Genomic DNA, 57671 nt, shown 5'->3' on the forward strand with positions numbered 1-57671 from the left:
TACATCTGGCGCTGCCGGTCGCGGTACTCGACGTTGGTGTCGATGGGGTCGTCGAGGGCGGCGGTGGCCTGCTCGATCATGGTGCCGTACTGGCCGATGTCGGTGATGAGGCGTTCCATCTGCAGGGCGATGGCGCTGGCCTCGTCGTAGCAGTCGGTGGCGTCGGGCTGGGGGCGCTGGCCGGCCTCGAGTTGGTCGAGTTCTTCGTGGAGAGCAGCGATTTCGGCCTCGATGTGCTTGCGGATGCGGGCGGGGTCGTTGCCGACTCTCAGCGCCACGTCCTTGAGGCGGGAGGCGATGCCGTGGATGGAGCCGCCGGTGGCGATGGTGTCTTGGCGGCGCATGCCGCGGAGGAAGTCGAGCGCGCGGCGCGCGTCCTGGGTGAGGTAGCAGACGTTCTGGTCGTGGCCGGCGCGTTCGTCGACGATGCGGTGCAGCCAGCCCTGGCTGGCCCAGGTCTTGATCAGCGCGAGCCCGGACTGGGCGTCGTCGAGTTCCTCGAGGTCGCGTTCGAGCCGGACGACGAGTTCGGTTTCGGGGACGGAACCGTCGCCGAGGTGGCGGTCCATGAGGGTTGCGTAGAGGTTGAGGTTGGTGGTGGCGAGCAGTCTTATCGCGGGTGACCCTTGCAGGTCGCGGTTGAGTTCGAGCAGTTCGCCGGCCGGCAGCACCGCGTCGTCGTGCACCTGCGCCCCCTCCGTCGGTTTGCGTCGATGTCCGGGCGCCCCAACATTAGGGCACTGCAACGACATTCCTGGCTCAGGGCAAGACTGTGTCGGGCTTGGCTTTGGCGCGCTCCTGCGTTTGCCGACGTCAGCCGAATCGGCTCGATCCCGGCGCGCTCATCCACATGTGTGCACTACGCGCACGGCGGTGAGGTGAGTGTAGAACGTGAGGCGAATGGTGCGTCGTGCGGGCGTGGCGCAGGTTTGGTGCCGCCGTAGCTGGGGTCGATGACCGTCGCGGCATTGTCGGTGGTCAGGCGGTTTGGACACGTGCCCCCGGCCTGGTCGGTGTCGGCTTGCGCTGTGGCTACAGTAAGAGCCACATCGGGGAAGCGACAGCCAGCGGCGGGAACCGTCACCACCACCGAGGCGATGAGACCGGCCAGTCGCGCGAAGGAGACAAATGTCGACGGGTCTGACGCTCATCTGCCCCGTCAGGGGCCGGTTGAAGGCAAAGGCTCGAGGTGCTGACGGTCTGACCCCGACAGAAGAGAAACTTCGGGTCGACGCGATTCGTCACCTGATTTCGGTCGGTTACCCCAAAGAGAACATTTGGGTCGAAGCGGTAATCAAGCGTTTCGGAAGCGGCGGCCGAAACAGCTTTCGCGCGGACTTGGCGGTGCTCGACAGGCCAGTCAAAGAGCTGACTGGGGAACCCGACGAGATTCTCATGCACGCAGTGGTGGTCGGCGAAGTGAAGCGCGACAACGCTGACGCAGAAGCCGCGTTGTCGTTGCAGGTTGTGCCCATGCTTGACTTCGCCACCAGGACGGATTGCCTCGCGCTGTATTGGGATGACGTCGAGCAGCGCGTCTACTGGTACGACCACAGCGGCAAGGTCAAAGTACGGCATGAGGGACCGCTTGCTAGCCTGCCAGGTTTCGGTAACGCGCCGTCAGTCACACGTCTGACGATTTCGACCATAGACGCCGACAAGCCGCTGCTCGGCGTTTTCAAACGCATCGAAGACATTCTTCACGCTGCATCGATCGGCCCTCAGCGCCGCTTCGGCATCATGCTTCAACTGCTTCTGGCGAAATTGCACGATGAGCATCAGAACGCCGCCAAACCTGATGCGCCACTTGTCATCCAGGATTTTCGTGCGCTTGGCACCGATGCAGCGGCCGCAAAATCGGCCGTCAACCACTTGCTCGGCAAAGCTGTCGCCTACTACCAAAACTTCTTGCCCGAGCCCGTACCGAAAACGCTGACGCTCTCCGCCGACGTGATCCTCGACGTCTGCCAGATTCTGGCGCCGATCAAGATTACGTCGATGGAGCAGCGGGTGATTCAAGACTTCTACATGTACTTCGGCAAACACATCTACAAGTGGGATCTCGCTCAGTACTTCACGCCGACCAACGTCACCGAATTCATTGTGGCGATTCTGAATCCGCAGCAGTTTGAGCACGTGATGGATCCGGCGTGCGGCAGCGCTGACTTCTTGACTGCTGCGTTTCGACGGGGTGCAGCCCGCGGATGGCACGATTACGCGAGTTCGGTGCATGGAAGCGACGTTTCGCCCGAAGCTGTTCAAGTCGCAGTTCTGAACATGATTCTCAACGGCGATGGAAAGACGAACATCGCTTGCGAAGACTCGCTCGTCAAAATTCCGGCCAACACCGAGACCATGAACGTCGTCATCTGCAATCCGCCGTTCGGCAGCAGGATTCTGGAGCGCAAAGCCGAGGCGCTCGGGAACTTCGATCTCGGTCGAGAATGGGTGGCGGACGCCGATGGTGTTCTTCAGCCGACTGGACAAAGGCTCTCTACTCAACAGTCGGGCATTTTGTTTGCAGAAGCCTGCGCTCGGCTCATCCAATCGAGCCCACAAGGCCGTTTCGCACTCGTCGTACCGAATGGCTACTTGGGCAACCGCTCGGGTCCCTACCGCAATCTCCGTGAGTGGTTGCTGCGCCACTGCCGGATCGTCGTCATCGCAGCGTTGCCACGCTTCACGTTCAAGTCCTCTGGTGCCGATGTCTCGGCGAGCGTAATTTTCTGCGAAAAGCGGGAAACGCCCCTCATGGCCGCGAAGGATTCCGAGGATTACCCGATCTGCATCGAAGTGGTTGACCGCGTTGGGTACAACCTGAAGGCGAAGACTGCCGAACCGCTGTACGCTCGCGATCCAAAAGACGGCACTTACCTGGTCGACACCAACGGCGAGATGATCCTAGAAAGCGACTTCGCCGGTGCTCTCAATCGCATCCGGTCGAGCGAAACGGCGGAAGCCTGCCAATGGTTGACGTCAGGAGTCGAAGACGAGATCGATGACACGGATGATGGTTGGTCGATCTCGTCAAAGGATGTCACCGACGATCCGCTTCTCACGTTGGACCCGAAGCGGCACTGCGAGAAGTATCGCTCGGTTAGGAACGAGATCGCCGAGGGGGAGCACTTCCGCTTGGGCGATGTCGTCGAGTTCATCCCGGAAGGGCAATCGCGCAGCGGCGAGACTGTCGAACTGGACCCCGAAGAGACTTACCACTACATCGAAATCTCTGATGTCGGCGCAGGCACATACCGATTCGATGACGTACTTGGATGGGCATTGCCCTCGCGCGCACGACATTTCGCTGAGTCAGGTGACATCTACTTGGGTGCAATCTGGAGCAGCGTCACCAAGTGGTGCATGATCGGCGAAGAGTGTGCCGACACCTACGTCACCAACGGGTTGCGACGAGTTCGGGTCAAAGCAGGCATGGAAGATCACCTACTCGACGTAGTGATCGGTCTCTGCTCGGAGGCCTACGCAACGCAAATGCGCGGCATAGCGCGGGGCTCGGACGGTCTAGCTGAAATTGGCGACGACGATATGGCCGAAGTGATCCTTCCCCGCGTCACCGACCCCGCCATTCGCGCCGAGATCGAGCCCTACATCGAGCAGCTTCGCACCGGTGCTACTAGCCTCGAATCGAAAGTGTCAACGCTCATTAGTACCGGCGCACTTGCGATCCCGGTGCCACCAGCACGCTTTGAGCACACGTCGATCGTCTAGATCTACACTGCGGAACCGAACGGGCGGCCGACGCGTCTAACCGAGAATGGACGAAGTTGAACGCGAAGCGATTCGCGATACGGAGGCACCGCGAGCCCCCGATCATCTCGGTATACGCGCAGCGAGTGATTTCCTGCGCTGGGAACTCGAGATGTTTGGACCTGAAACGCCGAATCGATGAGCCATGTCAGCGCTGCCGATCATCCATCGACCTGGCAGGGCAACGCGGACAGGCGCTGCCCGTCCGGTCGCGTGTAGTTCTGCGGCCGCGGGCCTGCTGACATCCAAATGTTGCGTAGTTGGCAGCGCTGAGCTTGCCACTTTTGGGTTGCGCACAGTTGGGCACTGCGGCGCTCGATACCAGCGTCAAATCCGTGGGCACGTCGGCGTTGTAAACAGTGTGTTGGCCGCGAGATCACAGGCCGCCTTCGTGAGAGCCGTTGTCGAGCAGCCAATCCGGCGAGTGCCCGCTATTGAGACCACCCAGATTTAGAGTTGGGTTTGTTTGGTTGCGGATTCGGTTGATCTCGCGGGCCATTGGGGTGTGGGTGTGCAGCACACCGCAGCATATTTGACCGGCGTTCGGTAGCCCGGGGCCGAGTGACGGTAGCGGCGGCATGGTTGCGCTCATGCTTGAAGTCGCCGATGGCTACCAGGGCCTAGAACAGGACGGTCGAGTGGTTGCGGTTGTGCCGCACCCTCCGTAGTCGGTTCTTGAACGATTCGAATCTAGCCGTTGTCACGGTTAGCCAGGAGGCAGGTAGGACAGACCGACTGCGCCGCCGCAGAATCGTTGCAACGCTTGCGAAACCACCCCACAAGCCCAAAGTATCGATGAGATTTCTCGCTACCGATGTGGCGGAGGATGACCTCGGCCACCTCACTTCAACTCGTCTAACAATGCCATAAGCGCTGATACCGCCGTCGGCCGCTTGCGACGAAACTCCCGGTTATCCCTGTCGAGCCGAAGTGCAATCGGGTTTGTCAAATAGTCGTACGTTTTGGATGCAAGTTCGAACTTCTCACTCCGCGCTATATCGGCTTGAACAAGCCACGGGACTGCATACTCGCAGATTATTACGAATGTGTGGGGAGAGGTGACGCCGTGTATTTCGACTACCTTGTGAAGGTCGCGCACAGCCTCCATACCGAGAACGGATGACTCTGCCGATCGCTGACCCACCGCGAGTTTCAGGCGGAATCTGGCGTACGTGGTGAGCACCTTTTTGTCTGACTCGCCTCCTGCCAGCGTTCGAGCAGACATTAACGCAGGCAGGGCGCGGTCCATATCCCCTCTTTCGAGTTCAAAAGAGCCGTACTGTAGCCAGTAATTAAAGTCGTCGTCCAAAAGATGTTCGACCCCTGCATAGATTGAACGGATCTCGCCAGGCGGCAGGCGCAGTTCAATTAAGAATGTGTGGCCAAGTAGTCGTACTAGTGTGCGGCGCTCCGGCCGTGAATTATCGCGAACATGGCCCGCCGCCGCGGCAAACGCATGCACTATCCCACGCAACACGCTCCCAAGCAGCTTGTTCGCGCGCAAATATTCCACAACTGCTTCTGCGACCACCCGGTGCTGAGCCTCGAAGAACAGGCCGCGGCCCGCCTCGCGCACAAGCTTAGCTTGTACGAGTTTATTGAACGCCGCCCAAGCTAATGCAGGCAACACCTCGCCTGCAATGGATGAAAGCGCTTGCTCCTCTGTTATTACTTCACCTTGAGACGACACAACGCATATTCCGCCGTATAAGATCAACGCTACGCGCTCTAAAGAGGAGCACTCCGACTCGATCCGATCTTTGAATAGTTTGCCAGAGGTTGCCTGCATCATGCCGACCAATAATTGCCGGCCAGAGTCGACTAGTAGCAGTTCTTCCAATCGTCGGTCAGACATCCGCCGGTCCGGAATGACCCTATGCTTCCGTAGATGGTTTATCAACATGGATACATCTGGATTCGATAGCAGAAATTCATCGGCGCGCTTTAGATTTGACACCTTGTCAAAGAGATAACCTTTGACAGAACGGCATCCGATTACAACGATTCGATTCGATTTTGCAGCGTTCTGAAGATTGCTAACTAATTCATGCCCAAGATCGCCGAAGCCGTCCGCGTCATCGACGAACACGACGTCGAATCCGTCTTCAACCACAAGATCGACCAAATTCGAAATTCGCGAGATTTCGTCAACACGTCTAGATTCGATCCAGCCGACCTTCGAACCCTCGGATTCCATTTGTAGAGCAGCCTGCATAAGCATCGTGGTCCTGCCACATCCGGCCGTGCCCCCGACGAGAATCGCAGAACCGGGATTTGCGGATGACACTAGCGCACTGAGACGTTGCGGAGCGCTAAGGTTCGCTGCATACCCGCCTACGACGTCTCCCCAGGTTGGCTCGTTACCCCTGAGGTATTCGCGACTGCCAGAGCCCGCCTGTGTCCTCTTTGCTCCGACGGATAGCTCAGTAGAACGTGAAGACGGATTACGACGGCGGGCGATCCGTTGTCGACCTTGTGACATAAGTTCATTGCTAGAAGGAATAACTTTGTGGGCGAACTCTCGCGCCGACATTTTTAACCAACGTACGCCGTACATTTTGAGTAACAGAATCCGCCGTGCACTTAGCGATGGACAGACAACGTACTTCGGAGGCATGCCTACTCGCGATGCGGGGCCGCGGAGAACGTCAATGAAGCTCCAAAACCTGTCGTCTGGCTCACCGTCTGATACAAATACCGTGGGGGTTCGAATAATTGTCTGCTCGATGTAGCGCAACCATTCTGTCTCATCGGCCGGCCCAATCTCACCCGATCGTTGCTCGGGGGACAGAATTGCAATGGGCTTGAACCCCTGCATTAGCGTTGGCTGTGTTGCGCTCGGCAATTGAAACCTTAGCGAGCGTGTATCTTGGCAGGTGTAGTCGTCTAGCGACGTCGGACGATACTGCCCCACGGTCGGGTCAACGACGGCCGAAACAATCACTCGAAGCCACGGCGCCGACAGTAGCGCGTTCGTAGTGACTGCCTGATCTTCATTGAGCGCCGCGCCGTACTGCTCGAGCACTTCTCTCGAGCGTGTGTTATCGATCGACGAACTCAGGTCATATAGATCCTGTAATGGAGCCGAATGTTCGATGTCGGCGTCGAGGCTAGCGATCGACGCGAACTCGGAGCGTAGATGATCCTGTGGTGAGGTGCCTTTTTCTGTGAGAGCAAGATCAGATAGGATCAGAGTTCCGAGGCCGTGAGCAAGATTTTGTTGGAGGTCCGCTTTGATGGCGTCCTGCGATGGCTCGCCTGCGCTTGTAGCCTGATTCGTGCCGGTAGGGGATCGCTTTTGGGTAGGTGCCGTTTTCAGCCCGTCGAGCTTTGTAGGTTTTGACTTATCGGAACCACGCGGGACTCCAAAGTTGCGCGAGCGGTCGAAGGTCCAGCTCCCGCCTGAATTGAGTGCTGCCGCCCGAGGATATAACTCGAAGCTTGCTTCTTCGGCACCGACTTCAATAGATAGAACCGAGTAACCATGTAGTCTCTCGGTGCCACTCGGAACACTCTCGGTTCCAAAGAGTGACTCCCCTTGAAGGAAATAATTCTCCGCGACGGAGGCTAGCGCGTTTGTTCCCCGGTTTTCGCGATGTAGGTGCCCGCATAAGTGTAGTCGAATAGGGCTGCCGTCGTAGAAAATTGCTTCACGAAATTCGGCTGGATTAGACAGCCAAGTTTGTGGGTGATGTGTTAGAACTACCGCAACATCGCACTTCTTGCCCCATAGTGGGAGATTCCCTTGTGCGGCCTCCTGTATCTGACGAGCGGATACTGTGAGTGAATGTTCCGAAGCCCGGTCTGAGAGATGCCGATAGGTGCTATTCAAGCCGAGGATGCCGAGTGTGGCGCCGTCCTTGGTTATTCGTGCTGTGAAATCGCCAGGCAAGATTCCGGTAGAATCAGTGGGGACCATTTCGCAGGGGCCACGGTCTATCCAGTCTGAAAACTCACTGAGAGATCTGACTATTGTTTGGCGGCACTCGTAGTTATCTTGGCCGAGGAAGTCGTTTTCAAATTCCGTCCAGCTCGTTTCGAGCGCGTTTCTTGTTAGCGGCGCTATGAGTGAGCGGTCGATATCGTGATTTCCAGGAACGGCGGCAAGTTGTGGAGTGCTGCCGGTAACCATATCTATGGATAATGCGACGTTCTCCACGAAGTCAAAGGCCTTGTCGTAGTCCTCTCGCGCTCCGCGATTTGCAATGTCGCCTGTAAGCGCAATTAGGTCTATGGTGCCGGCTTGTTGACAAACATACTCGAGGTCCTTCAGAAATGATTGTTCGATCGAGGGCCATGTTCCTTTCATTGCCCACTGTCCGAAATGAATGTCGGTAATATGGAGAATATTGAAACGAGTCAAGTGATTTCCCCCGGATTGATAATATGGGCCCACGTTTGGCGATTTGCTGCCGGTGAACAACAGGTACTGTAGCGCGCGCCGCCTGAGATTGCGTACGGTCTGGCGTTCACTGTTGAACACTGGCCTGCCGGTACCACGATCGTGCGGTCGCCCGGGAGATGCGTCGGTCGGCCACACAAGGTGCGATCGTGCCGCCATTCACTGCGACTCGGCGCAGGGACGGGATGACACAAACCTCTGCCAGACGTCGGCTGAACTTGCACGGCCCGAATCGCCACAAGTGAACCACTGCCGCGGTCGCGCGACCGCCAGCGCCCCGGCTTCGTCTCGGCGGCAGTGACGTCGGGATTCAGCGCTGCGACGGCCTCGCGTCGTGCCGCGTGGCGTCCTGCCGCGTCGTGTCGGCTCGGGGGCGATGGCCAATTCGATGAGTCGCCGGTCGAGTTCCGGGAGACACACCGTCGTGCGCGGGGTCGTCGCCATTGTATAGACGTCGTCTCCAGCGCAATTGGGAGATCTCAGTCAGATCAGGGCGCTGCTGGACGATCCAGACGAGGTCGTTGACCTCTGACCCCTAATGATGCAACCACGCCGGAATCGCCACCTGTCTTTCGTCCGTCTAGAACAGCGACAGCTGTGCGTCGTTGGCGCCGAATATCTGGAGGCACGGACGTTGACGCGCGTACACCGGCCGGAACCACCACCCGAGCGACGGGGCGATCGATGGAGTCAGAGCGACCGCACGATCAGCGTGTCGAACGGCAGCCCGAGCGCGATGGTGTCTCCGATCTGGCCGAGTACACGCAGATTGCTGAGCATGAACAACCCCATGGTGAATGCGTCCGCCTGCAACGGTGTCGACTCACGCTGGGACGCGAGGCGCCGTTGCGCGAGGCCACTTCGGAAGATCAGCCGGCCGTCTTGAATTCTTGAAATCGTTCCGCGAGGCGTTCCTTCGACGGCCGATCGACGTGCCGTTTAGGGAGGTTAATTGCCCGTCCGTCCATCTCTTGGAGGCCGTGCCGGAGCATCGGCCCATCGATTTCGTCCATCAGGTCACCGTTGATTCGAACCACGTAGTCCGGGGAGATCCCAAGTAAATTCGCATCGTAGGCGGCGTGGTGGATCTTGCACATGCTGAGACCGTTTTCGACGACCGGGATCCCGTGCGGCTTTTCATCGCCGATTATGTGCGCCGCATCCAGGAGCTTTCCGTGTTTGAGAGCGCAGACGGCGCAACTCTCGTCGTAGGCAATCATGATCCGGCCGCGAAACTCTGGCTGATGGAGCCTCTGCTTGATGGCTCTCATCGCGTACTCGCGCTCGATGGGCTGCAGATGAAGCGGGTCGGCGACGAACCGCAGACTCTCGTCGAGCGCGAGTACGAACTTCCGGTTGTCGATGTCGTCCTTGACGATGTAGACGGGGAAGACCGGAACGAAGACACCGGGTCGAATAGTGCGCAGCAGGATGATGGGCAGCCCGAGCTCGTACGCTCGCCGCATCTTCCTATTGTCGCCATCCGTGCTTCCGGCCCGGTAGTCGTAGGCGAAGAGCGACTCGCCCACGCGTGTGTCTGCATAGGGCCCAGCGGGATTCGAAATTACAGACAGAGTGGCCAACATGTTCTGCGGATTCCAGATCCCTCGGCTGCGGTCGATGATGCGTCTTGTCTCGGTCCCGACCGGCAAGGCTTCGAGTTCGGCTCGTTTGACCACACCGTGTTCAGCGACGATCTCAGCGAGTTTTTGGAAGATCAGCTGGCGGAGGTGTAATTCGACCTCGCTGTCCATGGTGGAAGTGTGGCACGACGCAAGTCCGAGAGAGAAGATCTGGCGTACGACGCGCGTCGAGGACGCAAGTGCTTCCACAGCCTATGGGACTGGACTGGTGAGCGACGCAGATGACGTCGAAGGCCTCTATGTGAATCACCCGAGTGACCCCGAAATCGCCACCGTCACGGGGCGCCAGCCGGAACGGACTCAGAGTCGATACATCTCCCGGGCCATCGCCGCAGACTCGAAGACGTTATCCCGTTTGGGCGGGTAGCGGTGTTCCGCCCGTGAGGGCTCACTTCTGGCTGTGATCGATTCTGCCGCAATGGGTTTGATACGCGGCTGCATCAGGTAGCGCAGCAATTCGGTGATTCGGCGGGGTCCGCCGTGGGCGATGAGGGCCATCGCGGTACCTCCTGGCGAGTAGGTGTCGTTCGGAGCGTGCATGGAAAACGTAACATAAGATTTAGAAGTACGCACTATAAAAGTTAAGTTCGCACTATTTTCTTGCAGTGATGGGTACCATGGGGTCATGTCGCGACGGAACTACAGCCAGTTCTGCGGCCTCGCTCACGCACTCGACGTGGTCGGGGAGCGGTGGACGCTGCTGATCGTGAGGGAGTTGGCTACTGGGCCGAAGCGGTACATGCAGCTCGCCGACACGCTGGCAGGCATCGGGACGAGCTTGTTGGCGACCCGGATGCGGCAACTGGAGTCCGACGGCATCGTTCAGCGTCGCTTGGCGCTCGATCAGCCAAGTTCCACCGTGCTCTACGAACTCACCGACGCGGGCCGCGAGCTCGCCGAAGCGCTAATCCCATTGGGCGTGTGGGGTGCGCGTCATCAGATGGACGACGCCGACGTCGATCGCGAGGCCTTCCGCGCGGAGTGGGCCCTGGGTTTCCTCGTCGCCGGCAGCGATGCCGCGTCGACCGACATCGACGCCATGTACGAGTTCCACGTCGACGACAGCGTGGCCAACCTCCACGTCCGCAACGGACGGATGTCGGTGCGGACCGGTCCCAGTGCGACGCCCGCCGACGTCGTCGTCCGAACCACCCGCAAGGTCGTCGCGGCCATCGCGGGACAGCGCACCACCATCACCGAAGCGATCGCGGCCGGTGAGCTCGACGCCGAGGGCGACCCGGCCGCGGCAGCGCAACTCGCCGCGATCGTCGACGAGCGAATCTTCAGCCGGCTAGCCCGATCGTGACACCTGAATCTCGATGTCGCCCGCGCGGGCCGGTGACTTGCCGCTGCCCGCAGTGACGTGAACGGCGACGGGCCGTCCCGTCTTCGCGTCGAGGAACGAAAGTGGTGGGCGCCCGTCCTGCAGATGCTTGTCGCCCCACTGCACCAGCGACATGAACACCGGCAGCAGATCCTCGCCCGCCTCGGTCAGGCGGTACTCGTCGCGGGCGCGCTGGCCGGGCTCGCGGTACGGGACCCGCGTAACGATCCCCGCCGCCTCTAGCTGCTTGAGCGCGCGCGACACCGCGGGTGCCGAACTCTCAGTTCTCGTGACGAAGTCGTCGAAACGCACGGTGCCGAAGAACAATTCGCGAACCGTTTGAAATGCAATCTTGGTGCTCAGCACCTCGAGCGTGCGCGTCATCGAGCAGGCGTCGCCGATGTCCCACTGCGACCGGTCGCGCAACTCGGGCTCGAACTCCATCGTCGACTCCATTCTGAATAACGCTTGCATTAGTCAGCGTAGCATGCTTGCATGGGGATGACTAACGAGATCGTTAGTCAGATGTCAGCCGGAAGGAAACGACATGGCCGTGGTCGACACCCTCGCCGAACGCAACGACGACTTCGCCCGAACCCGGTTCATCCCGGGACTCCCGATGCTGCCCCGGCTGCGGACGCTCGTGGTGGGCTGCGTCGACCCGCGCGTCGATCCTGCGCACGTACTCGGTCTCGAAACCGGCGACGCCGCCGTCATCCGCAACGTGGGCGGTCGCGTCACCCCCGACGTGGTCGCCGAACTTGCCTTGCTGGGCCGGCTCGCCCGATCCCTGGTCGGCTCCGCCGCTCCCGTCATCGACCTAATCGTCATGCAGCACACCGACTGTGGCATCACGCGCCTGCAAGATCCGCCAGACATGCTGGCCGCCTACTTCCGCGTCGACCCCACGGACCTCGCCGACAAGCACGTCGCCGACGCGCGCGCGGCCGTCGCATCCGACATCGCCGTCCTGCAGAGCGCTCCGCAGCTCGCCGCCGCGTTCCGGGTCACCGGCGTCGTCTACGACGTCGACTCCGGCCGTATCGACATCGTCCACTCCGAAGTGAAGGAACCAGCATGAGTACTGAAGATCTCTACCTCATCACCGCGGCCACCGGAAAGACCGGCGCCAATGCCGTGCGGGAACTGCGCCAGGACGGCCGGCGGGTGCGGGCGCTCGTCCACACCCACGATGCCCGCGCCAACGCGCTAGCAGACCTGGGCGCCGAGCTCGTCACCGGCGACCTGCTCGACTTCGCTTCGGTGAGTTCGGCATTGGCCGGCGTCACCGCGGCCTACTTCTGCTATCCCATCGTCCCCGGGCTCCTGGACGCCACCGCCATCTTCGCCCAGGCGGCCACCGAGGCCGACGTGACGGCCGTCGTCAACATGTCCCAGATCAGCGCGCGCCGCGACGCGAAAAGCCATGCCGCACAGAATCACTGGCTCAGCGAGCGACTGTTGGATCGCTCGGCGTTCGCCACCGCGCACCTGCGACCCACGTTCTTCGCCGAATGGCTGGCCTGGCAGTGGTCACGCGACGACGACGGCGGAGTGTTCCGGCTGCCCTTCGCCGACGGCCGGCACGCCCCCATCGCGGCGGTCGATCAGGCCCGCGTGATCTCCGCCATCCTGCGCAATCCCACGCCGCACGACCGACAGATCTATCCGCTCTACGGCCCGACCGAACTCGACTATGACGGCATCGCCGCGAAGGTCGCGACGGTGCTCGGCTTCCCGGTCCGCTACGAACCCGTCGACATCGACACGCTCGCCGACGTGCTCCGCATGGAAGGCCACGACGACTACTTCGTTCAGCACATCACCAACGTGGCACAGGACTACCGCGACGGCATCTTCGCCGGAACCAACAACCTCGTCGACGTGATCACCGGAACTCCAGCGCTGACCGTGGAGCAGTTCGCCGCAGCCAACCGCGACGCCTTCACGACCGCCGGCCAGGCACCGGCGTGGGCGAAGGTGCGTGCGTAGCCCGACCCGGGAATGTGAGCCGCGCCGCTCGGGTTGGCACGGTCATGTTGAAGATGAGTAACGAGGACCGCGAACGCTTCCTGGCCGACCTGCACGTCGGCGTGATCGCAATCGAACGGCCCGATCGTGCGCCGTTGGCCGTACCGATCTGGTACGCCTACGAGCCGGGTGGCGAGCTGTCCATCTTCACCAGCGAGGGGACCCTGAAGGACAAGCTGATCCGCGCGGCCGGGCGATTCTCCTTCACCGCCCAGGACGAGGCGCCGCCCTACAAGTACGTCACCGTTGAAGGTGACGTGACGTCCGTCGGGCCCGCAGACGAGACCGACTACCGCGCGCTCGCCGTCCGCTATCTCGGCGATGAAGCAGGCAATCAGTTCACCGATCAGACGTACTCGCCGTCGTCGATCGTCATCCGGATGCGCCCCAAGAAGTGGTTGAGCGTCGACTATTCGGACGAGTGACGATCGGCCGTCAGGTCAGCACTGAGGTCGGCACTCCTGCCGATCCCCGACACCACATCGTCAGGATCGAGGCGAGCAACACCGCGGGCATCCACCGACTTCGCGACCGAGGCTGTCGCCGTCGTCGGTATGGTTGATCATGAGCCTCGTCTGAACGGAGACGCATGACGATCATCCGGGTTGAATTCGCCCCCGAGTTCATGTTCGGTGATGATGTCGTGTTGTTGGCCCTGGACGGCGCCGGGACCGCTACCTTCGCCGCCGCGCTGAGGACGGCAGAGCGGCAAGGGGCATCGCAACTACAGGTCGGTGAAGTCACTCACGAGTTCGTCATCGAACCGGGCGAAGCCGATGTCGACTTGGACGGCACTCGTGTCGTGTGGCGACTTGACTCCGCCAAAGCTGTTGAGATCATCGGAAACCTCGACATCCTGAGCAGTAGCGACCAACCGGGCCATCAGTACGTGGACATTTCCAAGCCTGCGGACACGCTTGTTCTCTCACGCGACGAATACGTCCGGAAGTCGTGAGTGCTGACCGGCGTCGCGATAGACGACGAGTGCGCTATCGGTCCCTGAGCGCCGAGATCAACGCTTTGTAAGTAGCATCGCCCGTCTTCAGAACTTCTGGCTGCAGTCTGGGTAGAGCTTCAGCGGTGACAAAAGTGTTGTGTTCCACCAGCACGCCGCGCTGACCCTCTTCGTGACCGCGAGCCACAGAGCTCGCGGGTCGCTGTGCAAGGTAGGCGGTGTACCGAGCCCACACGCGCTTCCCGCGCAATGCGAACTCGCCGCTGGCGAGTGCCGCTGTGGCATCTAGGCCGGGTGGTACGAACAGCGGGTGAGTGCTTATGTTGTGGGCGCCCACGGCGTTTAAGGTGCATGCGATGTCGGCGTGCACAACTTCGCGTGACAGCAGCCCTGTGAAGGCGAACAAGTTGATGACCTCACATCCATCCCAAGATGGATCACCCGCGTTGCGGTGCAATGTGATTCGTGTGGGTGCTTGGTCCGCGTCAATGCGTCCAAGTGCCCAGCCGGGCGGCGGAGCCGGCAAAGCCTTCAGCCATCCCGGCAGTTGCTGGCCATTGAGCAGCGTCAGATCCGGGACACGCGTGCGGACGACGTCTACGAGCGACGGCACTGCCCGCGCACCTGTATTGCCAACCATTCGAAGGGTCAGTTCTGCACAAACAACATGGTTAGTAGTGCGAGGAGGCCCCCACCGGCCACGATCCCAGTGCTCGTCGCGCCTGCGCCTGCCAGGTCGCCCGGATTGGGTGCTGGGATGTCAAAGTGCGGGAAAAAGTCGATGGGTCCAGGGCTTGGTAGAGGTGCGGGGGTTGGCATCTCGGCGCCTGGGAAGGGGGCAAGGAGGGGGTTGTGTGGCGGGCCGGTCACACCAGGGACTGCGGGAGCATCCTGCAGCCACGGTGGCAGGCCTGTGACGATCGGATTGCCTTTGACGGGAGGGAGGTCGCCGATCGGAACATTCTCCCAAGGCGCGTTTGGTGTGTTGTGGGGATTGAAGTCCCAATGGGGGTTGTGGTACTTGTCGCCCGGGAAGTATCGCCACTCGCCACCGTCCTTATCCCACAGACTCTGGCCGCCTTTGCCTGCCTCGCTGGGGCGACTGGCCGGCCCCTGTGTCGGGTCGCCTGGGATAGGCGGACGAACACCCTCTGGTGGCAGGCCCCGGGCCGGTGGCTGCGGGTCTGACGGCGGCTGATCGCCGGCGTCCGGGCCGGGTCCTTCCTTCCAGATATGGTTGTCGACGAGTTGAATTCCGTTGTGGGCGTTGGTCGGTGGTGAGTCGCCGGCTGGAGCGTCGAGGGCGAGGGTGTCGAGACCTGCAGTGGCCGCCTCGAGTTTGGCGGCGTATTGGTTGTCCAGGGCTAAAAGCTGCCCGGCGCACGACCGGATGGTTTCGGCATGTTCTTCGGCTCCGGCTTGGCGGGCCGCATATGCGCTGCTGCCCCAGGGACTTCGGCTGGTGTCAGTGACCGACAAGTCCTCGTTGACCTCGAACCCCTCGCCGCGGGCCGCGGCGAGGGCTGCGAGGGTCTTGGCGTGCAGCCCTTCAAGCTGGTCGGCGCCGAACGTGGCGACCCCGGCGGCGTCGCGCAGCTGGTGCGACGCCCCGCGGGCGATCATTGTGGCTTTGTCGGTGCTGTCTTGGGCGGCCTCGGCGCCGCTGCCGGTCCACTCGGTCCCGCCGGGGCGCAGCACGTCGCGGGCTACTTGGTTGAAGGACTGCTCCCACAAGTCCGCAGTAGCGCTCCAGCGAGGCGCCGCCGCAGTCAGTGGCGCGGTGGTGAAACTCGCGATCCACGACAGGGTGGGTAGCGCGTCGATGAGCGCCAAACGAGATCACCGTGGTGGCGAGATCGCCGGCGGACTCGCTGTCCTGGCGTTCGTAGGAGCTGGCCGCCGCAGTGAACGTTGCGGCCGCGGCCGACGTCCAGGCCGCCAATGCTGCACCGGCCGCGGCGATGCGTCCCTCGCACGTGTCTACCGCCGTCGCGCTTGCCTGGTGACAGGTTGTGGTACTGGCCGGCGCGGTGGTGCTACTCAGTTTGGCGGCCAAAGTTTCGCAGGTACCCGTCAGCGCGCGAAGGCCCTCGGTGGTGACCCGCAAGTCGCTGCCCATCCTGGCTCGCCTTCTCTTCAAGCTTTAGTCCGCTGCGCACAGTGCCGAACGCACCACCCGGCAAATTCTACGTGGATCGTCAGGGGTAGCGGCTCACCGAAAATGAGCCGTTGGTCCAAGCAACCATGCAAGCCGCCTGCGGTTGCAGGGACAAGCTTTTGTAGCCCGTCAACAGATGATGACGCCGCAAGAAGGGAAGTCACCCGGCGGGGGTGCGATCGCCGTTGCGCGTAGTCTGCACCTATTCGAGTCCTTGGCGAGAGGAGGCGGGGTGGTGTCCGACCTTGCACACTTGCCGCGCGGATTGCTGAGCCTGGAGCAGTGGGATGCGCTTGAACTCGACCCGATGCGACGGTGGGAACTCCTTGAGGGGACACTCGTCATCTCGCCTCGCCCCGACCTTTGGCATCAGCGCATTTCCAGAAGGCTCACCCGCCTCCTAGATGATCACCTGCCGGACGGGCTAGAGGCGCTTCCCGAGATCGAAGTGATTACGCGAGCCTCGTTCCCGCCGAGTGTGCGGGACCCTGACATCGTCGTGGTTGCAGATCGCGTGTTCGAGCGACGCCCCGCCCGGGTCACAGCGGCGGACGTCGTGCTCGTCGTGGAGATCGTCTCGCCGGGCTCGCGCGGAACCGATCACGTGATGAAGCTGCATGAGTACGCGAAGGCGGGCATCGCAAACTATTGGATCGTCGATCCCGACGCACCGGCTGATGAGCGGTTCTCGCGTACCGTCTCGACGCTGGAACCTATCGACGGGTCGCGGCGCTCGAAGGGAACTGGGTTCGTGTGAACGAGCCGACAACGTTGGAGTTCGCGCTGGACGTGTTGACGGGTCACTAGTTCTCGTGAATCCGGCACCATGGTGATGTGCCGCTCTCCGAAACGACGCTGCTCACAGTGGCCGGTGATCTGGTTTACGCCCGGGGCGAAGACTACGTCCGCTATGTCCGAGGGCTCCGCACGACCGACTTCAAGGCCTACGCGTCGATCCAGGCCAAGAACGTCTACACCGTGGAGCTCGACTGGTCCGGTCCGCTACCCGACGGGTACTGCACCTGCCCGCACCACGCCGACGGCAACTTCTGCAAGCATCTGGTCGCGACCGGACTCGCCGCGATCGACACCGGGCGGGTCGCGGTCGACGACACAGCCAGCGGTTCGGCCGAGGCAGCGCTGGAAGCGGCGGTGCAGGCGATGGATGTCGATCAGCTGCGTGAACTGGTCATAACGCTTGCGCAGCGCGACGACGGGGTGCGCCGCCTGCTGGAGATTCGTGCCACGACGGCGGCGGGTGACGACGCGCATGCCAAAGCCGAGTTGGAGACCTACGTGCGAAACGCGTTGGCGTTCCGTGGCTTTGTCGACTACCGACGTTCGTTTGAGGTCGCGGAAGCGGCCAGTGAAATGCTCGACGAGCTCGAAAACCACCTGAACAGTGGGGCCGCCGAACTCGTCCGGCCAGCGTTGCTGCGCGCAGTGACCCGGCTGCGCAAGATGCTCGAGCAGGTTGACGACTCGTCGGGTTCGATCGGTGATCAATGCCAGCGCGCCGCCGACCTCTACGCGCACGCCTGCCGACTGGGTGAGCCCGACCCCGTCAAACTCGCGACGTGGCTGGTGAAATTCCGCGCTGACTCACCGGGGTGGCCGCACCTGGTCTTGGCGGACTTCGTGGACGCTTTCGACGAGAAGGCACTGGGGACCTACCGCCGCGCGGTGGCGGCGCTGGACCGGAAGCTCGCAGACAGTAATCAATTTGGGCGATTCGAAGTCGACGCGATGCTGTTGGAGCTCGCCGATCACGACGGCGACGTCGACCGGGCCGTCCACTTGCTCAATGAGCGGGAACACCCGCAGTACGGGGCGATCGTCGACCGGTTGCGGGCAGCCGGCCGCACCGGCGAGGCGGTGGCATGGATCGATCGCGCAGTGGCCGAGGGACGAATCAGCAGCCACGGTGGTGGCAACGAATTTTGGCTGAGCCCAGACGACGTCGCCCGGACGTACCAGGGACTGGGCCGCATCGACGATGCGGTCGGCGTCCTCCGTGCCGACTTCGTCCGGCAGCCGTCGGTGGGCGCCTACCGTGTCCTGCTCGATTTCGCGGCCGGCGTCGACCGCGTTGATACCGAACGCACCTGGGCCTTCGACCACGCCCGAGAACTGGCGGCCTCCGACCGCTTCGCCGCCGGCGCGGTCCTGGTACAGCTCCATATGAGCGACGACGATATCGATGCCGCTTGGCTGGCCGCCGACGAGTACGGTTCGGGCTGGGCGTGGCGGGAGTTGGCCGTCCGAGGGGCCGAAGCTAGGCCCGTTGACGCCGCAGACCTGTACCGGCCGGAGCTGGAGAAGGATCTGCGGTATCCCAACAGCAAGCTCTATTCCGATATCGCCGCGAGATTGGCAACCATGGCCGAACTCTATGAACGAGGCGGTCGCAGCGCCGATTTCGCGTCGTTCATCGCGCAGATCCGCCAGGACTACGGCAGGCGACCATCGCTCATGAAGGCGCTGGACGCGAAGCGGCTCTGAACGGCGCGCGGCGTTGTCACTGCCCGTGAGTAGCGTCCGCGGTATGAGTAACGGACGACGAGCACACAGGGCCAAACAGGTCCGACGTGACGAGCGGCGGGCGAAGAAGCGCAAGGGGGATACCTCCGCCGACACGACGCTCACCGACGCAATACGCAGAGCTCTTAATGTGCATCCACTCAGTCTGCTCAGTGTGGCCAGCATGGTGATCAACGTGGGGAAACCTGGCAGGCTCCGCGATGAGACCTTTCTGGACAACGTCCTAACCGGCTTGATCGGTGTGCGGGATCGGGAGACGACGGCGCTACTGGCCGTCGTCGCCGAACTTCTCGTCGACCATCCAGCAGAACAACTCCGATGCCAACGCGAACTGGCTGAGCGAGACAAGCATCTGCCGCGATGGATCACTGCTCTACGGCGGGTCGACGTCTACCGCGCGGTGCGCAGAACACATGTGCTCGGTGATGTTGACGAACTCGTGGTCGGCATGCGACTCGACGGTGGGCATGAGCTGACCGTCGCGGTCCAGATCGACCACAACGTGTGGTCGAGCGTTGCCGGTGCCGGCGCGGTACCGGATCCGATCGACGAGGCCCTTGCGCGGGTGGCCGAATCCAGCAGCGACACCGACGTTTTCGAAATGAGCCTGGCCGATGCGCGGGTGTGGATCGAGGATGCACTCAACAAGCCGACATTCGCACCCGATACCGATACATGGCCGCTCTACAAGGCACTGGTTCAGTGGCTGGTAGGTCGGCTACCCGAAGGTGGTGAACACCGCTCACCGGTGGGGGAGTCGGAGTCGAATGAGGAGCTTTGCGACAGGTTCTTCGCGACCAGTTCCGCGGCGCCATTCACCGACTCCGGCCATCGGGAGTTGCTGCTGGAGCTCTTCGAGACTGGTACCGGTGACCCATTGCGATGGAGCGCGGCGCGCGTCGAACAGGCGATCGGTGGCACGCCCTACAGCGAGGACAGTATTCCGTTGGAGGTCGCGCTGGACGCCCCCGATCTACTTCGCGCGTTCATCCCATACGCTCACGCGCAGAGCGGGATTCGCGACGAACTGACGGCACGAACGCTCGCGATGGTCGACGTGCTGAGGTCGAGTTACAAGCGAGAGGTTCTGAGGCACGCCAAGTACTGGGGTCTCGACGACGCGGTCTAGCGATGTACCGCCGTGGCGATCCGCAGGACCAAGATTTGTCGTACCCCTCTGCGATGATCACTTCATGTCCTTGACCGCTTCGTCTGGCGCCACGGCGGTGCTTCCGAAAGAGCGTCTTGAGGAGTTGTTCGGGGAGTTGTCGGAGTTGGCCGGTCAGCGCAACGCGATTGATGGGCGCATCGTGGAGATCGTCGCCGAGATGGATCGCGACGAGCTGTGCGGCATGACCGGCGCGCGGTCCGTGGCGGCGTTGGTGGCCTGGAAGCTGGGCTCGTCATCGGGAAACGCCCACACGATCGCCACGGTGGCACACCGGCTGGCGGAGTTTCCGCGCTGCGCCCAAGGCATGCGGGAGGGTCGACTGTCGCTGGATCAGGTCGGCGCCATCGCCGCGCGGGCCGGCGAGGGATCTGATGAGCACTACGCGGAGCTGGCTGGGGTCGCGACGGTCAATCAGCTGCGCACCGCGGTCAAGCTCGAACCGCGACCCGAACCCGATCGGCCCGAACCGGAGCCCTCGATCACCAAGACCTCCGACGAGGAGTACACCTGCTGGCGGATCAAACTTCCGCACGTGGACGCGGCGAAGTTCGATGCGGCACTGGCGTCTCATCGTGATGCGCTGGTCGCCGAGTGGAAGCGCGATCACGGCGACCGCGACCGCGCGTCAGATATCGCGCCGCCGTTGCCGGGCACTGTCGAGGCGTTCATGCGCCTGGTAGACGACGGGTGGGACGCCGAGGCGGCCCGCCGGCCGCACGGGCATCACACCACTGTGGTGGTGCACGTCGACGTTGAGCAGCGCGCCGCGGCACTGCATCTAGGTCCGCTGCTCTCGGAGGCCGAACGCCAATACCTGACCTGTGATGCGACCTGTGAGGTGTGGTTCGAACGTGACGGCCAGGTCATCGGCGCCGGCCGATCGACCCGCCAGATCAACCGGCGGCTTCGTCGCGCGCTGGAGCACCGCCATCCCACGTGTGCGGTTCCGGGTTGTGGAGCCACCCGCGGTCTACACGCGCATCACATCCGGCATTGGGAGGACGGCGGCCCCACCGAGTTGTTCAACCTTGTGCTGGTGTGCCCCTATCACCACCGGCTGCACCATCGAGGCGCAATCACCATCACCGGACCCGCAGACCGTCTCATCGTCACCGACAGTGACGGCCAACCGCTCAGTGCTGGGTCGCTCGCGCGCCCGCCGAACCTTCCCCCGCCCGCGGTGGCACCTTGCCCCGGGCCCACCGGCGAGCGCGCCGACTGGTGGTGGTACCAACCATTCCAGCCGCAGCCGCCACCGACAAGCAACTAGGTTGGTTGCCGGGGCCGGTCGTTTCCGGCACGATGCCGAAGCTCAAACATGCTGGGGCATCGGTCATGTGTTGCGGCGCGTTGCTGGCCACGACCGCCTCGTCCACAGGTTCTCGAGATTGGCCTTCACCTGTTCGGCGCCGGATGGCAGCGGGACTTGGCCGACGGCTGCGTGTATCCGTTCCATAGACGCCTCCACAGCGGCGCGTGCGCGACGCTCGGAGGTGCCCCACGACGCGGCCTCACCGACGAGGTCCTCGACGTCGACCAAGTCAACGGACGTCTTCCCATTGATGACGTGGCCGGTGCCCTTGTATCGAGAATCAAGGTAGAACGTCGGGGCAGCGTCGTAAATCGGTGCGAGAGCGACGCTTCCGTCACGATCGATCATCAGCGAGTAGTTCTTGGAGTGTGCGTCTCCGTTGCCGATGACGACGTTGAACGTCACTGCTTCCAGCAGTGCGGTGCGAAACGCGTCTGGATCGCGCGCTCTGGCTGCGGCTGCGCGGGCGATCCGCTTGAGCCGGGATCCGTGCCGATCGGATTCGGCGGTACTTTCGTACTTCGCTTGCGGGTCAAGCCCGAGTGCCTGGCAAAAGTCCTCCTGGTGAAACCGCTGACCGGCCGCGGTGCGGTCATAGCGGGTGACGACGATCGCCTCGCGCAGCTCGAACTTCGCGAGTCGCGTTTCAGCTGCCGAGATGTCGGCCTGCCGGGCGACTCGTAACGCCCAGTCCTCGGTTTGGATGAGCTGTGGCAACGCGCCAGTGAGTGGCTCCGGCTTGACGATGTGTGTCGACGGCGCGCCCGCTTCAGGCCATCCCCAGCCGCCGTTGGGCAGCGCCACCAACAGCGCCTTGTCTTGAATGCCGGCCAGCGACGCCTGAGGCGTCGCGCCCTCGGGCAGGTGATAGGTCGGTAGATCGGCGATCAACGCGGCGACTTCTCTGTCGCTGAGCCTGCGCACATGTCCGGTCCCGGGTACGACTCCCTCGGGCAGAATCTGAACGGCGCCCGCGCATTCCGCGCCTACCCGCTCGAGTAAGCCCATCGTGTCGGTGACCGGTAAACGGGCCTGGCTGGCGATGTGCTGGCGTACATTCCCTTCCGGCAGAAGGCCTTCGACGAACGCCGACACTGGGTAGCCCGAAGGCCTTGCCCTCGCGTCGCTCACGGGCCGCTTGGACATGGGCAATGCCAACGAGAGCACGCGGCTACCTTCGCCGAAGACGTCAAGCGCGTCATCGGTGAAATCGAGCCGCAACCTAAATGGGCTCGGCTCACTGAGGTGTGCGACCTGGACGCCGTGCAGCCACACCGCCAGCCTCCTAGTCGCCATCGAGTACCGCCACGCGAGCGAATTTCGGCGCCACCGCGATGGCGTAGCCGCACTCGGATAGTGCACGCAGCGCGGTGTCGACGCTGACTGCTTGCCCGCGTTCAAGCCGCGAGACCGTCATCCGAGTCACGCCGAGCCGATCGGCAAGTTCGTCCTGTTGGAGGCCCTTCTCCAGTCGGGCGCGGCGGAGCTGTTCACCGAACTCGGCGGTGTCGTAGACCAACGCGGCGACATGATTCATATATTGATCATACGCTGCCAAGCGGTCAATGCTCTATATTTTGATCATTGGTGCGTTTCCACCTGATGATTTAAATATTGAGCATCGGCCCACCCACCTGCTTTGGAGACGGTGCTGCCGTCACCGGTTGGAGTCAGCGGGGAGTGGAACGGGGGCGAGCGGCGTACTGCGCGTAGCTACTCGAGTACGAAGACCGGGATCAACCGATCGGTCTTGGTCTGATACTCCGCATAGGGCGGGTAGGCCGCAACGGCCAGCTTCCACCAGTGATCACGCTCGTCGCCGCTGACTTCGCGCGCCGTCAGCGTGTCCACCTTGTCGCCGTCCTGCGCCGTCACCGTGGGATTGGCCTTGACGTTGAAGTACCACGACGGGTGCTCGGGGTCGCCGCCCTTCGATGCCACCATGGCGTAGTGGCCGTTCTCCTCGACGCGCATCAGCGGCACGTAGCGCTGCTTGCCGGACTTCGCTCCGGTGGTGGTGAACAGGACGATCGGTCGATCGAGCACCTCGACCCCGTCCGTGGTCCCGTTCTTCAAGATCGCTTCGGTCTGCTCGCGCACCCAATCGGTGGGGCTCAACTCGGCATGTTCGGTCACGAGACACGCAACGCGGTTGCCGGCGCGGCTATTCCGAGGGTGGGTTCAAACGGCCCGACCGACGTCAGGCGACCGTCATCGCTTCGCGTTCCATCACCTCGGTCGCGGCTCGCTCGCCGGAGCGGACGGCTCCATCGATGAACCCGTACATGACAGCTGAGGTTTCGGTCCCGGCCCAGTGGATGCGGCCGCATGGTTCCCGCAGGGCGGGGCCGAATTCGGTGAGCACGCCTGGCGGGGTGTGGGAGATCATCCCGCCACCGGAGTAGCGCTCGATCGCCCAGTTCTGCTCGACGTAGTCAACCGGTGTCAGTGCTTTGTCGCCGAACCTCTCGGCGACGGCGTCGAGCACTACCTTCTTGCGCTCGTCTTCGGTGAGCTTCCCTATCTGGCGCGCGACGGGCCCCTCGGTGATGACGGTCAGCATTCCGGGGTTTCCGGTGTCCGTGCAGGAATCGATGGTCAGGTTCGCCGGTGACCCCGGTGCGAACGACTGGCCCGACAGGCCATCGGCTCGCCAGAACGGCTCGTCGTACACCAGCGCGATCTTGAACACCGCACCGAGCGGCATCCGCTGGTGCAGAAATGATCGATCAACGGGAAGCATTGGCTCGTAGATGATTTGGCTGGCGATGGCGATCGGCACCGCCACCACAACGCGGCGGGCGCGCACCACCATGTCGTCGGAGCGCACCGTGACCCCGTCGGCGTCCTGGGCGATGCTGCGGACCGGCTGCGACAGATGGATCGCATCGCCGAGCTCGGCGGTGACCGCCCGGTGGATGGCACCCATGCCGCCGACCGGCCGGGCATCTTCAGCGGCGTCCTTGACGCCAAGCACGAAGCTCGGCCCGCCCGACGACGCCATTTGATACAGCACGAACAGCAGCGAGACCTCCGAGGCGGCCGACGTGTACAGACCGGAGATGGAGGATTCCAGGAGTTCGTGGGCGGGCTTGGACAGCGTGTTGCGGTCCAGCCACGCCCCCCAGCTGAGCTGATCCCACTTCTTCGCCTTGGGTGCTTCCCACGGGGCGTCGATGGGAATCGACTTGCACATCTGCGTCAGCTCGAGAAAGACCGCGCCGATGTTGGCGACCGCCCACGGGCTCATCGACAACGGAATGGTGCCCTTGTAGCGGTACTTCTTGCCGTCGACGAACATCATCGCGTCGCCGTCGACGTACTGCTTGTAGCTCGGCACGCCGAACTCGTGCATGAGTCCGTAGATGGCGTCCTGGCCCGGGCCGATCCACGCACCGCCCCGGTCGATCCACACCCCGTCGTCGCGCACTTCGGTGAAGGTGCGGCCGCCGACCCGGTCCCGGGCCTCCAGCAACGCCACCGAGTGGCCAGCCTGTTTCAACCGCAGGGCTGCCGTCAAACCGGCGAATCCCGCACCTACCACGCAGTAGTCCACGTCGGCCATGAGCTTGCCCCCTGTATGAGCCGGGCGCCCCGAGTGGCCCGGTGCATTCGCTAGCTAGTAGACGTACCCGTAATTACCGCGTGTGTCAATAACTCGGGGTTTGTGCGACGACGTCGATGTCCCAGTTGACGGTGAAGCCCTGGTGCAGGGCGAGCTCGGTCAGCACGTCGGTCCGCTCACCGAGGGGCCACGACTCGACGTCGAACCCGTCGCCGCCGAAGAATGCGTAGTTCAGCGACGACTCAGGCGTTGTGCGCGATCGATACACGATGGCATCGATATCGGTCCACCACCGCCTGGCGGCATCGACGAGTCGATGGCAGGTGGCCCAGACATCAGGATGTTGCCCGGTGCTGATCTGGTCGTCCACTTGAAGCACGTCGAGGTTCTTCTCGGTGCGCAGGTCGAGCACCCGCAGGTTGCGGGCGGACACGAGGCGGACAAGGTGGTGAATTCGGTGGTCGGCGGGAATGACGAGTCCCGTCGATCGGTATCGCTCGCGGAAGGCGCCGGCGAGTGTGGCCCCGGCGTAGCGGCTGCGGAAGGCACCCGATTGCGGATCGAAGCGGTAGCGGGGTTCGGGAAAGCCGGTCCAGTCCCAGGCGGCGGGCGGGCTCGCGTCTACCCGCCATGTCTCGCTGCCGGCGGGGATCGATCGACGACGCAGGCCGACGGGTCTGTCGTCGGCGAAGGGGACGAGGTAGCCGGCGGGAAGCTTAGGCACCGAGGGAGGTCAGCATCTGCCACGCGACGTCGGTGGTCTTGGGTCTGCGCAGCGCTTCAGCGATCGAGGTGCGGCCGAGTTCATCGTGTTTGAGGCGCATGATCCGGTCGGCGGCAAGGGGATCCGAGGTGAAGCGTGTCAGCAGATCGAGTATCCGCGGAAGGTCTGGGCGCATTCGACCACCATCGAACTGCCAAGCAGGAAACCAGGTTTGGTTTCCGACAGCACTGCCGACAAGCTTGCCGCGGCTACGAAGCCGGTGCACCGCCTGGGGCGTACGCAACTTCAACAGCGCCTGTACTTCCGGCGTCCGCATCGAACCATCGATGAAGTCCTCGACGAGCGCCGCCCGACGCTGATCGCTCAGCGTGCGCGCTGCGATCCGCTCCAAGGTTCCCTGTGGAGTCGTCGGGGCGGTGAGCAACGCATCGAGGACCTTGGCGAATCGCGTGTCGCTCTGCGCCCGAACGGCCACCTGCTGAGCAAGCGGGGCAACGGCGGTCGTCATCCTCATAGCCTACGCCCGGCCAGATGATCGAAACAATCGAAACAGGCGGCCGCTGGGGATAGCGCTCACTCGACGCGCCTTCACTCGAAGGTTATCCACAGCCGACGTCCGCGCCAACCCATCCGAGCCTCAACCTGTCGGACGGACGACCGACACTCGCCTCAAATCGACGCACGAGCCGAGAGCGCGTCATCGGAGAACGGGGAGACATGGGGAACAGGGCGAACTTCGTCATCGTCAAGGACGAGGACTGGCAGCTGTATTACTCGCACTGGGGAGGCTGCCGCATACTCGACGCATTGATCGGCGGGCCGGAACTCGCGCTTCGGTACGCCGCCTCGCTGCGGCGATGCGAGAAGAACGAGTGGTGCGCCCCGACGTGGGCAGACGGCGGCGCGGTGGTCGATCTCGACCGTCGCCGGGTGTTGTTCTTCGGCGAGTCGTTGATGTTCGACATGAACGAGCGGCGCGCCCTCGTGGATGTGCTCGCCACAGTGTGGACCGGTTACGAGATCTGCTGGGCGTACGACGGAACCGAAGAATTGGCGGGATATGTGGGCAGCCAACTGCGGCCCGATACCTGGGACAGGCAGCCAATTCTCAAGCTCGCCCGCGGCCGAAACCACCTGTGCCACCTCATCTCCGTGGTCGACGCCGACGGCCAGTTGCGGTTCTGGCCGCTGTGGTGGCATCTGAGCAAGGCCTGGCATGGGCCGGCGCTCCTGGACAAACTGCCCGGCCCGGGTATCCGCCGGATCAGGCTCGGCAAGATCCCCGAAGGCGGAGCTCACATCGACGTGCGCCGAAAGACGGTGGGGGCCTGGCAAACCGCCGACACAATGGGCTTCTTTCACGCGCTGCCCGAGCTGTGGCCGGGGTGGCAGACCGAGGTCTGGGATGATCGGTTCGAGGAACACGTCAGCCGATGCGACGGCGCTCTGCGCGTCCCCGAACTGGACGTGGTGGCGGGCATCGACAGCGCCGAGGCGTGGATCCGCAAGCGGGTGTTCGAGAGCTTTGAAGACAGCCCGGCTGGACACATCGCGAAACTCGCGGGGATGCTGGCGCCCGTCGCACCCGGCTTCGTAGTCAGTCCCGATGCCCTGGGCGACTGCGGCGTTCGCCCAACCGAGGCCGAGTGGGCTCGCTTCCTCAGTGCCTGCGACCTGGTGCGATCCGCCGATGCGCGCTCCGCGTAGCCGCGTTGGTCAGTGGTACCATTCGACAGGTAGAAAGGTACCAATGGCGCTGAACATCAAAGACGACTCGGTCCATGAGGCAGTCAAGCGAATCACTCAGATCACCGGAGAATCCCAAGCTCAGGCGGTGGCGACGGCCGTGCGTGAGCGGCTGGCCCGGTTGGAACAGGACGAACTCGCCGCCCGGCTGCTGGCCATAGGTCACAAGAGCGCAAGCCGCATGAGTGCCGACGCCAAGGCGCTCGACCATGGCGCCCTGCTCTACGACGACCGAGGGCTGCCATCGTGATCGTCGATACGTCGGCCGTGATCGCGATCCTCACCGCCGAAGACGACGCGGCGACCTACGCTCACGCGATCGCCGAAGCAAGCGTGCGAAGACTGTCTGCTGCAAGCTATCTCGAGTGCGGGATCGTGCTCGATCACCAGCGAGATCCGGTCGTCAGCAGAAGCCTCGACGAGCTCCTTGCGGAAGCGGAGTTCGTCATCGAGCCGGTGACCGAGCACCAAGCCCGGCTGGCTCGTCAGGCCTACGCAGACTTCGGCGAAGGCAGCGGCCATCCTGCTGCACTGAATTTCGGCGACTGTCTCTCCTATGCGCTGGCGCTCGACATACGCGAGCCGCTGTTATGGAAGGGCGACGATTTCGGGCATACGGGTATTGCGTCGGCGCTCACGCGGTAGACGCCTGTATCCCGTGCTTTTGCGGCGCGTCAACAAATGCTGACGCCTTCAGAACGACAAGTGGTCCGGCCGTGCGCCGTTCGTCGCGTTTGGCGCTCGTGTTGCGCAACGTGCGATTGCGGCATTTCGTGTTTCGACACAGATTCGTCGGGGTAACGTCCGGATGAATCCAGCGTCGACACAGAAACGGAGTAGGGATGAAGATCCAGAGACTTGTGGCATCTGTTGGCGTGGCCGCAGTTGCGATCGGCATGGCGGCCGCCACTGTGGCCCCGGCATCAGCGACTAGCAACATCAAGCCGTACGGTCAGCCAGAGTCGCTGAACGATGTCACCGGCGCCCCGATGATCACGTACACCGTTCATGGGCTAAATCCGAGTTCGGACGCCGTGTTCCACAACGGCCAGCTTTACGAAGCGAACGTGACCTCCGAAGGGGGCGTTGCCATAGCCCCGAACTTCAACGCTCGCGCTGAGAGCGGAGCCAACTACCGCGTCATCGGTGGTGGAATCCCCGGCAAGCTCTACTTCGACGTCGTCGGCGACATCCCCAACAGCGTCGTATACAACGACGGCGGGCAGGATCTTTTGGCGTGGATCTCGACGAGCCCAATCGCCACTGGCGCCCCGGACGTCGCAGGGGAGACCAGCGAGATCGTCGGCGGTGGAGCGGCTGAGGGCGGTGGAGCCACTGACGGCGGCGGAGTAATCGGCGGCGACGACGTTGCCCCCGCCGTCGAGGCCCCCGGGCCGATGGGGGTCAGCCCCTACGAGACTCCCGAGCAGCACGCGGCGCACGGAGGCGGCGCCCACTAGGCGGTAGATCCAGATCCATCGGCCGGAGGCGCAGCTAGGCCGAAATGCGTTGCGCGACGGCGCCGTATCGTTCGAATCGCTCAGCATCGGCCAGGGCGTTGTAGAGCACGATGCGCGTCGCAATTGCGCCGTACTTCTCAATCAGCGTGTCGGCCAAGCCGTCCCAAGTCGACTCCGTCGCAAACGTGGCGATGTGCTCGTCGGTGATCTGCGCCGCCATTCCCTTGAAGTCACCGGCCTTCTGCTTCTCGCGGATACGGGCGGTCGTACCCTCGAACCCGGCCTGGTCCCAGATGAACGCGTAGTTGGGCGTGCTTCCGTAGAAACTCATGCTGGCTCGCACCAGCTCACGCTCGTTATGGCGTTCTTCATCGCTGTCGCCGACGATCGTCATGACCGGCACGATCACTGCGAGGTCAGACGGTGAGCGTCCCGACTTCGCCGCGCCCTCGGCGATACTGGGTATGACGTGACGCCCGAGATAGCCGGGCTCGCCGAGCGGATGGACGTGCACGCCATCGGCCACCTCGCCCGCCATCCGCAGCATCCACGGATTCACCGCGGCCACATCGACTTTGGGATCGTGCGCGTCGATAGGCCCCGCGCTCCACTGGGGCGTGATGAAGTCCAGGTTGTAGAACTCGCCGTGGTGATCGAGCGTCCCCGATCGAAACGCCGTGAAACACGCCTTCACCGCCAGCACGTAATCACGCAGCCGCGGACCCGGACGCTCGAACGCCGCGCCGTAGCGCCGAACCACATGGGTGCGCACCTGCGTGCCAAGCCCCAGCCGGAACTTCCCGCCGGTCGCCTCCTGCAATTCCCACGCCGCCGCCGCCGTCACGAACGGACTGCGCGGGAACGCAACCGCGACGCCGGTCAAGAGTTCGAGACCTGGCGCCGCCTGCGATGCCACGGCGGCGTTCAGATACGCGGTCCGGCCGGTCTCGGTGAACAGCAGACCGTCGAAGCCTGCCGCTTGCGTCCGCCGCGCGAGATCGCCGACCTTGTCCAACGGCTGCGGAACCGTCATCACGTCGACGTGCACGGTGGAACAGTACGCCGAGGCTCCCCGCTCGCGCTTAGAAGAGCGACAGTTGCGCGTCTTCGCCGAACTTCTTGGGTACCGGCCGCTGACGCACGTTCAGCGGCCACCAGAACCACCGCCCGAGCAATGCGGCGATGGACGGCGTCATGAACGATCGCACGATCAGCGTGTCGAACAGCAGCCCGAGCGCGATCGTGGTTCCGATCTGGCCGAGCACCCGCAGGTCACTGATGATGAACGACGCCATGGTGAACGCGAACACCAGTCCGGCTGCGGTCACCACCGAGCCACTGCCCGCCATCGAACGGATGATGCCGGTGTTCAGTCCGGCGTGGAACTCCTCTTTGAACCGGGAGACCAACAGTAGGTTGTAGTCCGACCCGACGGCCAGTAGCAGGATGAGGGCCAACGGTAGTACCACCCAGTACAGCGGCACACCAAAGATGTACTGCCACACCAGCACCGACACGCCGAACGAGGCACCCAACGAAATTGCCACGGTGCCCACGATGACGAGCGCGGCGATGAGGCTTCGCGTGATGAACATCATGATCAGCAGGATGAGGCTCAGCGACGCGATGCCGGCAATGAGCAGGTCGTAGCGCGCCATCTCGCTAATGTCCTTGTAGGTGGCCGCGGTTCCGCCGATGTAAATTTTCGACCCGGCCAGCGGCGTGCCCTTCACGGCCTCCTGAGCTGCTTGCCTCATCTCCTCGATGTGCGAAATACCCTCGGGCGTAGCTGGATCCACGTCGTGCGTGATGATCATCCGCGCGGCCTTGCCGTCCGGCGACAGGAACAGTTTCAGCCCGCGCTGGAACTCGGGGTTGGTGAACGCCTCCGGTGGCAGGTAGAACGAGTCGTCGGTCTTCGACGCGTCATAGGCGTGACCCAAGGCAGTGGAGTTCTCCAGCGCCGCCGCCGATTGGTCGTAGAGGCCCGACTGCGTGGCGTAGTTCGTCATCGTGAGATCGCGGTTGGTCTCCTGAGTGGCGATCTGCGGCGGAATCAGCGCAAGCAACTTCGGTTGCAGTGCGTCCAGCTTGGTGATGCTCGCCGAGACATTGGCCAATTGGTCGGACAGTTCGCCGACGCCATCGAGGGCGTCGAACAGCGATCTGAACGTCGCGCAGATGGGAATGTCGAAACAGTGTGGCTCCCAATAGAAGTAGGCGCGGAGCGGCCGGAAGAAGTCGTCGATGTTGGCGAGCTTGTCGCGTAGGTCCTGGGCCGTGGCGACGGTCTGCTGGAATGCCACCGTCTGCTCGTGCGTCACCGCGCTGGACTGTTGTTGCAGCGCGTACTGACTCCGGAGCGTGTCGATCGACTTGTTGATCTCGCCCACCTGCGTGAGCAAGTCGGCAGCGCGATCCTGCTGGAACGGCAGGTTGTTGATCTGGGCGGCGCTCTGCGCGCTGATCTGGAACGGGATCGACGTGTGATCAAGGGGCGTGCCCAGTGGCCGCGTGATCGACTGCACCTGCGCGATGCCGTCGGTATGGAAGACGGCCTTCGCGACGCGCTCCAACAGGATCATGTCGGTGGGATTGCGTAGATCGTGGTCGGTTTCGATCATCAGCAGCTCGGGATTCAGCCGCGCCCTTGAGAAGTGGCGCTCCGCCGCGGCGTAGCCCACATTGGACGGGGCGCTGCCCGGCATGTACCTGCTGACGTCGTAACTCGTCTTGTACCCGGACAGCGAGACAATCCCGATGAAGGCGAGCGCCAGCGTGGCGATCAGAATCGGCCCGGGCCACCGCACGATCGCCGTCCCGATCCGCCGCCAGCCACGCTTGGCCGTCTTGCGCCTGGGGTCCAGCAGGCCGAACCGACTGCCGATCACCAGCACGGCCGGTGCCAACGTCAGCGAGGCGAGCAGCGCGACGAGCATGCCGATTGCGGCGGGAATCCCGAGGCTCTGGAAGTACGGCAGGCGGGTGAAGTACAGGCAAGAGACGGCGCCGACGATGGTCAGCCCCGAACCGAGGATCACGTGCGAGGTTCCGCTGTACGCGTCGTAGAAGGCGGCCTCTCGGTCGTCGCCGTCGTTGCGTCTCTCCTGATAGCGGCCGAGCAGGAAGATCACGTAGTCGGTACCGGCAGCGATGACCAACAGCGTGAGGATGTTCGTCGAATACGTCGACAGGCCAATCACTCCGACGTTCGCCAGGAACGCGACGATCCCCCGGGCTGCCGCCATCTCGAGGAGCACCGTGAAGAGCGCCAGAATCACGGTGATCGGCGACCGATAGACGATGAGCAACATGAGGGCGATGACGCCGACGGTCAACATGGTGACCAAGTCGGTGCTCTTGTTGCCCACCTCGAACTGATCGGCGATCTGGGGGGCCGCTCCGGTGACGTAGGCATGGATACCCGGTGGGGGCGGCGTCTTGGCGATGATCTCGCGCAGCGCGTCGACCGACTCCAGCGACAAGGCCTCGCCCTGGTTGCCCGCGAGGAACACCTGGACGTACGCGGCCTTCCCGTCGGAGCTCTGCGAGCCCGCGGCGGTGAGCGGGTCGCCCCAGAAGTCCTGCACGTGCTGAACGTGCTTGGTGTCGTCCTCGAACCGCTTGACCAGCTCGTCGTAGTACTTGTGCGCATCGGCACCGAGCGCCTGGTCGCCCTCCAGCACCACCATCGCGGCACTGTCGGTGTCGAATTCGTGGAACACCTTGCCGATGCGCTGAAAGGCCTGCAGCGACGGCGAATCGGGAGAACTCAACGCTACGTTGTGTTCTTCACCGACCTTCTCCAGCTGGGGGACCAGCACGTTCGTGAGAGCGGCGACGGCAACCCAGAAGATCACGATCGGCACGCAGAGCCGACGAATCCACTTCGCGACCGTGTCGGTGGTCGACTGACGTTCGGCGAGGTGGTTGCTCATCCGGACTTGTCCAGGCAGAAGGTGAAGGCGTTCAACGTGTTGACCGTTCTCTCGTCCTTGACAACGTCGTCGATCTTGATCCGGCAGCCGATGGAGTCGCTATTGCCTTGTGCGGCAACGTTGACGAACACCGCCGGCTGGGTGGTGGTGGCGTCGTAGGCCCAGGGCAGCGCGGCATCGTCGGCGCGCTGCGGCTGGGCGTTCACGTCGAGGTAGGTGATCGTCGCTACCGCGCCCGGCGGGCCGAAGACCTCCAGCACGACGTGCTTCGGGTTGAACGGAACGATCTCATTGTCGCTCCCGCTGGGGGTGGACACGACGTCGTGGGAGCCGAAGATGCCGTTGAGGCGGTACACCGTGAATCCGGCGACCGCGACCACCAGCACCGCCACCAGTAGCATCCACCGTCGAGCGAGTAGGCGCCCGGGGGAAAACCGCTGCATCCGTGACCCTTTCGACGTAGCGGTGACAACTACTACCGACCGTACGATATCTGCTCGGTGGATATCAACCAAGTTGACGGTACGGTACGGGACCGGACCGCGCAATCCATACGGATGTGGGCTGGATTACTCCTCCGCCGTCACGCACGGTGGCGGGTGAGGCTGGGGATGATCACGTCGTCGACCAGGTCTTGGACGGTACGGCGAGACGGCGCACGGCTGGTTAGGACCGAGCGGTAGACGAGGTAGCCGGACAGTACGTCCCAGAGGTCTTCGGTGATGGCGGAGGCGTCGATCTCGCCGCGGTCCACGGCCCTGGCGAGGACGTCTACGATCAGTGCTTTTCGCTGGTCGAAGAACTGTTCCTGCATGATGGCTTCGAGCTCGGCGCTGCGGGAAGTCTCGACGAGCACCGCGCGGATGGTGCTGGCATGCGTGCTGACATGAGCGCAGACCGATTCCCCGATCCGCAGTAGATCGCCGCGCAGGGTGCCGGTGTCGGGGTCGACGGCGACCTGCCGCGTGCCCTCCACGAATGCGGCCAAGACGAGTTCGGCCTTGGTCGGCCACCGCCGGTAGAGGGTGGCCTTGCTGGCCCGCGCGGTGGTGGCCACGGCGTCCAGGGTCAGCCGGTCGTATCCGTGTTCCTGGAGCAGCTGCAGCGTCACCGCGAGCAACTCGCACTCCCGCGGCGACCACGGGCAATCCGCGTCGCCGTCGGAACTCCGGATCACGGGAACCTCCCTGGAACGTGGACTGGACCGAATTTGTATCAGGCATTCTGCGCCATGATCCGGGGAAGTTCCCACGAACTGGTAGGAGCGCGCCTACGACGGCTGCTAGACCTGGTCGGGCGGTGGCAGCCTTCGCGTCGCCTGCCGCATCACGCCGGGCACCGAGTTCGCCAAATCCGTTCGGCGCTTGGTGAATCCGCGCAGCGTTCGGTAGAACGACCAGACGTGGCGCGGTGCGGGAATCCTCGGCCCCCACGCCAGTTCCCAGTGAATCCCGTTGATCGGGTCGTCGAAGAAGACGGCGTAGTAGCCGGGCCAGTACTGCGGGTAGTCCTTGGGTTCGTCGGTGACGGGAACGTCGCGCTTGACGAGGAAATCCCGGTGGAACCGGTCGACTTCCTTCTTGGTGCGTGCCCACAAGGCGATGTGATTGATGCCGACGGACTGGTCAGCATGCGTCAGCTTGGTTCCGGTGCGAGCCGGCTGAATTCCGATGTAGCTGTGTGGGTTTAAGTAGCGGGTGAAGTAGTAGATCGACTGGTACTCCAAGTCCAGCGACGAGAAGCTGCTGTACCCGAGCCAGCCGAACATCGCGTCGTAGAACGCGATCGACTCGTCGTAGTCCAGCACTGCGAACTCAACGTGACTGACACCGCGCCAGCGCATCATGCCCCCTTGCATTGACTACTACGCAATGTAGTTCCGAACTCCGTGGATGTGAAGCCCCACACCGCGACCACGCCCTTAGGCCCGTGAGGGTGTAAGCTCGGCATAGTTCGCAAACCCAGCACGTCTGGAATGGCTCAGCTTCTGATGCTGATCTGCCCGAGCATCCGCTCACGACGAACACACTGTATTGCCGCGCAGTCGGGATTATTTTGAATGCTCCATCGCTAGTTCAGCCCTTGCTTGCTCCCTTTGGGATGCAACACTTTTCGTACGTCCCGAACTTTGGGATCCTCAGCACCCATCCGCCGACACCGTGCGGCATCGCGACGTTCAGCGCCGCGTTGTCCGATGGCCTGGAGGCCAAGGGCTCTGCCGTCACCGTGGTGCGGATCGCCGACGAGGAAGTCTCTGCGCGCGCCAACGTCATCGGCGAACTGGTCAACGGATCGTCGTCGTCCGTCGCGGAATGCTCGGAGCTGCTGAACCGGAGCGACGTCGCGATCATCCAACACGAGTACGGCATCTACGGCGGCCCCGACGGCGACGAGATCGTCGACATCATGAAGGGCCTGCGCGTGCCGGCGATCGTGGTCGCCCACACGGTGCTCAAAGATCCAACGCCGCACCAGCGTTCGGTGCTCGAAACGGTCGTGGCGCTGGCGGATCAAGTGGTCGTCATGTCCGAGGCGGCCAGGCAGCGGCTGTGCGCCGGCTTCGCCGTCGAGCGCAACAAGGTCGTCACGATCCCGCACGGCGCGGCACTGCCCACGAAGGCCGCTTTGAAGCGATCGGGCCGACCGACGCTGCTTACCTGGGGTCTGTTGGGGCCGGGCAAGGGCATCGAGCGGGTCATCGAGGCGATGCCGTCGCTGAAGGACCTGCCCGGGCGGCCGCGGTACCTAATCGCCGGCCGCACCCATCCGAAGGTGCTCGCCGCCGAGGGTGAGGCGTATCGCGAAGCCCGCGTCGAGCAGGCGCGGCGCCTTGGCGTCTCCGACTCGGTGTCCTTCGACCCCGTCTACCGCAGCCCCGCGGCAATAACCGAGCTCGCCCAGAGCGTCGCCGCGGTGGTCCTGCCCTATGACTCGACCGATCAGGTCACCTCCGGCGTGCTGGTGGACTCCATCGCGAGCGGACGGCCGATCGTCGCGACGGCCTTCCCCCACGCAATCGAGTTGCTCGGTACCGGCGCGGGCACCGTGGTCGCACACGACGATCACGACGCACTCGTCAGTGCGCTGCGCCGGCTGCTGACCGATCCGCGCGTCGCGGGCACCATGGCCTCCGAAGCTCGCGAATTGGCCCCGACGTTGGCCTGGCCAGTGATCGCAGGCGCGTATGTCGCTCTGGCGCAACGGCTGCTCGCTACTCGGCGGGCATCGGCGTGACCGACACTGCGCCAAACCCATCGTTCGCACATCTGCTGCGAATGACGGACCACCGCGCAACCTTCGAACACGCCCTCCTGACCGAGCCCCGTCGCGAACACGGCTACTGCACCGACGACATGGCCAGAGTGCTCGTCGTCGCCACCCGGGAACCCGACGCGCCAGGTGAAGTGAATGGCCTCGCGGGCAAGGCTCTTCAGTTCCTCAACGACGCGCAGGCCTACAACGGCGCCTGCCGCAACCGGATGGACCACGCGGGGCACTGGACCGATAAGCCGACGACCGACGACCATTGGGGTCGCTGCATCTGGGGGCTCGGCACGGCCGCCGCCCACAGCCACGTCAGCCTGGTGCGCAGGCTGGCCGTCATCCAGTTCGAGCGCGCGGCCAAGGCCAGGTCGCCGTGGCCACGAGCGATGGCCTTCGCGGCGATCGGCGCCGCCGAGCTCCTCACCTTCGAACCCGAGCACGCGGCGGCGCGCCGACTGCTCGCCGACTACGCCGCCTCCGTGCCCGGTCCCAACGGCCACGCCGACTGGCCGTGGCCCGAGCCGCGCCTGACCTACGCCAACGCGATCCTGCCCGAGGCGATGATCGCTGCCGGCGTCGCGCTGGACGACTCGGCACTGCGACAGCGTGGGCTCGATCTGTTGGAGTGGCTGCTCGGCTACGAAACGACGGACGGGCACCTGTCACCCACCCCCGCGGCAGGTCGCGGACCGCAGGACGTCCGCCCCGGCTTCGACCAGCAGCCGATCGAGGTGGCCACCCTCGCGGATGCGTGTGCACGCGCCGCGGCCGCCGATCCGCGGCCGGTCTGGCCAGACGGTATTCGTGCTGCCGAGGCGTGGTTCCTTGGCACCAACGACGCCGGACAGGTCATGTGGGACCCGGAGACCGGTGGTGGCTTCGACGGCTTGCAGGCCGACGGGGTGAACCTCAATCAGGGCGCGGAGTCGACCCTGGCCGTGCTGTCCACCTTGCAGCACGCGCGTCGGTTTTCGCACGTCGTGCAATGACGACGGCCCGAACCCGGCTCGTCACGCGCAATGCGCAGCGCATCGCGGCGGACCGGTCGCGCGTCATCACGCGACTCTTCGTCCCGGGCCAAGAGGGGTTCGAGCTTCAGGAGTCCCGGGCCGGCGTGGTGCTCAAGCGCATCCTGGCCCTGACCGACGACGACGTTCTGTCGTCCCTGGATGACGTCGTCACTCGCTTCGACGGGCGTCACCGGGACCTAGCTGGCACGTTTCGCCGGCATGCCCACGAGCTTGCCGATCGCCTCGATCCCGATCGCGAACTCTCCGACGCGCGAATGTTGTTGGTGGGCGCGGCGTTCACCAGTGAGTACGCCATCGAGGGCGCGGCGCTGTGCAATCCGAGCATCGTGGCCCATCCCGACCAGACCGGAGCCGCCGCGGGCAGCCTGCGCTTCGTGATGAGCGTCCGGGGGATCGGGGAAGGTCACCACTCCTCGATCGGCTTCCGCACCGGCGTCGTCGACTCGGCGGGCAACGCCACGATCGACGACCCCGCCCCGTTCGCCACCACCGGACGCGTCGGAGGCGCGCTGCTGGACGCTGCGATGTTCCGCGTCGAACTCAGCCGGCTCGCGAACGCCCGCGAGGCCGTCGACTACGTGCTCGACGCGCTCGGCGACCGCTTCACCCGATCCGACCTCGACGAGCGACTCGACGACCTGCGGGCCCACCGGAGCACCCGTGGTCATGCGCAGGACACCATCGCGCTGATGCGTGGCATCGCCGCGCGGTCCTACGCCGTCGAATTCCCAAGCGACGTCTCACTTTCCGAACGCGTGCTGTGGCCGGCGACGGAAGCCGAGCAGGCCGGCATGGAAGACGCGCGCTTCGTCCGCTTCGTCGACGACGACGGCACGGTCACCTACTACGCGACCTACACCGCCTACAGCGGATCCCAAATCGGCCAACAACTGCTCGAGACCAACGACTTTCAGTCCTTCACCTCGGTGCCGCTCGTGGGGCGCGCCGCGGCCAACAAGGGCCTGGCGCTGTTTCCCCGCCGGATCGACGGTCGCTACGCCGCCATGTCGCGATCGGACCGCGAGACGAACACCGTCGCCTTCACCGATCACCTGCCGGTGTGGACCACGGCGTCGCCCTGTCAGAAGCCGACCGAGGCATGGGAGGTGCTGCAACTCGGAAACTGCGGCCCGCCAATCGAAACCGACGCGGGCTGGCTGGTGCTGACCCATGGCGTCGGACCCATGCGCACCTACAGCATCGGCGCGATACTGCTCGACCTCGACGACCCGACCCAGGTGCTCGGCCGGTTGCGACGGCCGCTGCTGAGCCCGGCGCCCGACGAGCAGAACGGCTACGTACCCAACGTCGTCTACTCCTGCGGCGGGCTCGTCCACGCCGACACCCTGGTGCTCCCGTACGGGATCGGAGACGGCGCCATCGGCATCGCCACCGCGCCGCTGCAAGAGCTGCTGGCCGCGCTCGTCGAAGAGCCGGAGCCGAGATGAGGTCACGATGAACAAACCCCAGAACAGACAGCGAAATCCGCTCGGCGACTACGTAATCCACGTAGGCGCGGGATTCGTCGCGAAGGAACGCCCGCACGTGCTGGAGGCGTTGTCCACGCTCGGAGTGCATCTGGGCCGGTGGAACCCTCAGGACGTCAGCCTCGAAGTCTCGTTGCAGGACCGCGGCCGCAGGGAGCAGCGCGTCACGTTGCGGACGACCTTGCCCGGACACGCGCCCCTGGTGGCGGTCGCCGACGGCACCGACATCACGCGCGCGCTTCACGACGCCAAGAGCGAGCTGATCCGCCAGCTCGAACACCAGAAGTCCGAGCGCGAACCCATGCACAACCGCAAGCTCAGGCGTGACACGATCCGTCATCCGGGCGCTTCGGCGTAGGCTGGGCGCGAACTGCGGATGCGCTGCGGCCAGTTACCCGATTCACGACCGGCCTGCCCCCAACCTCGGTCCCACGGGTCCAGATCCTCGCCCTTCCTCTGGAAAGAGCGAGGACGCCCATGGCCATCACCGACATCGCTCGCTACACGCATCTGAGCGACACCGACATCCAGACGCTCGGCGACGAACTCGACGCCATTCGGCGCGACGTCGAGGACTCGCGCGGAGCCGCCGACGCGGCCTACATCCGCCGCGCCATCAGATTCCAACGGCTGCTCGACCTCGGAGCGCGCCTGCTAATCGGTGGCAGCCGATCGAGGACCGGCTGGGCCGTGGGCACCGCGGCGCTGGCGTTTGCGAAGAGCGTCGAGAACATGGAGCTCGGCCACAACGTGTCTCATGGCCAATGGGATTGGATGAACGACCCGGAGATCCACTCGAGCTCGTGGGAGTGGGACATGGCCGCGCTGTCGTCACAGTGGCGGTATACGCACAACTACCGCCACCACGTGTTCAGCAACGTGGTGGACGTCGACGACGATCTGGGGTTCGGCATCATGCGGGTGACCCGCGATCAGCCGTGGAAGCCGCAGTATCTGCTGCAGCCACTTCAAAACGTGATGCTGGCCGTGACGTTCGAATGGGGCATCGCTTTGCGTGGCGTCAACGCCCAAGTTCGGGACAAGCCGACGGCTGAAGGACCGACGCCCGTACGGATGTTGATGACGAAGGTGACCCGCCAAGCGGTCAAGGACTACGTGCTCTTCCCGGCGCTAAGCCTGACGCGCTGGCGCAGAACGCTCGTGGCCAACGCGGTCGCCAACCTGGTGCGCAACCTGTGGGCGTACCTGGTGATCTTCTGCGGCCACTTCCCGGACGGCACGGAGAAGTTCGACGCCGACGTCCTGGAGCACGAAACCCGGCCCGAGTGGTACCTCCGTCAGATGTTGGGCGCCGCGAACTTCAAAGCCGGTCCGCTGCTGGCGTTTTCGAGTGGAAACCTGTGCTACCAGATCGAGCACCATCTGTTTCCCGACCTTCCGAGCAACCGCTACGCCGAGATCGCCGTGCGGGTTCGGGCGCTGTGCGAGAAGTATGACCTGCCCTATACGACGGGCTCGCTCGGTCATCAGTACTTCCAGACGCTGCGGACCATCCACCGACTTGCGCTTCCCGACGGCTTCCTCAGGGGAACCTAGCGAGCCGGGGTTAACGCCGACGTTATCGGGGTACGCTTGAGGTGCGCGCCGACGCGGCCACCCTCTCGCTCGACGATACGTCGACCGGCCGGTACTCACTTCGGTCCCAGGTCCAGATCCTCGCCTGTTCCATTGGATCGACCGAGGACCTCGACATGTCAATCAAGAACATCGCCAGATACACCCATCTCAGCGCAACGGACATCGAAGGCCTCGGGCGCGAACTCGACGCGATTCGCCGTGGCATCGAGGATTCCCGCGGCGCGGCCGATGCCGCCTACATCAAGCGCACCATCAGATCTCAACGGGTGCTCGAGGTCCTGGGGCGGCTGCTGATCCTCGGTGGTCGCTCGAAGGCCGGCTGGATCGTCGGGACCTCGGCGCTGGCCTTCGCCAAGTCCGTCGAGAACATGGAGCTCGGCCACAACGTGTCTCATGGCCAATGGGATTGGATGAACGACCCGGAGATCCACTCGAGCTCGTGGGAGTGGGACATGGCCGCACTCTCGTCGCAGTGGAGGTATTCGCACAACTACCGCCACCACGTGTTCAGCAACGTGCTCGGCGTGGACGACGATCTCGGATTCGGCGTGATGCGGGTATCCCGCGACCAACCATGGAAGCCTCAATACCTACTGCAACCACTTCAGAACCTGTTGCTGGCCTTGGGATTCGAATGGGGGATCGCCCTGCACGGCGTCGACATGGAACGCGTGCGAGCGGCATCTGCCGCCGACCGGGTGGCGCAGGTGCGGGTGCTGATCGGGAAGGTCGCCCGCCAATCGCTCAAGGACTACGTGGCGTTCCCTGCGCTGAGCCTATCCCGTTGGCGCAGAACGCTGGCCGCAAACGCCGTGGCCAACGTGCTGCGCAACCTGTGGGCGTACGTGGTGATCTTCTGCGGACACTTCCCCGACGGGGCCGAGAAGTTCGCCCCCGAAGTACTTGAGCAGGAGACCAAGGGCGAGTGGTACCTCCGCCAGATGTTGGGTGCCGCGAACTTCAAAGCCGGTCCACTGCTGGCATTTTCGAGCGGGAACCTGTGCTACCAGATCGAGCACCACCAGTTTCCCGACCTCCCGAGCAACCGCTATGCCGAGATCGCGGTGCGGGTGCGGGCGCTGTGCTACGAGTACGGACTGCCGTACACCACGGGCTCACTCGCGCATCAGTACCTTCAGACGCTGCGGACCATCCACCGACTTGCGCTCCCCGACGGCATGTTGAGTGCGACGTCCGACGCGCCGGAACTCCTCCGTCTGCGCGACGGCCGGCGCACCGCGTTGCGTGACCGTGCGCGTCAGCCAGTGTTGACCAAAATGCCTCAACCAGAAACGAATTGGCGCACCCGCAGTGCACCTCGCCCGGCGGCCTGACTTTGCGGCCGCCGGGTGTAGGCTGAGGCAACGGAGGTACTTCGTACGCTGACTCCCTCTGTCGCGTCGTCTCCGAGTTGACTATTCGGCCGGTTCGCGGCCAAGGCAGGAGCGTCGTCATGACGCTAGAAGAAACATCCGACCAACACCAGTTCGGGTTGTCGCCGCGGTTGAGCCTGGCGCCAGCGAACCGCAGCCTCGACGAAGTCGGTGGCGCCTGGTGGCCGCGGTCGCGCAACCTCACCGCGGAGCTTCCGGATCTGGTGGCCGCGCTGGCCGTCCGAGTCGGCCGTGTCGAACGGGTCGTCTACGATCCGGCGGGCTGGGACGAAGCGCCCGAGCGGATCGTCATCGGCGATGCGACGGTCACGCTCGACGCCTACCGGTACGAGTCGTTCCACAAGCTCTATGCATACGGGATCGACGGCACCAGTATCGTTTTGCGAATCGTCCCAACTGTGACCAACGATGCTGCGGCGCTTACGTTGATGGACGTCGGGGCCACCGAGTTGGCGAGTACCGGAGGCCAAGACAAGGCCAACGGCTAGGCGCCGACGCCGTGCGTCAGTGCCTGCTGGTTCTGATGTCGATTTCGACCTGACACGCATACGCCGTCGCCAGATCGTCATCGGCAACCGCTTCCTGCTGCCGCGCTCGAAGTGCGGTCGCCTCGGCGCGGTCGCGAACCGCGTAGCCTTCGACGTCATCCCCGAGAGTGCGCGTCTTGTACGTCACTGCCACCATCGTGGCGGCGATCACTAGTCCCGCCGCTACGACGACGGCGATCAACACGATCGCGTTGGTAGTCATGTAACCCCAGCCGGTCGGCGATCCTGCATGCCGCGCTGCGGATCGTCGATCGCGACGGCATCGACGGGTTGTCGATGCGCCGGCTGAGCGACGACGTGGGCCGGGACCCGACGGTGATCTACCGCCACGTGCCCAACAAGGCGGCGGTGCTCGACGGCGTCGTGGAGATCGTGCTCGGGCAGTTGCACGTAGACACCGCCGCGCCGGACTGGGCGGCCCAGTTGCGCACCGTGGCGCACGACTTCCGCCGGTTGGCTCTGGAGCACCCGAACATGGTGCCGCTGTTGGTGACTCGCCCGCTGATCACGCCGCTCGGCCAACGGCTGCCCGGGATGCTGCGTCCCCTCGAAGACGTCATCGCGCTGTTGACGTCCGCCGGGTTCAGCGGCGCCGATGCCCTGCACATCTACCGGGTGCTCTTCGGCTACCTTCACGGCCACATCCTCACCGACCTGCAAGAGGTGGTGGAACGACCCGAGGAGACCGACGACGTGCTGCGCCTTGGCCTGCACCGGCTGACGATCACGGAGTTCCCGCAGGTGCGCGCGCTAGCGTCGGCCTTCGCCTCCTACGACGGTGCCGCCGAACTCGATCGCGCCCTCGACGTCCTGTTCATCGGCTTCACCTCGACGCTGAAAATGCCCGAGGTTCAGCGCAATCCACGCGCGAGCGGGTGATCCAGCCGGTGGTGTGGGCTGGGTCGTCAGCTCTTGATGACGCCTGCGGGCCGCGCGAGTGTGACGGGCAGGTGCTTTATGCCATGTAGCAGGGTGCTGTCGTTCAGGGTCGGTTCGCCGGCGAGGGCTAGTTGAGGGAAGCGTTCGAACAGCGCCTGTAGGCCGATGTGCAGTTCCATGCGGGCCAGCGGCGCGCCGAGGCAGACGTGGATGCCGGTGCCGAAGCCGATGTGATCGCGGGCATTGGCGCGGGTGGTGTCGAATTCGTCGGGACGTTCGAAGATGGCCGGATCGCGATTGGCGCCGCCGACGAGAAGGAACACGGCCGCGCCTTGCCGCACGGTGTGGCCATCGATTTGAAGTGTTTCGGTGGCCACCCTGACACCGAGCTGGATGACGGAGTCGTAGCGCAGCACCTCCTCGACCGCGTTGGGCCAGCCCTCTGGATGTGCCTGGAGGCGCGCCAATTGATCGGGGTGACCGACGAGTGCCACGACTGCGTTGCTCAACGCATGGGCGGTGGTGATGAACCCGGCTCCGAGGAGTAGTCCGGCGAACATTCTCACCTCGAAGTCAGTGAGCTCGCTGTCCTGTACGACGGCGGACAGGATGCTGTCGTCCGCACCGCCGCGACGGAGCCGCTCGATGTGCGCGGCGATGTAGTCCTCGAACCCGCGCAGCGCCGCCGTGGCGGTCTGGAAGTCCTTCCAGGAGACGGCCGTGTTGCTGAGCAGTTTGATGCCGGGTTCGGCGAATGCGGAAAAGACCGGTACCTCGTCACGGGGAATGCCCAGCATCTCGGCGATGACTTCGATGGGGATTTTAGACGCGTAGTTGGCGACCAAATCGCACTGGGTGTTCTCGTCGAGCTCGTCGAGCAGGTCGCTGGTGATCTCCTGGATGCGGTGATGAAGTCCGTCGATGGCCCGCGGGGTAAACGCCTGCGACACCAGGCGTCGCAACCGCGCATGCTCGGGTGGATCAGCGACGAGCAGTGATGGTGGTTCCGTGGCATTCAGCACGCCGGGATTGGTTTTCGCCAGCATCCGCTGTACGACTCGAAATGGCGACCGGTCATGTGGTTTGAGGGTCCGGAACCTGCCGTCACGTAGCACGTCACGGACAAGCTGCGCGTCTGCGGTGACCCATCCGTTGCCGACCACCGCGGACATACGTCCCCGTTGGCGGATCTGCTCGACAAGGTGATACGCGTTGTTGGGCTGGCTGCTGTCGATGGTCAGCTGGGCAAACGGATCACCCCGGCGAGCGAGCAGCTTCAGTGCGGCACGGGACAGTCCATAACCCATCAGCCAATGCGACCGGGCCTTGATGTCGGCATTCATGGTGTTCGCCCCTGCCTTCGACTACCGACGAGGCTAGCGCGAACGAGCCGACACGCCCAGCAAAAAGGCTAGAGCTGGCCGTGCCTTGGCGGCGGCGTGCCCGACAGCGTGTAGCGGCCGATGTGCTGCACCTTCCACCGCGTCGGGTCGTGCAGGGTGTGCGTGCGGGCATCGCGCCAGTACCGCGACAGATTGGCGTGCGCGGAAGCGCTTCTGGTGCCGCCCAATTCGAACAGCACATTCGACGCCTCCAGCGACGCCCGCACCGCCGCCACCTTCGCCACGGCGACCGCCACCGATGCCTCGGCCGTCGACTCGTCATCAAGAGCTGACGCCGCCGCATCCGCCACACGTGCCGCCTCGACCAGCAGCGCCTGCGCTCCGCGCACCGTGACGGTCAGTTCGCCCGCCACGTTGATCAGCGTCGGATCCTCAACCGCCGTGTCCACGCCCGCCTCGAAGTGCGGACGCGCCCGCTCGGCCGCCCGCACCCCCGCCGCCAGCGCGCCGGTGGCGATACCGACATCGATCGCGCTGTGCAGCAACTGCGCTCGCGCACCATAGGTCGTCGGCCCCGCGAATATCGGCGTGAACGGCACCACGTGCTCGACCGGCACGGCGACGTCGGTCAACGTCACCGAGCCCGACGCCGTCGTCCGCTGACCCATCCCGTCCCAGTCGTCGACGACCTCCAGCCCTTCGGCGTCACGGGCCACGAACGCCACCGCCTTTGGCGTCGTCGACGTCGGCGGCTCGGAACCGTCGGTCAGCGACGCCCGCACCACCACCCAGTCGGCGAACAGTGCGCCGGTCGAGTAGAACTTGCGGCCCGACAACAGATAGTCACCCGCCGCTTGTCGGACCAGCGTGGTGGCGTCCACGTCGATTGGGTTCGGACCGCGTTCGGTTTGCGCGTTCGCCAGCAGTTCCCCGGACAGCACCCGTTCCCAGAAGTAGGCCTGCTGATCCTCGGTGCCCTGCAGGCGCAGCGCTTCAAGGAACACGAAGTGCGAGTGTGGAATCTGCGCCAACGACGGGTCGGCGTGCGCGATCAGCCGGAACACCTCGGCCAGCACCGCCGCCGGAACCTCGATGCCGCCGAACCGCGCCGGAACCGTGATCGCCAGCAGACCGGACTCCTTCAGTGCCCGCACCTGCGCGTGCGGCAACTCGCGCTCCGCATCGCGCTGCGAGGCCTCGGCGTCGAACTCCGCGGACAGCTTCGCCGCGACGTCGAGCGCCTCGTCCGCCGACGCGATGACGGTCATCTGGCCGACCCGACGAACGGAATCGACGCCGGTGCAACCGAACTCGCCTCACCTTTGAACAGCCCTCGCTCCCGCAGAATCGGCACCACGCCCTCGCCGAACCAGAACAACTCCTCGAGATGCGGATAGCCCGAGAAGATGAACTCTTCGATGCCGACCTCGGCGTACTCGGCGATGCGGTCGGCCACGTCGGAGTGGCTGCCGACGAGTGCGGTGCCCGCCCCGCCGCGCACCAGCGCGACGCCGGCCCACAGGTTCGGTGCGATCTCCAGCGAGCGCGCGTCGCGCCAGCTGCCGTCGTTGCGATGCTCCTCGTGCAACGCCAGCATCCGCTTCTGCCCAGTGGATTCGCTGCGGTGCAACCCCTTCTGCGCGTTGGCGACCGTCTCGTCATCCAGCGCGCCGATGAACTTGTCGGCCTGCGCCCAGGCCTCGTCGGCGGTGTCGCGGGAGATGGTGTGCAGCCGGATGCCGAACCGGACGTCGCGGTCCTCCTGCTCCGCGAGCCCGCGGATCCAGTCGATCTTCCTGCGCACCGCGTCTGGCGGCTCACCCCATGTCAGGTACACGTCGGCGTGCCGTGCGGCCACCGGGCCCGCCGCACCCGAACTGCCTCCGAAGTACAAGGGCGGCACCGGGTTCGGCGGCAGCGCCAACGCCGCCTCCTCGACGTGGATGTGCTTGCCCTGCAGCGTCACGGTATCGCCGGCCCACAGCCGACGCACCACCTCGAGGAACTCGTCGCAGCGCTCGTAGCGGGCGTCCTTGTTCAGGTGATCGCCGAAGGACCGCTGCTCGTGCGCCTCGCCGCCGACCACCACGTTGAGCAGGATGCGGCCCGGTGCGTGGCGCGCGAACGTCGCCGCCATCTGCGCCGACAGCGTCGGGCTGACCAGACCCGGCCGGAACGCCACCAGGAACGCCAGCGACGTCGTCTCGCGCGCCAGCAGCGCGGCGGTGACGAACGCGTCCTCACACCACGCGCCCGTCGGGATCAGCGCGCCCGTGAAGCCGAACGTCTCGGCCGCGCGCACGATCGACGCGAGGTAGTCGATGGACGCGTCGCGGTCGCTGTGCGCGGTGCCTGCGGGCAGACCGTGGCCGCCGCCGACGATCAGCCGGCTGTCGCCGTACGTCGGTAGGAACCAGTGCAACTGAATAGTCATGGGAGCTCCTAGCGTCCGCTGGTCGGTTGCGCGGCCAGCGAGGCCGACGACGACGGAAGGGTGGACGGCCGATCGATGATGGTCGACAGCGGCCCGCCCACCCGGTACTTCGACCCGCGGTGCTCGTCGGGCAGCCGGTCCCCGCGGCCCAGCAGCTTGTTGCGTAGCGTGCCCGGCGCGTACGACGGTTGGTACGCCCCACGCTCGGTGAGCACCGGCACGACGTGGTCGACGAACTCGGCGAACGAGCCAGGCGTGATCGCATAGGCCAGGTTGAAGCCGTCGACGTCGGTCTCCTCGACCCACTCCTGAAGCGAATCGGCCACGTGCACACCGGAACCCACGAATCGCGGACCCATGCCGCCGATCTTGCCCCACTCGGCGATGTCGCGGACCGCCCACTCGCGGCCGTCCGGGTCGGCGGACTGGAACGCCGCGACCGCCGACAAGATGGCATTGGAGTCGACGTTGCCGACCGGCTCGTCGAGCCCGTAGCGGGACAGGTCGACGCCCATCCACCCCGACATGAACACCAGCGCACCCTCGGGATCGCCGTAGGACAGGTACTCGGCGTGCCGGGCGTGGGCCTCCTCGTCGGTGGCCGCGGTGACGATGGTCGACAGGTTGAAGATCTTCACCGCGTACGGGTCGCGCCCGGCGATCTCGAGTTCCCGCCGGATGGTGGTGACGGTGTCACGCAGGATGGCCTTCGTCGGCGACGCCGTGAAGATCGCTTCGGCGTTCTCGGCGGCGAAGCGCACCCCGCGCGGCGACGAGCCGGCCTGATAGATCACCGGCGTCCGTTGCGCAGACGGTTCGGACAGATGGATGCCTGGCACGCTGAAGTGCGTCCCCTGGTGGCCGATGTGGTGCACCTTGTCCGGGTCGGTGAATACGCCGCGGGCCTTGTCGCGGACGACGGCGTCGTCCTCCCACGATCCTTCCCACAGCTTGTAGAGCACCTCGAGGTACTCGTCTGCGTGGTCGTAGCGGGCGTCGTGCGCGGGCTGATCGGTCTGGCCCATGTTGCGCGCCGCCGAGGGCAGGTACCCGGTGACGACGTTCCAGCCGATGCGGCCATCGGTGAGGTGGTCGAGCGTCGACATGCGGCGGGCGAACGGATACGGGTGCTCGAACCCGGTTCCGGTGGTGAGGCCGAAGCCGAGGTGCTCGGTCACCAGGGCCATCGCCGAGACGAGCAGCATCGGATCGTTGACCGGAGTCTGGGCCGCCTGGCGGATGGCGGCCTCGTCGCTGGCGCCGTACACGTCGTAGGTGCCGAGCACGTCGGCGATGAACAGCCCGTCGAAGCGACCCCGCTCCAGCAGCTTGGCCAGTTCGGTCCAGTAGGTCAGGTCCTTGTAGCGCCACGACTGGTCGTCGGGATGTTTCCACAGCCCGGGGGATTGGTGGGCGACGCAGTTCATGTCGAAGGCGTTGAAGCGAATCACACGAGTCACTCCGAAATGCTGCCCACGGCGGGGGCCTGCGTCACCGGTTGAAGTCAGCGGGATTCGAACGGGTGGGCGGGAGGCAGCAGGACATGGCGCGCGGGGCCGTCAGCTCTTGTTGACGTCCGTGGGCGGGCGAATGGTCTGCCGGAGTGTGAGGCGACGCCGACGGCTAGCTCACGCTGGGAGTTTGCTCGAAAATTCCAGGTCTTGCCACTCGGGGCTGGCAACGTGCAACAATGGTCGATCCACCCAGGTCGTGTGCCGCGGCTTCGCGTGGACCAGGAGGACAACGTGGCGCCGTCACATTGGCGTATCGCAGCAGGGTCGTGCCTGCTTGCTGCGGGGATGGTCATGTCGGCCGGAGGTGCGGTCGCGTTCGCCGACACCGACTCCGAGTCCGCGTCCAGCCCGACTGAAGGCGCCACCCCCACGGGACAACAAAGCACGGGGCACCGCGGGCCCGTCGCGCGCCTGAGCGAGTCGTTGCGGACCACGCTCCGGGAGGTGACCACCACGGCCGGGATGGGCCGGAAACCACCGACCCAATCGCTCGCTGGTATCACCGACTCGGTCACGAAGTCTGCCCTCGACGCGGTCTCATCCGGGATCGCCGCGACCACTGTCGTTACCCGCACCGTGACGGGGGTGATTGAACCCGCCCAACCTCCGCTGACGCCGACCAACGACTCGGCGACACTGAATCCGGTCGACGTCGCACCGACGGCCGTCGCCGCGGTTCCCGACGTCAGCCCCGTCAGCCCCGTGATCGACGCTGTCGTGTCGACCGTTGATCAGGTCGCATCGGCTCCGGCGTCCGTGTCCACCACCGCGCTCACCACGGTGCAGAGCGTCGTAGCGCCGGTCATGAGCGGAGTCGCCTCGATTCCGAATCTGACCGCTCCCATTCCCGACGTCATCACCGCGCTCCAAAGCCTGCTGACGGCCACGACTGACGCGGTCACGCAGTTCAGCACGCTCCCGTCGGACCTCGCGTCCCTGTTCGGCGTCACCGGGACGGCACCGACGAGCGGAATCGTCGGCACCGGCGGGCCATTGGCTGCCTCGGGCTCGCCGGTCATGTCGCCGCTGCAGCTCATCCAACTCCTCACCGACTCGACCGCCGTGGTCCCCGTGCCGATGGCCACTCTGCCGATCGACGTGACGGCCGCCCTCGGGCTCGCGTCCGCGGCGTCGACGAGCGCACGGGTCGCGCCCAGCGACGTCGTTCCCGGGGGCTTGGCGGCGTTCTTCCAATCTGCGGGCGGAGTCATCGCCATCGTCGCCGTCTCCTTGTCCGCGCTGGCTTTGGCGGCGGTGTCCGGCGTCGCCGGCATGCTCGCGTCAACAGCGGCCGGAGTGCGCATCGGCTATCGGCAGGCCAAGGCGCGAATGGCGTTGCGCGCAAGCGGCATCGCGCGTTTCGCCGTCGGGGGACCCGTCGGCGTCGTCCGCTCAGGCACGTTGGTCAAGTTCCGGCCGCGCACTGCGAAGGTCGTGCGCCCCGGCGCGCGGAGCCTGTCCCGCAACGTCGCCTAGGGCCCAACTGCGATTTGACGCGGATGGTGTCCCGTCCGCTGGCGAGCCATCGCTGAAAGTACGTTTGTTGTACACATCGCCCGAGTAAGGCCGTGAACAACCGTACTTTCGGCGGTCAAATCCGCTGGGGCCCGAAACCCGTTCCTGCTAACCGTTGAACCGCTCGCGAGCCCCAAGCGCCCGCACGATAGCGTCGTCGATCCACGCGTCGACGCACACAGTTGAACCCCTTACGATGCATCCGGTTGATGCCGAAAATTGGAGTTCATTTGACGTCGTCTCGTCGTGGCCGTGTCGCCTGGCTGGCCGCCCTCGCGGTGCTGGTCGTGGTGACTGGCAGTGTGCTGAGCGCCGACGCCGAAAGGTGCGCTGGCAGCTGCACCGTCGTCGGTGCGCCCGTGGCCCCGGCGGGTCTGACGCCACCGCCCGCGCCGCCGACGCCCGCGATGCTGGCCGTCATGCCGCTGCCCGGCACCGACCACATCAACCCCGCAGGCCCGGTCCGGGTGACGGCCGCCGGCGGCACGATCACCGACGTCACGATGGTCAACGACGAGGACACCGTGGTCCCGGGCGTGCTGACGCCGGACCGCACGTCGTGGAAGCCGACGGTCCAACTCGGCTACGACCACACCTACACCATGACCGTGCTTGCCGCGGGCGCCACGGGAATGCCGTCCCGCCAGACCGCCAGCTTCACCACTCTGTCGCCGAGCGATCAGACCGCGGTCGACTTCGAGACGACGGGCGGCGGCCTGCTGCAGGACGGCGGCACGTTCGGCATCGGCATGGTGGTGGTCGCGCACTTCGACGAACCGATCGAGAACAAGGCCAACGCCGAACGGCACCTGGTCGTCACCACCAATCCGCCGGTGACTGGATCGTGGTACTGGGTCGACGACCAGAACGCGCACTGGCGGCCCCAGAAGTACTACGCCCCAGGCACATCCGTCACGGTCAACGCCAACATCTATGGCGCCCCGCTCGGTGACGGCCTATACGGCGCCGAGGACGAGAAGGTGGCGTTCCGGATCGGCGACGCGCACCTGTCCATCGCCGACGACAACACCAAGCAGGTCAGCGTGTTCTCCAACGGCCAGCTGGTCCGCACCATGCCGACGTCGATGGGCATGGGCGGCACCCAGACCTTCGGCGGAACCACGCTGTCGTTCTGGACTCCGTCCGGCGTCTACACCGTGATCGACAAGGCCAACCCGGTGATCATGGACTCGTCGACGTTCGGGCTTCCGATCAACGACCGGCTCGGCTATCGCGAGACCATCCCATACGCCACGCGGATCAGCACCGACGGAATCTATCTGCACCAACTGAATTCGACCGTGTGGGCCCAAGGCAACACCGACACCAGCCACGGCTGCCTGAACCTCAACAGCGAGAACGCCGCGTGGTTCTACGACTTCTCGATGCCCGGCGACGTCGTCGAGGTGCGCAACACCGGCGGTCAGCCGCAGCAGCTGTGGCAGAACGGCGACTGGAGCATGCCGTGGGAGCAGTGGCGCGGGGGCAGCCGCCTCACCTAGTGGCCGGGCTGGACTTCGACTGCGCTGAGGGCTGCGGAATCGGGCAATCCACGACCGCGAGTACAGGCGAAGTGCAGCGGTAGCCGCCGCACGAACATTCACGGCGATGTCGGGCGTGGATTTCGCGAACACCGGGAACGTTGCGAACTTTCCGTCCGAGGGACGCTGCCGTCCGAACGCGATCGTGGCCGACGATGCGTAGCGGGTCGGCCAGCGTTGGGGAAAACGCGTCGGTCAGCAAACTATAAAGGGGTCGCCCGCCGACCGGCTGCACCGCACCGAACTGCCACCAATTGACTGAATCGGCAATATGTGGCGCTACTTGGCAAAGCTTCCGCCGAGTGGCGTTCCACTCGGCGGCGACGGCAATCCGACACGCTCGAGACCCGACCTTTGCGGGCGGCTATGTCCCAGCTGTGAGTCGTGCCAAGCGCCGGCCTAACACCGAGCAAACGCACTGTGCGGGAACGTCTTCCGTGTCGCAATCGTGACTGCCCATCAAGATCTATTGACGGGTAAGATAATTTCGTTTCGGCTCGGAGACTTCCGTCAGGCGGCGGTCATCGAAGCACGACGGAATGCCAAACGCGGGCGTCAGCGTAGTCGCTGGTGGCCCCGATAGGAAAGTGGTCTTAGTGAAGGGTGCCGGGCTGGTGTCGCGGACGTACCGCACGCTGGCGAGGACGCGCGCGCTGACCGCGCGGTCCCTGGCGCTGTCCCCGGCCGTGCGGCAGTGGACCGATGCCCGGTATGACCGCCGGCGGGCGCGGCACGCGGACAGTCTCCCGACGATTCCCGCGGCCGACGCCGACCTCGTCGCCGAGCTGGATCGGTCGTGGGTCGCGTCGAGGTCGTTCCGGCCATCCGATGACGTGCTCGCCAGCGCCGACCGCTTCGTCGAGCGGCTGCGGCACACCGAGTCGCGCGAATCGTGCCTGCGCATCTCGCCAGCGGAACACGCCACGGACCCAACCGTTTTCGCCTGGGGTCTACAACCCGCGCTTCTTGACTTGGCGGAGTGCTACATCGGGCTCCCCGTCCGCTACCTCGGCGTCGAAGTCAAGCGGGAGCGGCCCTACGCCTCGGACCGCCACGACGACGTACTGCGCCATTGGCACACCGACCACGAAGACCGTCGCATGCTCAAGGTCATCGTCTACCTCAGCGACGTCGACGTGCAGTCGGGACCGTTCGAGTACCTCGACCGGCGCAGCACCGAACGTGCGATGCGTGCAGTGTCGTTCCGCCGGGGCGACGGCGCACCCGCCGCCACCGTCATCGACGAGGTCGTGCCGCAGAGCGAACGGCGCCGGCTCACCGGCCCGCGCCTCACTGCGGTGTACGCCGACACGTCGCGTGTGATGCACCGGGTCATGGTGCCCGTCACCACCGACCGCTACTCGATGACCTTCGTCTACGCGAGCACCGCGCTGTTCTACGCCTACCCGCACTTCATGTTGCCGCGCAAGGCGTTAACGCAGTTGCGCCACCAGCTGACCGACCGTCAGCAACGCGCGCTGACGATGGTGTGAGGCGTAGCGGCGCTCAGCCGACGCGCTGCGCGTAGGCGGTCAACTCGGCCAGGAATCCCGGCGGGAACCGCAACGTGCCCTTCCGGGTACGGCTCAGGAAGCCCGTCGCCGCGCGGACCGACAGCGGCTTGCCGGGGTATGCAAGGAAGTCCGCCAAAGGTTTCCGTGCCTGCCATTCCGGCCACGGGCCGACGTCCGCGGCGTGCACGACGCCGTCGAGGTCGGCCCACGCTGCCCGTCGCGGCCACTTCGTGCCTGTCCACGGCTGGTCTCGGGACCCGTCATAGCGGCCGGGTTCCGACAGTCGCCGCCCGATCCACGCCGCGACCGGCGTGCTCACCGAGTTGCCCACCATCCGCCAGCGTTCGCCAGGCTTGGCGACTTCCTCGGCCGGCGCGGTCCAGTCCTCGGGAAAACCCTGCAGCCGCTCGGCATCTCGCAGCTCCGGCGTGACGTAGTCGCCCGACGGCAGCCGGATCGCCGGGGGAGAGGCGACCCCCACCGACGAGCCGCACTTGATCGGCGGCACGCAGTCGACGCCCCAGCCGAACGACCGCATGCCCTCTGTCCAGTAGAAGCCGCACGCCACGTCGGGGTAATCCACTGTGGGCAGGGGCTTTTCGCAGTCGTCGGCCAGCAGCACGTTGCGCGGATCGCCGATCCGGCTGGCCACCAGGTACCACCGGTTGCGCCGCTGCGGAAGGCCGAACGCGTTGGTGTCCACCACGCGGTACGCCCACCGGTAGCCGAGCTCGGTCAACGCCTCGGTGATGAGCCTCAATGCCGCGCCGCGCGCCAGTGACATCAGGAACGGCACGTTCTCCAATACCACCCACGGCACGTCGGACCTCTGCAGCAGCCTCAACACCTCGCCGACGAGACTGCTTCGCGCACCATCGATTCCAACCTTTCGGCCCACGCTGCTGAGGTCCTGGCACGGGAAGCCCGCGACGACCAGTTCGGTGCCGCGGGGCAGCGCGACAAGGTCGCGGACGTCGCCCTCGATCTTGGTGTCGGGGAAGCGGCGGCGCAGCACGTGCATGGCGGCGGGCGAGTTCTCGACGAGCAGCTGGGCGTGGTGTCCGCTGCCCGACAACCCGAGCTCGAGGCCACCGATCCCGGCGAACAGTCCCGCGACCTTCACCGCAGCCATTCGAGCGCGACGGCGTAGCTCAGTCGCGACGGCACCGCGTTGCCGATCATCTGCGCCAGCGCGGTGCGCTGCCGAACGCGATCGAACGAAAACCAGTCCGGAATGTATTGCAGCCGTGCGGCTTCGTGTGCGGTGATGGTGCGCCTGCGACTCGGATGAACGTAGCGGCCCATGCACATGCTGTAGAAGCCGGTGGTGATGGTCTGCGACGGCTTGTCCCACGCGAGCCGTCCATAGATGGCCTTGTAGCTGTGCCCGCCGTCGGCGTGGCAGGCCGGACGCTCACTGTCGGGCAGGTCGGCCAGCCCGTTGTCGAAGAGGTAGTCGATGCGTCTAAGCGTCGTCGGAGCGGACTGCGCGACGGCGTCGACCAGGCTGGTGCGCCGCGACTCCGCCATGGTCTCGAGGTCCTGGAACGCCCACGCCACGTCGCGCGGACGCCGGGCGTGCCGCTCGGTCACCTCCGCTGGGGTGACCGCGTGTGTGAGGCTGGCCATCAGCACCAGCCGACGCCTGCGCTGCGGCACCCCTAGTGCGCTGAGGTCGATCACGCCGACGGACACGCGGTAGCCGAGCTCGTCGAGCGCATCGGCGGTGCGCTGGACGACCGACCCGCGGTCGTTGAGTGCGCCCGGCACGTTCTCGATCAGAATGTGCGCAGGCTCAAGCACTTCCGCGGCGCGGACCATCGTCGAGTAGAGCGCGTTCTTGTGGTCGCGGTGCCGCGTGCGGTTGTTGAAGTCGCTGTGCCCCTGACACGGCGGCCCGCCGACGAGTACGTCGATGTCCCGATGCTGCTTGGCCAGCAGACGTTCGGCGGACGTCAGCCGTGCGCCCACCTCGCCAGGTAGCACCGCGGCCACGTCGTCGCACCGGGCGACGGCGGTGGGGAAGTTCGCGGCGTAGGTCGCCGAGGCGATCGGATCGACGTCGACGGCGAGGACCGGTTCGAAGGGCCGGTGCAGCGCCCGGGCGGCCTCGGCCAGCCCGATCGACAGCCCGCCGCAGCCCGAGAACAGGTCGACGGCCCGCACGGCGTCACGCGACGCACCGCAGGGCGGCGGCGTGCGGTTCTGCAGCCAGGCGCGTTCGGCTTCGTCGGCGCAGGTGGGTCGCGCGTCGCTGCCGGAGTACGTGGCGAGCACGCTCCCGATGTGCCTGCCGTCTCGTTCGGTGAGGATGCGTTCGTAGCTGCCGTTGCGGGTGCGGAATCGCTCGAACCCAGCGTCGGCGCTGGCCCGATCGCTCAGCGGAACCCGCGACGGCTCGGTCACCCGTCGATCGTATTTTGCCCGGTCCCGAACGTCGGGCACCTGCGGCGGCGTGTACAAATCGTATGTGTTTCCACGACGGCTCGGCGGCGCGAGCGCAGCGGTACTCATCGCAGCGGGTTCGATCCTGGGCGCCACCCCGCCGCAGGCCAGCGCCGACCCGTCACCGGGCGAGGTGCCCGTCGTGCAGCCGACGGTGCTTGCGGAGCTCCCGCACGACTCCGGCGCCTACACAGAGGGATTCGAGTTCGACGGCGACGCGCTCTACGAAGCCACCGGCGAGGTGGGCCAGTCGCAGCTGCGTGAGCTCGACCCGAACACCGGCGCGGTGCGGCGGTCGGTTCCCCTGCCGTCGAACTACTTCGGTGAGGGCATCACCGTCGTCGGCGATCGGATCTGGCAGCTGACGTATAAAGACGGCGTCGCGATCGAGTGGGACAAGGCCACCTTCACACCGCTGCGGGAGGTTCCGGTGTCGGGTCAGGGCTGGGGGTTGTGCCGCGACGGCGATCGGCTGATCCGCAGCGACGGAACCGGCCGGCTGCACTTCCACGACCCCGCGACCTTCGCCGAAACCGGCGGCGTCACCGTCACCCGCGACGGGCAGGCCGTGACCGGGCTCAACGAACTGGAGTGCGTGGGCGGTCAGGTCTGGGGGAGTTTGTGGCCGGGCGACGAGATCGCACGCATCGACCCGGCGTCGGGAGAGATCAACCTCGTCGCCGACATGTCGGGACTGTGGCACTTCGGGGACCGGTCGATCAGGCAAGTGCTCAGCGGCATCGCCTACGTCGGCGGTGAGGAGTTCCTGGTGGACGGCAAGGAGTGGCCCGCGGCGTTTCGCGTGCGTATCCCCGGGGCGTAGTCAGTCGGCGGACGTGTGCGAGTCACGCTTCGGGTGGGTCAACCCGAGCGCCTTGGCGTGCCATTGCGTGACCAGCGCGAGCAGATCGGTGCCGCGCAGCCCGTAGTGGTGGCACAGCCGGAGGTAGTAGTAGTCGGCACCCGCGTCTGACTCTTCGGCGACCGAGACGAGGTCGAATCCGACGGCGAACCGCTCGCCGTCGCCGACCTCGCGAAAGTTCTGGACGTCCGACCATGGATACTCCGCGCGGCTGCTACCGCTGGAGATGCGAAATCCGTTGGTGTCCAACGTGAGCGAGCGGCGTCGGCGCAGATCGCGCACCGCGAGCGCGATCATGAACGCGGCGGCCGCCGCCAAGGCCAGCCCGACGCCCACCTGCTGCCCGTGCGTCGTCGTGTTCAAGGCACCGGCGTCGTCGAAGCACGCCGAGTACAGGCCGAGGATGAAGGGCACGACGGCCCCGACCAGCTCTGCCCAGCGGATCCACTGGGTCTGGTGCAGCGTCACCGTGGCGGGGTAGGACGCCAGGGTGCTGGCCACCTTCTGCCTGGAAGTCATGAAGCGACTCTGGGCCACGGCGCTTGGCGGATTCTTGATGCCCGACGGTTCTACGCTGGACGGGTGGCCGAGTCGTGGGCGTCGTCACCCGAGGCGCGAGCCCGCATGCAGTCCAACAAGAGCCGGGACACGAAGCCGGAGCTCGCGCTGCGGTCGGCGGTGCATGCGCTTGGGCTTCGCTATCGGGTGGGAGCCAAACCGCTTGCCGGGTTGCGTCGGACCGCTGACCTGGTGTTCCCGACGGTCAGGGTGGCGGTGTTCCTCGACGGTTGCTTCTGGCACGGCTGCCCGGAGCACCACACCGTCGCGGCGGCCAATGCGAAGTTCTGGGCCGACAAGGTCTCTGGCAATCGGACGCGGGATCGTGACACCGATGCCCGGCTGGAGGCGGCCGGGTGGGTGAGCGTGCGGGTCTGGGAGCACGAGGACCCGACCGATGCGGCCCTTCGCGTGGAGTCCGTCGTGCGGGCGCGGCGTAGTTAGCGCACAAGTCGGTGCCAAGAATCCGCCAAGTCTTCCGCCGCAACGTCATAGTGTCGACGTGGCGAGGGAGGTGACGGCGTGTTCTTTGCGGCACGTGAGTTCTCGGCGTTCGGCCCATCACACTTGACGGTGCTCGCGTTGTTCGTGGTCGGCGCCGTCGCGTTGGTCTGGCTCGGACGCCGCCAGACCGAATTGCAGGCCCAGCGTTTCAGCCGCGTCATGGCGGGCGTGCTGCTGGCGGTCTTCTGCGCCACCCTGATCTACAAGTTGCTCCATCCGACGATGGCCACCTCGATTCCGCTGCAGCTGTGCGACATCGCGGAAGTGACGGTGGTTTACGCGCTGTGGTCGCAACGACATTGGGCCTATGCGATCGCGTACTACTGGGGCCTCGTGCTCAGCTCGCAGGCGTTGCTCACACCCGACGTCGACGGGCCCGACTTCCCCGACCGTTCGTTCCTCTCGTTCTTCACGTTGCACCTACTCGTCGTCTGGTCCGCCATCTACCTCACGTGGGGGCGCGGGATGCGGCCGCGGTGGAGCAGCTACCGCTTCGCCGTCGTC

Annotated in this window: 52 protein-coding genes and 2 pseudogenes (2 of these 54 cut by a window edge); 28 read left to right on the forward strand and 26 right to left on the reverse strand. The window is 64.9% G+C overall.

The window, feature by feature from the left end; all coding sequences use genetic code 11:
• Positions 1 to 686 carry the beginning of a DUF3375 domain-containing protein gene (locus SLQ33_RS09670; protein ID WP_319453600.1) on the reverse strand. It extends 763 nt beyond the left edge of the window, so 686 of the gene's 1449 nt are visible here — the first part of the coding sequence; the start codon lies at positions 684 to 686; its stop codon lies off the left edge, out of view.
• A 442-nt stretch (positions 687 to 1128) separates the two neighbouring features.
• Here SLQ33_RS09670 and SLQ33_RS09675 point away from each other — a divergent pair, with 442 nt between their 5' ends.
• Positions 1129 to 3726, forward strand: a complete 2598-nt coding sequence (locus tag SLQ33_RS09675) for a class I SAM-dependent DNA methyltransferase (RefSeq protein ID WP_319453601.1) — start codon at positions 1129 to 1131, stop codon at positions 3724 to 3726.
• A gap of 880 nt (positions 3727 to 4606) precedes the next feature.
• On the opposite strand, the gene SLQ33_RS09680 is transcribed toward SLQ33_RS09675, so the two are convergent.
• The 4 genes and pseudogenes from SLQ33_RS09680 to SLQ33_RS09695 form a co-directional block, all read right to left on the reverse strand.
• The gene (locus SLQ33_RS09680) at positions 4607 to 8248 is read right to left on the reverse strand and encodes a metallophosphoesterase (protein ID WP_319453602.1); all 3642 of its coding nucleotides are present in this window, start codon (positions 8246 to 8248) and stop codon (positions 4607 to 4609) included.
• A gap of 499 nt (positions 8249 to 8747) precedes the next feature.
• A pseudogene (locus SLQ33_RS09685) lies at positions 8748 to 8968 on the reverse strand (MMPL family transporter); the annotation flags it as partial.
• 68 nt (positions 8969 to 9036) lie between these two features.
• On the reverse strand, positions 9037 to 9921 hold the full coding sequence (locus SLQ33_RS09690; protein ID WP_319453603.1) for an HNH endonuclease: 885 nt from the start codon (positions 9919 to 9921) through the stop codon (positions 9037 to 9039).
• 189 nt (positions 9922 to 10110) lie between these two features.
• Positions 10111 to 10350, reverse strand: a complete 240-nt coding sequence (locus SLQ33_RS09695; RefSeq protein ID WP_319453604.1) for a hypothetical protein — start codon at positions 10348 to 10350, stop codon at positions 10111 to 10113.
• Positions 10351 to 10435: 85 nt separating this feature from the next.
• Here SLQ33_RS09695 and SLQ33_RS09700 point away from each other — a divergent pair, with 85 nt between their 5' ends.
• On the forward strand, positions 10436 to 11116 hold the full coding sequence (locus SLQ33_RS09700) for a helix-turn-helix domain-containing protein (RefSeq protein ID WP_319453605.1): 681 nt from the start codon (positions 10436 to 10438) through the stop codon (positions 11114 to 11116).
• Here SLQ33_RS09700 and SLQ33_RS09705 read toward each other — a convergent pair.
• The gene (locus SLQ33_RS09705) at positions 11102 to 11578 is read right to left on the reverse strand and encodes a helix-turn-helix domain-containing protein (RefSeq protein ID WP_319453606.1); all 477 of its coding nucleotides are present in this window, start codon (positions 11576 to 11578) and stop codon (positions 11102 to 11104) included. The two genes, SLQ33_RS09700 and SLQ33_RS09705, sit on opposite strands and share 15 nt — an antisense overlap.
• Positions 11579 to 11681: 103 nt before the next feature.
• Here SLQ33_RS09705 and SLQ33_RS09710 point away from each other — a divergent pair, with 103 nt between their 5' ends.
• The 4 genes from SLQ33_RS09710 (at position 11682) to SLQ33_RS09725 (ending at position 14120) form a co-directional block, all read left to right on the forward strand.
• Positions 11682 to 12215, forward strand: coding sequence for a carbonic anhydrase (locus SLQ33_RS09710; protein ID WP_319453607.1), 534 nt, complete (start codon positions 11682 to 11684; stop codon positions 12213 to 12215).
• Positions 12212 to 13126 (forward strand): NAD(P)H-binding protein, encoded by a 915-nt coding sequence (locus tag SLQ33_RS09715; RefSeq protein ID WP_319453608.1) that lies wholly within the window; start codon positions 12212 to 12214, stop codon positions 13124 to 13126. Before SLQ33_RS09710 ends, SLQ33_RS09715 begins: the two co-directional genes overlap by 4 nt.
• Before the next feature lie 44 nt (positions 13127 to 13170).
• Positions 13171 to 13590 carry a pyridoxamine 5'-phosphate oxidase family protein gene (locus SLQ33_RS09720; protein WP_319453609.1) on the forward strand — a complete coding sequence of 140 codons (420 nt, stop codon included), beginning with the start codon at positions 13171 to 13173 and terminating at the stop codon, positions 13588 to 13590.
• 164 nt (positions 13591 to 13754) lie between these two features.
• Positions 13755 to 14120 carry a hypothetical protein gene (locus SLQ33_RS09725; RefSeq protein WP_319453610.1) on the forward strand — a complete coding sequence of 122 codons (366 nt, stop codon included), beginning with the start codon at positions 13755 to 13757 and terminating at the stop codon, positions 14118 to 14120.
• A 648-nt stretch (positions 14121 to 14768) separates the two neighbouring features.
• Here SLQ33_RS09725 and SLQ33_RS09730 read toward each other — a convergent pair.
• Positions 14769 to 15953, reverse strand: a complete 1185-nt coding sequence (locus tag SLQ33_RS09730; protein ID WP_319453611.1) for a hypothetical protein — start codon at positions 15951 to 15953, stop codon at positions 14769 to 14771.
• Between the two features lie 557 nt (positions 15954 to 16510).
• On the opposite strand from SLQ33_RS09730, the gene SLQ33_RS09740 reads away from it, so the two are divergent.
• The 4 genes from SLQ33_RS09740 to SLQ33_RS09755 all read left to right on the forward strand — a co-directional run bounded on the left by SLQ33_RS09740 (position 16511) and on the right by SLQ33_RS09755 (position 21260).
• Positions 16511 to 17035, forward strand: a complete 525-nt coding sequence (locus SLQ33_RS09740; RefSeq protein ID WP_319453612.1) for a Uma2 family endonuclease — start codon at positions 16511 to 16513, stop codon at positions 17033 to 17035.
• 77 nt (positions 17036 to 17112) lie between these two features.
• A complete protein-coding gene (locus SLQ33_RS09745; RefSeq protein WP_319453613.1) occupies positions 17113 to 18780 on the forward strand; it encodes an SWIM zinc finger family protein in 1668 nt (555 codons plus the stop codon).
• A gap of 202 nt (positions 18781 to 18982) precedes the next feature.
• Positions 18983 to 19948, forward strand: coding sequence for a hypothetical protein (locus SLQ33_RS09750; protein ID WP_319453614.1), 966 nt, complete (start codon positions 18983 to 18985; stop codon positions 19946 to 19948).
• Between the two features lie 64 nt (positions 19949 to 20012).
• Positions 20013 to 21260 carry an HNH endonuclease signature motif containing protein gene (locus SLQ33_RS09755; protein WP_319453615.1) on the forward strand — a complete coding sequence of 416 codons (1248 nt, stop codon included), beginning with the start codon at positions 20013 to 20015 and terminating at the stop codon, positions 21258 to 21260.
• A 63-nt stretch (positions 21261 to 21323) separates the two neighbouring features.
• Here SLQ33_RS09755 and SLQ33_RS09760 read toward each other — a convergent pair whose 3' ends face one another.
• The 6 genes from SLQ33_RS09760 to SLQ33_RS09785 all read right to left on the reverse strand — a co-directional run bounded on the left by SLQ33_RS09760 (position 21324) and on the right by SLQ33_RS09785 (position 26099).
• On the reverse strand, positions 21324 to 22598 hold the full coding sequence (locus SLQ33_RS09760; RefSeq protein ID WP_319453616.1) for a type II toxin-antitoxin system HipA family toxin: 1275 nt from the start codon (positions 22596 to 22598) through the stop codon (positions 21324 to 21326).
• Positions 22588 to 22839, reverse strand: a complete 252-nt coding sequence (locus tag SLQ33_RS09765; RefSeq protein WP_319453617.1) for a helix-turn-helix transcriptional regulator — start codon at positions 22837 to 22839, stop codon at positions 22588 to 22590. The genes SLQ33_RS09760 and SLQ33_RS09765 overlap by 11 nt, the downstream gene beginning before the upstream one ends.
• 176 nt (positions 22840 to 23015) lie before the next feature.
• Positions 23016 to 23438 carry a nitroreductase family deazaflavin-dependent oxidoreductase gene (locus tag SLQ33_RS09770; RefSeq protein ID WP_319453618.1) on the reverse strand — a complete coding sequence of 141 codons (423 nt, stop codon included), beginning with the start codon at positions 23436 to 23438 and terminating at the stop codon, positions 23016 to 23018.
• A gap of 64 nt (positions 23439 to 23502) precedes the next feature.
• Positions 23503 to 24867: a flavin monoamine oxidase family protein gene (locus tag SLQ33_RS09775; protein WP_319453619.1), complete on the reverse strand. Its 1365-nt coding sequence runs from the start codon at positions 24865 to 24867 to the stop codon at positions 23503 to 23505.
• Positions 24868 to 24952: 85 nt separating this feature from the next.
• On the reverse strand, positions 24953 to 25591 hold the full coding sequence (locus SLQ33_RS09780; protein ID WP_319453620.1) for an RES family NAD+ phosphorylase: 639 nt from the start codon (positions 25589 to 25591) through the stop codon (positions 24953 to 24955).
• Positions 25584 to 26099, reverse strand: coding sequence for a hypothetical protein (locus SLQ33_RS09785; protein ID WP_319453621.1), 516 nt, complete (start codon positions 26097 to 26099; stop codon positions 25584 to 25586). The genes SLQ33_RS09780 and SLQ33_RS09785 overlap by 8 nt, the downstream gene beginning before the upstream one ends.
• Positions 26100 to 26308: 209 nt before the next feature.
• Here SLQ33_RS09785 and SLQ33_RS09790 point away from each other — a divergent pair, with 209 nt between their 5' ends.
• The 4 genes from SLQ33_RS09790 to SLQ33_RS09805 all read left to right on the forward strand — a co-directional run bounded on the left by SLQ33_RS09790 (position 26309) and on the right by SLQ33_RS09805 (position 28797).
• Positions 26309 to 27298, forward strand: coding sequence for a hypothetical protein (locus SLQ33_RS09790; RefSeq protein ID WP_319453622.1), 990 nt, complete (start codon positions 26309 to 26311; stop codon positions 27296 to 27298).
• Positions 27299 to 27341: 43 nt separating this feature from the next.
• Positions 27342 to 27587 carry a type II toxin-antitoxin system VapB family antitoxin gene (locus tag SLQ33_RS09795; protein ID WP_319453623.1) on the forward strand — a complete coding sequence of 82 codons (246 nt, stop codon included), beginning with the start codon at positions 27342 to 27344 and terminating at the stop codon, positions 27585 to 27587.
• Entirely contained in the window at positions 27584 to 27982 is a 399-nt protein-coding gene (locus tag SLQ33_RS09800; protein WP_319453624.1) for a type II toxin-antitoxin system VapC family toxin, read from the forward strand. Before SLQ33_RS09795 ends, SLQ33_RS09800 begins: the two co-directional genes overlap by 4 nt.
• 197 nt (positions 27983 to 28179) lie before the next feature.
• Positions 28180 to 28797 (forward strand): DUF1942 domain-containing protein, encoded by a 618-nt coding sequence (locus SLQ33_RS09805; protein WP_319453625.1) that lies wholly within the window; start codon positions 28180 to 28182, stop codon positions 28795 to 28797.
• A 34-nt stretch (positions 28798 to 28831) separates the two neighbouring features.
• Here SLQ33_RS09805 and SLQ33_RS09810 read toward each other — a convergent pair whose 3' ends face one another.
• The 5 genes from SLQ33_RS09810 to SLQ33_RS09830 form a co-directional block, all read right to left on the reverse strand.
• Positions 28832 to 29845 (reverse strand): TIGR03617 family F420-dependent LLM class oxidoreductase, encoded by a 1014-nt coding sequence (locus SLQ33_RS09810; protein WP_319453626.1) that lies wholly within the window; start codon positions 29843 to 29845, stop codon positions 28832 to 28834.
• Positions 29846 to 29879: 34 nt separating this feature from the next.
• Positions 29880 to 32735, reverse strand: coding sequence for an MMPL family transporter (locus SLQ33_RS09815; protein ID WP_319453627.1), 2856 nt, complete (start codon positions 32733 to 32735; stop codon positions 29880 to 29882).
• The gene (locus SLQ33_RS09820; RefSeq protein WP_319453628.1) at positions 32732 to 33178 is read right to left on the reverse strand and encodes an MmpS family transport accessory protein; all 447 of its coding nucleotides are present in this window, start codon (positions 33176 to 33178) and stop codon (positions 32732 to 32734) included. The genes SLQ33_RS09815 and SLQ33_RS09820 overlap by 4 nt, the downstream gene beginning before the upstream one ends.
• Before the next feature lie 140 nt (positions 33179 to 33318).
• Positions 33319 to 33912 (reverse strand): TetR/AcrR family transcriptional regulator, encoded by a 594-nt coding sequence (locus tag SLQ33_RS09825; RefSeq protein ID WP_319453629.1) that lies wholly within the window; start codon positions 33910 to 33912, stop codon positions 33319 to 33321.
• A gap of 105 nt (positions 33913 to 34017) precedes the next feature.
• A complete protein-coding gene (locus tag SLQ33_RS09830) occupies positions 34018 to 34578 on the reverse strand; it encodes a VOC family protein (protein WP_319453835.1) in 561 nt (186 codons plus the stop codon).
• A 257-nt stretch (positions 34579 to 34835) separates the two neighbouring features.
• Here SLQ33_RS09830 and SLQ33_RS09835 point away from each other — a divergent pair, with 257 nt between their 5' ends.
• From SLQ33_RS09835 to SLQ33_RS09865, 7 genes are all read left to right on the forward strand, one after another.
• On the forward strand, positions 34836 to 35969 hold the full coding sequence (locus tag SLQ33_RS09835) for a glycosyltransferase (protein ID WP_319453630.1): 1134 nt from the start codon (positions 34836 to 34838) through the stop codon (positions 35967 to 35969).
• Between the two features lie 41 nt (positions 35970 to 36010).
• Positions 36011 to 36988 carry a glycosyltransferase gene (locus SLQ33_RS09840; protein ID WP_319453631.1) on the forward strand — a complete coding sequence of 326 codons (978 nt, stop codon included), beginning with the start codon at positions 36011 to 36013 and terminating at the stop codon, positions 36986 to 36988.
• Positions 36985 to 38478: a glycoside hydrolase family 130 protein gene (locus SLQ33_RS09845; protein ID WP_319453632.1), complete on the forward strand. Its 1494-nt coding sequence runs from the start codon at positions 36985 to 36987 to the stop codon at positions 38476 to 38478. Before SLQ33_RS09840 ends, SLQ33_RS09845 begins: the two co-directional genes overlap by 4 nt.
• 7 nt (positions 38479 to 38485) lie before the next feature.
• A complete protein-coding gene (locus SLQ33_RS09850; protein WP_319453633.1) occupies positions 38486 to 38875 on the forward strand; it encodes a hypothetical protein in 390 nt (129 codons plus the stop codon).
• A gap of 119 nt (positions 38876 to 38994) precedes the next feature.
• A complete protein-coding gene (locus tag SLQ33_RS09855) occupies positions 38995 to 40074 on the forward strand; it encodes a fatty acid desaturase (protein ID WP_319453634.1) in 1080 nt (359 codons plus the stop codon).
• A 155-nt stretch (positions 40075 to 40229) separates the two neighbouring features.
• Entirely contained in the window at positions 40230 to 41450 is a 1221-nt protein-coding gene (locus tag SLQ33_RS09860; RefSeq protein ID WP_319453635.1) for a fatty acid desaturase family protein, read from the forward strand.
• A gap of 119 nt (positions 41451 to 41569) precedes the next feature.
• Positions 41570 to 41998, forward strand: coding sequence for a DUF5994 family protein (locus SLQ33_RS09865; protein WP_319453636.1), 429 nt, complete (start codon positions 41570 to 41572; stop codon positions 41996 to 41998).
• A gap of 16 nt (positions 41999 to 42014) precedes the next feature.
• Here SLQ33_RS09865 and SLQ33_RS09870 read toward each other — a convergent pair whose 3' ends face one another.
• The gene (locus SLQ33_RS09870; RefSeq protein WP_319453637.1) at positions 42015 to 42260 is read right to left on the reverse strand and encodes a hypothetical protein; all 246 of its coding nucleotides are present in this window, start codon (positions 42258 to 42260) and stop codon (positions 42015 to 42017) included.
• Between the two features lie 8 nt (positions 42261 to 42268).
• Between SLQ33_RS09870 and SLQ33_RS09875 the strand changes: the two are divergent.
• A pseudogene (locus SLQ33_RS09875) lies at positions 42269 to 42937 on the forward strand (TetR/AcrR family transcriptional regulator); the annotation flags it as partial.
• Positions 42938 to 42963: 26 nt separating this feature from the next.
• Here the strand turns inward: SLQ33_RS09875 and SLQ33_RS09880 are convergent.
• The 4 genes from SLQ33_RS09880 to SLQ33_RS09895 form a co-directional block, all read right to left on the reverse strand.
• Positions 42964 to 44280: a cytochrome P450 gene (locus tag SLQ33_RS09880; RefSeq protein WP_319453638.1), complete on the reverse strand. Its 1317-nt coding sequence runs from the start codon at positions 44278 to 44280 to the stop codon at positions 42964 to 42966.
• Positions 44281 to 44348: 68 nt separating this feature from the next.
• Positions 44349 to 45548: an SfnB family sulfur acquisition oxidoreductase gene (locus SLQ33_RS09885; RefSeq protein WP_319453639.1), complete on the reverse strand. Its 1200-nt coding sequence runs from the start codon at positions 45546 to 45548 to the stop codon at positions 44349 to 44351.
• Entirely contained in the window at positions 45545 to 46714 is a 1170-nt protein-coding gene (locus tag SLQ33_RS09890) for an LLM class flavin-dependent oxidoreductase (RefSeq protein ID WP_319453640.1), read from the reverse strand. The genes SLQ33_RS09885 and SLQ33_RS09890 overlap by 4 nt, the downstream gene beginning before the upstream one ends.
• 8 nt (positions 46715 to 46722) lie before the next feature.
• On the reverse strand, positions 46723 to 48174 hold the full coding sequence (locus SLQ33_RS09895) for an LLM class flavin-dependent oxidoreductase (protein ID WP_319453641.1): 1452 nt from the start codon (positions 48172 to 48174) through the stop codon (positions 46723 to 46725).
• A 285-nt stretch (positions 48175 to 48459) separates the two neighbouring features.
• Between SLQ33_RS09895 and SLQ33_RS09900 the strand changes: the two genes are divergently transcribed.
• From SLQ33_RS09900 to SLQ33_RS09910, 3 genes are all read left to right on the forward strand, one after another.
• Positions 48460 to 49704 carry a hypothetical protein gene (locus tag SLQ33_RS09900; protein ID WP_319453642.1) on the forward strand — a complete coding sequence of 415 codons (1245 nt, stop codon included), beginning with the start codon at positions 48460 to 48462 and terminating at the stop codon, positions 49702 to 49704.
• A 248-nt stretch (positions 49705 to 49952) separates the two neighbouring features.
• Positions 49953 to 51245 carry a L,D-transpeptidase gene (locus SLQ33_RS09905; RefSeq protein ID WP_413467620.1) on the forward strand — a complete coding sequence of 431 codons (1293 nt, stop codon included), beginning with the start codon at positions 49953 to 49955 and terminating at the stop codon, positions 51243 to 51245.
• A gap of 635 nt (positions 51246 to 51880) precedes the next feature.
• On the forward strand, positions 51881 to 52777 hold the full coding sequence (locus SLQ33_RS09910) for a hypothetical protein (RefSeq protein ID WP_319453644.1): 897 nt from the start codon (positions 51881 to 51883) through the stop codon (positions 52775 to 52777).
• Positions 52778 to 52790: 13 nt separating this feature from the next.
• Here the strand turns inward: SLQ33_RS09910 and SLQ33_RS09915 are convergent, their stop codons facing one another.
• Both SLQ33_RS09915 and SLQ33_RS09920 read right to left on the reverse strand, forming a co-directional pair.
• Positions 52791 to 53930 carry a DNA (cytosine-5-)-methyltransferase gene (locus SLQ33_RS09915; RefSeq protein ID WP_319453645.1) on the reverse strand — a complete coding sequence of 380 codons (1140 nt, stop codon included), beginning with the start codon at positions 53928 to 53930 and terminating at the stop codon, positions 52791 to 52793.
• On the reverse strand, positions 53918 to 55204 hold the full coding sequence (locus SLQ33_RS09920) for a DNA cytosine methyltransferase (protein WP_319453646.1): 1287 nt from the start codon (positions 55202 to 55204) through the stop codon (positions 53918 to 53920). Before SLQ33_RS09920 ends, SLQ33_RS09915 begins: the two co-directional genes overlap by 13 nt.
• Positions 55205 to 55268: 64 nt before the next feature.
• Between SLQ33_RS09920 and SLQ33_RS09925 the strand changes: the two genes are divergently transcribed.
• Positions 55269 to 56066, forward strand: coding sequence for a glutaminyl-peptide cyclotransferase (locus SLQ33_RS09925; protein WP_319453647.1), 798 nt, complete (start codon positions 55269 to 55271; stop codon positions 56064 to 56066).
• On the opposite strand, the gene SLQ33_RS09930 is transcribed toward SLQ33_RS09925, so the two are convergent.
• Positions 56067 to 56624: a hypothetical protein gene (locus tag SLQ33_RS09930; RefSeq protein ID WP_319453648.1), complete on the reverse strand. Its 558-nt coding sequence runs from the start codon at positions 56622 to 56624 to the stop codon at positions 56067 to 56069.
• Between the two features lie 63 nt (positions 56625 to 56687).
• Here SLQ33_RS09930 and SLQ33_RS09935 point away from each other — a divergent pair, with 63 nt between their 5' ends.
• Both SLQ33_RS09935 and SLQ33_RS09940 read left to right on the forward strand, forming a co-directional pair.
• Positions 56688 to 57107, forward strand: coding sequence for a very short patch repair endonuclease (locus SLQ33_RS09935; RefSeq protein WP_319453649.1), 420 nt, complete (start codon positions 56688 to 56690; stop codon positions 57105 to 57107).
• 78 nt (positions 57108 to 57185) lie between these two features.
• Positions 57186 to 57671 carry the 5' portion of a TIGR02206 family membrane protein gene (locus tag SLQ33_RS09940; RefSeq protein ID WP_319453650.1) on the forward strand. The gene runs 240 nt beyond the window's last position, so 486 of the gene's 726 nt are visible here — the first part of the coding sequence; the start codon lies at positions 57186 to 57188; its stop codon lies off the right edge, out of view.

This window comes from Mycobacterium sp. RTGN6 (genome assembly GCF_033804605.1).
GTDB lineage: Bacteria > Actinomycetota > Actinomycetes > Mycobacteriales > Mycobacteriaceae > Mycobacterium.

Coding starts and splice junctions, on each gene's coding strand:
- SLQ33_RS09675 (WP_319453601.1), top strand. CDS start 1,129: ATGTCGACGGGTCTGACGCTCATCTGCCCCGTCAGGGGCCGGTTGAAG.
- SLQ33_RS09690 (WP_319453603.1), bottom strand. CDS start 9,921: ATGGACAGCGAGGTCGAATTACACCTCCGCCAGCTGATCTTCCAAAAA.
- SLQ33_RS09695 (WP_319453604.1), bottom strand. CDS start 10,350: ATGCACGCTCCGAACGACACCTACTCGCCAGGAGGTACCGCGATGGCC.
- SLQ33_RS09700 (WP_319453605.1), top strand. CDS start 10,436: ATGTCGCGACGGAACTACAGCCAGTTCTGCGGCCTCGCTCACGCACTC.
- SLQ33_RS09705 (WP_319453606.1), bottom strand. CDS start 11,578: ATGGAGTTCGAGCCCGAGTTGCGCGACCGGTCGCAGTGGGACATCGGC.
- SLQ33_RS09710 (WP_319453607.1), top strand. CDS start 11,682: ATGGCCGTGGTCGACACCCTCGCCGAACGCAACGACGACTTCGCCCGA.
- SLQ33_RS09715 (WP_319453608.1), top strand. CDS start 12,212: ATGAGTACTGAAGATCTCTACCTCATCACCGCGGCCACCGGAAAGACC.
- SLQ33_RS09720 (WP_319453609.1), top strand. CDS start 13,171: ATGTTGAAGATGAGTAACGAGGACCGCGAACGCTTCCTGGCCGACCTG.
- SLQ33_RS09725 (WP_319453610.1), top strand. CDS start 13,755: ATGACGATCATCCGGGTTGAATTCGCCCCCGAGTTCATGTTCGGTGAT.
- SLQ33_RS09750 (WP_319453614.1), top strand. CDS start 18,983: ATGGTGATCAACGTGGGGAAACCTGGCAGGCTCCGCGATGAGACCTTT.
- SLQ33_RS09755 (WP_319453615.1), top strand. CDS start 20,013: ATGTCCTTGACCGCTTCGTCTGGCGCCACGGCGGTGCTTCCGAAAGAG.
- SLQ33_RS09760 (WP_319453616.1), bottom strand. CDS start 22,598: ATGGCGACTAGGAGGCTGGCGGTGTGGCTGCACGGCGTCCAGGTCGCA.
- SLQ33_RS09765 (WP_319453617.1), bottom strand. CDS start 22,839: ATGAATCATGTCGCCGCGTTGGTCTACGACACCGCCGAGTTCGGTGAA.
- SLQ33_RS09775 (WP_319453619.1), bottom strand. CDS start 24,867: ATGGCCGACGTGGACTACTGCGTGGTAGGTGCGGGATTCGCCGGTTTG.
- SLQ33_RS09785 (WP_319453621.1), bottom strand. CDS start 26,099: ATGACGACCGCCGTTGCCCCGCTTGCTCAGCAGGTGGCCGTTCGGGCG.
- SLQ33_RS09790 (WP_319453622.1), top strand. CDS start 26,309: ATGGGGAACAGGGCGAACTTCGTCATCGTCAAGGACGAGGACTGGCAG.
- SLQ33_RS09795 (WP_319453623.1), top strand. CDS start 27,342: ATGGCGCTGAACATCAAAGACGACTCGGTCCATGAGGCAGTCAAGCGA.
- SLQ33_RS09805 (WP_319453625.1), top strand. CDS start 28,180: ATGAAGATCCAGAGACTTGTGGCATCTGTTGGCGTGGCCGCAGTTGCG.
- SLQ33_RS09815 (WP_319453627.1), bottom strand. CDS start 32,735: ATGAGCAACCACCTCGCCGAACGTCAGTCGACCACCGACACGGTCGCG.
- SLQ33_RS09820 (WP_319453628.1), bottom strand. CDS start 33,178: ATGCAGCGGTTTTCCCCCGGGCGCCTACTCGCTCGACGGTGGATGCTA.
- SLQ33_RS09830 (WP_319453835.1), bottom strand. CDS start 34,578: ATGCGCTGGCGCGGTGTCAGTCACGTTGAGTTCGCAGTGCTGGACTAC.
- SLQ33_RS09835 (WP_319453630.1), top strand. CDS start 34,836: ATGCAACACTTTTCGTACGTCCCGAACTTTGGGATCCTCAGCACCCAT.
- SLQ33_RS09840 (WP_319453631.1), top strand. CDS start 36,011: ATGACGGACCACCGCGCAACCTTCGAACACGCCCTCCTGACCGAGCCC.
- SLQ33_RS09845 (WP_319453632.1), top strand. CDS start 36,985: ATGACGACGGCCCGAACCCGGCTCGTCACGCGCAATGCGCAGCGCATC.
- SLQ33_RS09850 (WP_319453633.1), top strand. CDS start 38,486: ATGAACAAACCCCAGAACAGACAGCGAAATCCGCTCGGCGACTACGTA.
- SLQ33_RS09855 (WP_319453634.1), top strand. CDS start 38,995: ATGGCCATCACCGACATCGCTCGCTACACGCATCTGAGCGACACCGAC.
- SLQ33_RS09860 (WP_319453635.1), top strand. CDS start 40,230: ATGTCAATCAAGAACATCGCCAGATACACCCATCTCAGCGCAACGGAC.
- SLQ33_RS09865 (WP_319453636.1), top strand. CDS start 41,570: ATGACGCTAGAAGAAACATCCGACCAACACCAGTTCGGGTTGTCGCCG.
- SLQ33_RS09870 (WP_319453637.1), bottom strand. CDS start 42,260: ATGACTACCAACGCGATCGTGTTGATCGCCGTCGTCGTAGCGGCGGGA.
- SLQ33_RS09880 (WP_319453638.1), bottom strand. CDS start 44,280: ATGAATGCCGACATCAAGGCCCGGTCGCATTGGCTGATGGGTTATGGA.
- SLQ33_RS09885 (WP_319453639.1), bottom strand. CDS start 45,548: ATGACCGTCATCGCGTCGGCGGACGAGGCGCTCGACGTCGCGGCGAAG.
- SLQ33_RS09890 (WP_319453640.1), bottom strand. CDS start 46,714: ATGACTATTCAGTTGCACTGGTTCCTACCGACGTACGGCGACAGCCGG.
- SLQ33_RS09905 (WP_413467620.1), top strand. CDS start 49,953: ATGCCGAAAATTGGAGTTCATTTGACGTCGTCTCGTCGTGGCCGTGTC.
- SLQ33_RS09915 (WP_319453645.1), bottom strand. CDS start 53,930: ATGGCTGCGGTGAAGGTCGCGGGACTGTTCGCCGGGATCGGTGGCCTC.
- SLQ33_RS09930 (WP_319453648.1), bottom strand. CDS start 56,624: ATGACTTCCAGGCAGAAGGTGGCCAGCACCCTGGCGTCCTACCCCGCC.